Origin of the sequence: Chitinophaga sp. (assembly GCF_017745275.1) — a bacterium.
In the GTDB taxonomy this organism is placed as follows: domain Bacteria; phylum Bacteroidota; class Bacteroidia; order Chitinophagales; family Chitinophagaceae; genus Chitinophaga.
The window spans coordinates 1-57671 of the sequence record NZ_JAGHZS010000008.1 but is presented as its reverse complement, the minus strand read 5'-3'; the positions used below and the strand labels follow the sequence as shown (position 1 = coordinate 57671).

General features: G+C 45.4%; 42 protein-coding genes (1 of these 42 running past the window's edge). 24 read left to right on the top strand and 18 right to left on the bottom strand.

What is annotated here, in order from left to right:
• A protein-coding gene (locus J7623_RS23460) for a peptidoglycan DD-metalloendopeptidase family protein (RefSeq protein ID WP_291924983.1) crosses the window boundary here: on the top strand, positions 1-1144 show its 3' portion. The gene continues 299 nt to the left of window position 1, outside the view; 1144 of the gene's 1443 nt are visible here — the last part of the coding sequence; its start codon lies beyond the left edge, outside the window; it ends in the stop codon at positions 1142-1144.
• Positions 1145-1293: 149 nt separating this feature from the next.
• On the top strand, positions 1294-2670 hold the full coding sequence (locus tag J7623_RS23455) for a peptidoglycan DD-metalloendopeptidase family protein (protein ID WP_291924981.1): 1377 nt from the start codon (positions 1294-1296) through the stop codon (positions 2668-2670).
• Here J7623_RS23455 and bshA read toward each other — a convergent pair.
• On the bottom strand, positions 2667-3806 hold the full coding sequence (bshA, locus tag J7623_RS23450) for an N-acetyl-alpha-D-glucosaminyl L-malate synthase BshA (protein ID WP_291924979.1): 1140 nt from the start codon (positions 3804-3806) through the stop codon (positions 2667-2669). The genes J7623_RS23455 and bshA overlap by 4 nt on opposite strands.
• A gap of 189 nt (positions 3807-3995) precedes the next feature.
• Here bshA and J7623_RS23445 point away from each other — a divergent pair, with 189 nt between their 5' ends.
• On the top strand, positions 3996-5369 hold the full coding sequence (locus J7623_RS23445; protein ID WP_291924978.1) for a M20/M25/M40 family metallo-hydrolase: 1374 nt from the start codon (positions 3996-3998) through the stop codon (positions 5367-5369).
• Between the two features lie 23 nt (positions 5370-5392).
• Complete coding sequence (locus J7623_RS23440) at positions 5393-5782, top strand: hypothetical protein (protein WP_291924975.1); 390 nt, start codon at positions 5393-5395, stop codon at positions 5780-5782.
• Positions 5783-5913: 131 nt separating this feature from the next.
• Here the strand turns inward: J7623_RS23440 and J7623_RS23435 are convergent, their stop codons facing one another.
• From J7623_RS23435 to J7623_RS23415, 5 genes are all read right to left on the bottom strand, one after another.
• Positions 5914-6618, bottom strand: a complete 705-nt coding sequence (locus J7623_RS23435; protein ID WP_291924973.1) for an SAM-dependent methyltransferase — start codon at positions 6616-6618, stop codon at positions 5914-5916.
• Positions 6618-7385, bottom strand: a complete 768-nt coding sequence (locus tag J7623_RS23430; protein ID WP_291924972.1) for an EI24 domain-containing protein — start codon at positions 7383-7385, stop codon at positions 6618-6620. The genes J7623_RS23435 and J7623_RS23430 overlap by 1 nt, the downstream gene beginning before the upstream one ends.
• Positions 7386-7623: 238 nt before the next feature.
• Positions 7624-8637: a PorP/SprF family type IX secretion system membrane protein gene (locus J7623_RS23425; RefSeq protein ID WP_291924970.1), complete on the bottom strand. Its 1014-nt coding sequence runs from the start codon at positions 8635-8637 to the stop codon at positions 7624-7626.
• Between the two features lie 171 nt (positions 8638-8808).
• The gene (upp, locus tag J7623_RS23420) at positions 8809-9462 is read right to left on the bottom strand and encodes a uracil phosphoribosyltransferase (protein WP_291924968.1); all 654 of its coding nucleotides are present in this window, start codon (positions 9460-9462) and stop codon (positions 8809-8811) included.
• A 43-nt stretch (positions 9463-9505) separates the two neighbouring features.
• The gene (locus tag J7623_RS23415) at positions 9506-11434 is read right to left on the bottom strand and encodes a von Willebrand factor type A domain-containing protein (protein WP_291924967.1); all 1929 of its coding nucleotides are present in this window, start codon (positions 11432-11434) and stop codon (positions 9506-9508) included.
• 80 nt (positions 11435-11514) lie between these two features.
• On the opposite strand from J7623_RS23415, the gene J7623_RS23410 reads away from it, so the two are divergent.
• A complete protein-coding gene (locus J7623_RS23410) occupies positions 11515-12624 on the top strand; it encodes an anhydro-N-acetylmuramic acid kinase (RefSeq protein ID WP_291924965.1) in 1110 nt (369 codons plus the stop codon).
• Between the two features lie 78 nt (positions 12625-12702).
• Here the strand turns inward: J7623_RS23410 and ade are convergent, their stop codons facing one another.
• Positions 12703-14346 (bottom strand): adenine deaminase, encoded by a 1644-nt coding sequence (ade, locus tag J7623_RS23405; RefSeq protein WP_291924963.1) that lies wholly within the window; start codon positions 14344-14346, stop codon positions 12703-12705.
• A 121-nt stretch (positions 14347-14467) separates the two neighbouring features.
• On the opposite strand from ade, the gene J7623_RS23400 reads away from it, so the two are divergent.
• A complete protein-coding gene (locus tag J7623_RS23400; RefSeq protein WP_291924961.1) occupies positions 14468-15184 on the top strand; it encodes a hypothetical protein in 717 nt (238 codons plus the stop codon).
• A 55-nt stretch (positions 15185-15239) separates the two neighbouring features.
• Here J7623_RS23400 and J7623_RS23395 read toward each other — a convergent pair whose 3' ends face one another.
• The gene (locus J7623_RS23395) at positions 15240-16244 is read right to left on the bottom strand and encodes a WYL domain-containing protein (RefSeq protein ID WP_291924959.1); all 1005 of its coding nucleotides are present in this window, start codon (positions 16242-16244) and stop codon (positions 15240-15242) included.
• A gap of 368 nt (positions 16245-16612) precedes the next feature.
• Between J7623_RS23395 and J7623_RS31780 the strand changes: the two genes are divergently transcribed.
• Together J7623_RS31780 and J7623_RS23385 are read left to right on the top strand one after the other, a co-directional pair.
• Complete coding sequence (locus J7623_RS31780; protein WP_366839762.1) at positions 16613-16696, top strand: hypothetical protein; 84 nt, start codon at positions 16613-16615, stop codon at positions 16694-16696.
• Between the two features lie 545 nt (positions 16697-17241).
• Positions 17242-17877 carry a peroxiredoxin gene (locus tag J7623_RS23385; protein ID WP_291924955.1) on the top strand — a complete coding sequence of 212 codons (636 nt, stop codon included), beginning with the start codon at positions 17242-17244 and terminating at the stop codon, positions 17875-17877.
• A 269-nt stretch (positions 17878-18146) separates the two neighbouring features.
• Here J7623_RS23385 and J7623_RS23380 read toward each other — a convergent pair whose 3' ends face one another.
• From J7623_RS23380 to J7623_RS23365, 4 genes are all read right to left on the bottom strand, one after another.
• Positions 18147-18890 carry an RluA family pseudouridine synthase gene (locus tag J7623_RS23380; protein ID WP_291924953.1) on the bottom strand — a complete coding sequence of 248 codons (744 nt, stop codon included), beginning with the start codon at positions 18888-18890 and terminating at the stop codon, positions 18147-18149.
• Between the two features lie 15 nt (positions 18891-18905).
• Entirely contained in the window at positions 18906-20531 is a 1626-nt protein-coding gene (locus J7623_RS23375) for a pseudouridine synthase (protein WP_291924951.1), read from the bottom strand.
• Between the two features lie 60 nt (positions 20532-20591).
• Complete coding sequence (gene rlmN / locus J7623_RS23370) at positions 20592-21635, bottom strand: 23S rRNA (adenine(2503)-C(2))-methyltransferase RlmN (RefSeq protein WP_291924950.1); 1044 nt, start codon at positions 21633-21635, stop codon at positions 20592-20594.
• Positions 21636-21786: 151 nt separating this feature from the next.
• Positions 21787-23727: a hypothetical protein gene (locus J7623_RS23365; protein ID WP_291924948.1), complete on the bottom strand. Its 1941-nt coding sequence runs from the start codon at positions 23725-23727 to the stop codon at positions 21787-21789.
• Positions 23728-23922: 195 nt separating this feature from the next.
• On the opposite strand from J7623_RS23365, the gene J7623_RS23360 reads away from it, so the two are divergent.
• On the top strand, positions 23923-25122 hold the full coding sequence (locus tag J7623_RS23360; protein WP_291924946.1) for an acetyl-CoA C-acyltransferase: 1200 nt from the start codon (positions 23923-23925) through the stop codon (positions 25120-25122).
• Between the two features lie 74 nt (positions 25123-25196).
• Here J7623_RS23360 and J7623_RS23355 read toward each other — a convergent pair whose 3' ends face one another.
• Entirely contained in the window at positions 25197-25769 is a 573-nt protein-coding gene (locus J7623_RS23355; RefSeq protein ID WP_291924944.1) for a sigma-70 family RNA polymerase sigma factor, read from the bottom strand.
• A gap of 292 nt (positions 25770-26061) precedes the next feature.
• Here J7623_RS23355 and uvrA point away from each other — a divergent pair, with 292 nt between their 5' ends.
• Positions 26062-28878, top strand: a complete 2817-nt coding sequence (gene uvrA, locus J7623_RS23350) for an excinuclease ABC subunit UvrA (RefSeq protein ID WP_291924942.1) — start codon at positions 26062-26064, stop codon at positions 28876-28878.
• Positions 28879-28917: 39 nt separating this feature from the next.
• Here uvrA and J7623_RS23345 read toward each other — a convergent pair whose 3' ends face one another.
• A complete protein-coding gene (locus J7623_RS23345; protein ID WP_291924939.1) occupies positions 28918-29511 on the bottom strand; it encodes a hypothetical protein in 594 nt (197 codons plus the stop codon).
• Between the two features lie 12 nt (positions 29512-29523).
• Positions 29524-29967 carry a DUF4293 domain-containing protein gene (locus J7623_RS23340; RefSeq protein WP_291924937.1) on the bottom strand — a complete coding sequence of 148 codons (444 nt, stop codon included), beginning with the start codon at positions 29965-29967 and terminating at the stop codon, positions 29524-29526.
• 146 nt (positions 29968-30113) lie between these two features.
• Here J7623_RS23340 and J7623_RS23335 point away from each other — a divergent pair, with 146 nt between their 5' ends.
• The 12 genes from J7623_RS23335 to J7623_RS23280 all read left to right on the top strand — a co-directional run bounded on the left by J7623_RS23335 (position 30114) and on the right by J7623_RS23280 (position 50536).
• On the top strand, positions 30114-32426 hold the full coding sequence (locus tag J7623_RS23335) for an NADP-dependent malic enzyme (protein WP_291924936.1): 2313 nt from the start codon (positions 30114-30116) through the stop codon (positions 32424-32426).
• A 143-nt stretch (positions 32427-32569) separates the two neighbouring features.
• Positions 32570-33601 carry a hypothetical protein gene (locus tag J7623_RS23330; protein ID WP_291924935.1) on the top strand — a complete coding sequence of 344 codons (1032 nt, stop codon included), beginning with the start codon at positions 32570-32572 and terminating at the stop codon, positions 33599-33601.
• Positions 33602-33663: 62 nt separating this feature from the next.
• On the top strand, positions 33664-34407 hold the full coding sequence (locus J7623_RS23325; protein WP_291924933.1) for an ABC transporter permease: 744 nt from the start codon (positions 33664-33666) through the stop codon (positions 34405-34407).
• 2 nt (positions 34408-34409) lie between these two features.
• The gene (locus J7623_RS23320) at positions 34410-35231 is read left to right on the top strand and encodes an ATP-binding cassette domain-containing protein (RefSeq protein ID WP_291924931.1); all 822 of its coding nucleotides are present in this window, start codon (positions 34410-34412) and stop codon (positions 35229-35231) included.
• Positions 35232-35414: 183 nt separating this feature from the next.
• Entirely contained in the window at positions 35415-36302 is an 888-nt protein-coding gene (gene sucD / locus J7623_RS23315; RefSeq protein ID WP_291924929.1) for a succinate--CoA ligase subunit alpha, read from the top strand.
• A gap of 149 nt (positions 36303-36451) precedes the next feature.
• The gene (locus J7623_RS23310) at positions 36452-42484 is read left to right on the top strand and encodes an alpha-2-macroglobulin family protein (RefSeq protein WP_291924927.1); all 6033 of its coding nucleotides are present in this window, start codon (positions 36452-36454) and stop codon (positions 42482-42484) included.
• Positions 42485-42555: 71 nt separating this feature from the next.
• Positions 42556-43590: an FAD-binding oxidoreductase gene (locus J7623_RS23305; RefSeq protein WP_291924925.1), complete on the top strand. Its 1035-nt coding sequence runs from the start codon at positions 42556-42558 to the stop codon at positions 43588-43590.
• Positions 43591-43734: 144 nt separating this feature from the next.
• Positions 43735-45483 carry an aspartate--tRNA ligase gene (aspS, locus tag J7623_RS23300; protein WP_291924923.1) on the top strand — a complete coding sequence of 583 codons (1749 nt, stop codon included), beginning with the start codon at positions 43735-43737 and terminating at the stop codon, positions 45481-45483.
• Between the two features lie 329 nt (positions 45484-45812).
• Positions 45813-46388, top strand: a complete 576-nt coding sequence (locus tag J7623_RS23295; protein ID WP_291924921.1) for a glucosaminidase domain-containing protein — start codon at positions 45813-45815, stop codon at positions 46386-46388.
• 21 nt (positions 46389-46409) lie between these two features.
• Positions 46410-47813 carry a hypothetical protein gene (locus J7623_RS23290; RefSeq protein WP_291924917.1) on the top strand — a complete coding sequence of 468 codons (1404 nt, stop codon included), beginning with the start codon at positions 46410-46412 and terminating at the stop codon, positions 47811-47813.
• Positions 47788-49065: a GDSL-type esterase/lipase family protein gene (locus tag J7623_RS23285; protein ID WP_291924915.1), complete on the top strand. Its 1278-nt coding sequence runs from the start codon at positions 47788-47790 to the stop codon at positions 49063-49065. Before J7623_RS23290 ends, J7623_RS23285 begins: the two co-directional genes overlap by 26 nt.
• On the top strand, positions 49052-50536 hold the full coding sequence (locus tag J7623_RS23280) for an MBOAT family O-acyltransferase (RefSeq protein ID WP_291924913.1): 1485 nt from the start codon (positions 49052-49054) through the stop codon (positions 50534-50536). Before J7623_RS23285 ends, J7623_RS23280 begins: the two co-directional genes overlap by 14 nt.
• Here the strand turns inward: J7623_RS23280 and J7623_RS23275 are convergent.
• Positions 50533-51456, bottom strand: coding sequence for a helix-turn-helix transcriptional regulator (locus J7623_RS23275; protein WP_291924911.1), 924 nt, complete (start codon positions 51454-51456; stop codon positions 50533-50535). The two genes, J7623_RS23280 and J7623_RS23275, sit on opposite strands and share 4 nt — an antisense overlap.
• A 252-nt stretch (positions 51457-51708) precedes the next feature.
• On the opposite strand from J7623_RS23275, the gene J7623_RS23270 reads away from it, so the two are divergent.
• Positions 51709-52956 carry a porin gene (locus J7623_RS23270; protein WP_291924909.1) on the top strand — a complete coding sequence of 416 codons (1248 nt, stop codon included), beginning with the start codon at positions 51709-51711 and terminating at the stop codon, positions 52954-52956.
• 135 nt (positions 52957-53091) lie between these two features.
• On the opposite strand, the gene J7623_RS23265 is transcribed toward J7623_RS23270, so the two are convergent.
• Both J7623_RS23265 and J7623_RS23260 read right to left on the bottom strand, forming a co-directional pair.
• Positions 53092-54144 carry an ATP-binding protein gene (locus J7623_RS23265; protein ID WP_291924907.1) on the bottom strand — a complete coding sequence of 351 codons (1053 nt, stop codon included), beginning with the start codon at positions 54142-54144 and terminating at the stop codon, positions 53092-53094.
• A gap of 206 nt (positions 54145-54350) precedes the next feature.
• Positions 54351-55034, bottom strand: coding sequence for a response regulator transcription factor (locus J7623_RS23260; protein ID WP_079471020.1), 684 nt, complete (start codon positions 55032-55034; stop codon positions 54351-54353).
• Positions 55035-55413: 379 nt separating this feature from the next.
• Between J7623_RS23260 and J7623_RS23255 the strand changes: the two genes are divergently transcribed.
• Positions 55414-57615: a hypothetical protein gene (locus J7623_RS23255; protein WP_291924900.1), complete on the top strand. Its 2202-nt coding sequence runs from the start codon at positions 55414-55416 to the stop codon at positions 57613-57615.
• Positions 57616-57671: the final 56 nt, after the last annotated feature.

Here is a 57671-nt window from a genome sequence, read left to right as displayed (position 1 = left end):
AAAAACCCTGCAGAAAGACCTGGATACCCTGAAAGCACAATATGCACTTTTAGTCGTTTATGCTTACAAAAACCGCTCTTCCTATGATATGCTGAACTTTGTGTTTTCTGCACAGAGCTTCAATGATGCTGTTAAAAGATTCCAATACCTGAAGCAATACCGTGAGTATCGCCGCAGGCAGGCTGATAATATTGTGAGTACGCAAGAGCAGCTGAATAAGAAAATACAAAGCCTGGAATCGCAACGTGTAAAACGTTCCGATGCACTTAAAACAGAACAGGACGAAAGAAATACCCTGGAAGTAGACAAGAAAGAGAAAGATGAGGTATTGAGTAAACTGAAAGGCCGTGAGAAGGAATTGGTAGCCGATATCAATCAACGCAATAAAGATGCACAGAAAGTACAGGCAGCCATCAGGGCGGTAATCCGTAAAGAAATAGAGGATGCCCGTCGTAAGGCAATAGAAGAGGAAACTGCCCGCCGTAAAGCCGCAGAAGAAAAACGCCGTAAGGAAGAAGAAGCCCGTAGAGCTGCTGCGCTGGCTGCTGCGGAAAAGGCGAAAGCCGCCGCCGCTGCTGCTGCCAATAATAATACTGCTAACAATACGCCAACCCCGGTACCGGAAAAACCAGCACCGGCGAAAACACCAGAGCCAGCACCAGAACCGGAAAAACCGGCAGCCCGTACAGAAAACGTACTGGAAGCAACTCCGGAAGCACTGGCATTATCAGAAAGCTTTGAGGCAAATCGGGGTAAGCTGCCATGGCCGGTAGATGCAGGTAATATCATCGAACATTTTGGTATTCACCAACACGCTGTGATGGAACATATCCAGGTACCTTCCGATGGTATCGTCATTGCCACCAACAAGGGGGGCGCCGTGAAATCCATCTTCGACGGAGAAGTGAAATCTGTAGTAGTGATGCCCGGTTCAGGGTATGTAATTATTATCCGTCATGGACAATACTTCACCACTTACGTACGTTTGCAAACTACCCGGGTGAAGAAAGGAGATTTTGTTAAAACCGGGCAGGTAATAGGTACTGCCAGCACCAATGATATTGAAAACACCGGTGAGGTAGAACTGCAAATATGGAAAGGCGTTACCAAGCAAAATCCTGAGCAGTGGATCCGGAGACGATAATATGATATTGAATGAAGCATAAAGCCTAAAGCGAAAAGCAGAAAGCTATTGTAGCGTATAATGACTGGTAAAGCACAATCATTCGCTAAAATAGCTTTTTGCTTTCTGCCTTTAGCTTTCAGCTAGCTTACTAACCAAATGCATTTTTTTTGAGAAAGTTGATCCCTCTTTTGATGGCGCTATGGCTATTGCCTGCCCTGTTGTATGCACAACGGAGCAACCGGCAGTCGCGCGCAGCACTGGAAAGCCGCAGGCAGGAGCTGTTGAAAGAAATAGAAGAAGCGAATAAATCACTGCAGCAAACGAAGAAGTCGACCCGCCAAAACCTCCGCCTGCAACAGGAATTGCAGGCAAAAATCGCTACCCGCAATGCACAGATTGAAAGTATTAATAAAGAAATCAGTGCCATTGAAGGAGATATCAGCAGCACTAACAATAACGTACAAACGCTGGAGAAAGAAGTAGACTCACTCCGCGCCCGCTACGCACAACTGGTTGTATACGCCTACAAAACACGCGACTCCTATGACGTACTCAGTTTCTTTTTTTCCGCCACCAGTTTTAATGATGCATTGCGCCGGTACCAATACCTGCAGCAATACCGCGAAAACAGGCGGAAACAGGCCGAAAACCTATTATCTACCAAAGCCCTGCTGGGACAAAAATTAGTGGTATTACAGGAACAACGGGCTCAGAAAACCGGCGCATTACACACCGAACAGCAACAACGGGGAACGCTCATTGCCGATAAGAAAGAAACGGATCAAACTATTGCCCAGCTCAAAGACCAGGAACAGGAACTACAACAACAGATCAATAAAAGCAAAGCAGAAGCCAGGCAGGTAGACCAGGCCATCCAGGAAGCGATCCGCCGGGAAATAGCAGCGGCACAGAAGAGGGCCGCCGCCCAGGCGCTGGCTCGTAAAAAGGCCGCAGAAGCCAAACGCAGGGAGCTGGCTGCAGCCCGTAGAAAAGCAGCACTGGCCGCCGCTAAAAAGGCACACAAGAAACCACCTGCAAAACCGGTAGAAGAAGAAAAAGATGAAGATGATGACGCTCCGGTAGCTAAAACATCCAGCGAAGATGTATTGGTAGCTACGCCGGAAGCCTTGTCGTTATCACGCGACTTTGAAGCCAACCGTGGCCGTTTGCCATGGCCGGTAGAAGCAGGACGTATTACCGGGCATTTCGGCACCGGACATGTAGGTAAAATTGAAGTGGATCATAATGGCGTTATCATTGCAACTGCAAAAGGAGCCGCTGTGAAAGCCATTTTTGAAGGAGAGGTAATTATGGTATTTATGGTACCAGGCGCAGGATATATGGTTACCCTGCGCCATGGAAAATATTTTACCAATTATGTGAGATTACTGGATGTGCGGGTGAGCAAGGGAGCAGTGGTGAAACGTGGTCAAACACTGGGTCTTGCTGCCTCCGGACCAGGTAGTAGCACCGGTGAAATTGAATTACAGATATACCGGAACATGGTGAAACAGAATCCTGAAAGATGGATACGCTCCCGTTAAAGGAGCTGCGCCTGTTTCAGCAATACTTCTTCATATAAAGCCTCATATTGAGGAATGATATTGTCGATATGGAAACGAAGCGCCTGTTCTAAGGCACCCTGGCGTACTTCGGCCAGTAAGGTTTCATCTTTCAGCAAACGCAGGGCATGTGCTGCCATTCCTTCTACATCTCCTACATTGCTCATATAGCCGGTTTGCCCGGGAATGTTGATTTCCGGTAAACCACCTGCATTGGAAGAAATAACCGGCACCTGTGCTGCCATGGCTTCCAGCGCGGCCAAACCAAAGCTTTCATATTCTGATGGCAGGATAAACAGGTCACTGATAGACATTACATCTTCCAATTGTTCCTGCTTACCTACAAATCTTACATCTTCACAGATCCCTAATTCGCGGCATAAGCATTCTATAGAAGGCCTGTCGGGACCATCGCCTACCAGCAATAGCTTCGCGGGTATCTCTTTACGTACCAGGGCAAATACTTTTACTACATCCGGCACCCGTTTTACTTTACGGAAGTTGGATACGTGTAACAGTATTTTCTCGCCGTTTGGTGCAATGGCCTGCCTGAAATGAGGCAGCTCACGGCGACTAAACCGCTGGGTGTCCACGAAGTTGTAGATCACCGCAATATCTTTTTCTATTGGGAACGACTTATACGTTTCATCCCGCAGGTTCTCAGACACTGCTGTAATAGCATCTGACTCATTGATAGAGAAGGTTACTACCGGTTCATAGGTTTTGTCTTTTCCTACCAGTGTGATATCTGTACCGTGCAACGTGGTGATAAAGGGAACCGTTCTGCCATGCTTTTTCACGATCTGCTTGGCCATATAAGCGGTAGAAGCGTGCGGGATGGCGTAGTGTACGTGCAGCAGATCCAGTTTCTGGTTAATGATAACATCCACCATGGTACTGCTCAAAGCTGATTCGTAGGGCGGAAAATCAAAAAGTGGATACGTGGGAACCTGAACTTCGTGATAATATATATTAGCGTGGAACGCGTTAAGCCTTACCGGCTGTTGATATGTAATAAAGTGGACCATGTGGCCTTTGTCTGCCAGCGCTTTACCAAGCTCTGTGGCCAGTACCCCGCTACCGCCGTAGGTAGGGTAACATACTATTCCTATGCGCATGAGTTAAATTTTTGCATTCTGCAAAGGTACTAAAAAGCCGAAAGCTAAAAGCAGAAAGCAAAAAGCCATTGTGGCGGATCATTTTTTTGAATATTCTACACGCGCTGGTCAGCAGCTGTAATGGCTTTTTGCTTTCTGCTTTTAGCTTTCGGCTTTTTTAGTAGTTTTAACCATAAATTAACCTGCTACATGAGAAATTTTATTGTGCCAATTTTATTTGCCTGCTCATTGCCGTCCCTCGCAGTGGCGCAGGACAAAGATTCCATAACGCTTAGGAAATTAGCTGATGAAGTATTAACGCATAGTACAGCGTATGAAAATCTACGTCACCTGACCAAAGATATCGGAGGCCGCCTGGCCGGATCCCCGCAGATGTCTAAGGCAGAACAGTGGGGAGTAGCCGCACTGAAAGCTGCCGGTGCTGATACCGTGTACCTGCAGGAATGTATGGTGCCACATTGGGTAAGAGGAGCCAGGGAAGAAGCCCGTATCATTTCCAAACGCCGGGATTTCATCCCACCACTGAATGTGCTGGCATTAGGAAATTCCGTGGGCAGTGGACCTAATGGGGTTACCGCCGGGGTGCTGGAAGTAGCTTCCTTCGATGAATTGGAAGCGAAGAAAGACCAGGTAAAAGGAAAGATTGTTTTTTATAATGTACGTTTTAAGCCGGAATACATTAAAACATTCCATTCTTATGGCGATGCGGTGAAATACCGGGGCCAGGGTGCCAGCAGGGCTGCCAAATATGGTGCAGTAGCTGTGATTGTACGGTCCATGTCGCATGGCGCTAATAATTTCCCACATACAGGCGCCATGGGCTATGACACGGCATACCCTAAAATTCCTGCAGTAGCTATTGGTTTGGAAGATGCGGACCGCCTTAGCCTGCGTCTTAAAGACGATACCGATGCCAAAGTGTTCCTGCGTACCAACTGCGAAATGCTGAAGGATGTAGTTGGGCATAATGTTATCGGCGAGCTGAAAGGCCGTAAGTATCCCGATCAGTATATTACAGTTGGCGGCCACCTCGATTCCTGGGATGTGGCGGAAGGTGCACACGACGATGGTGCCGGCTGTGTGCAATCTATAGAAGTCCTGCGAGCACTTAAAGCACAGGGCATCCAGCCGGAACACACCTTACGCGTAGTATTGTTTGCTAACGAAGAAAATGGTACCCGTGGAGGAAAGAAGTATGCAGCCTTGGCCAAAGCTAAAAAAGAGCAGCATGTTTTTGCCCTGGAAAGTGATGCAGGTGGCTTTACTCCACGAGGATTTATGACTACCCTGCCGGCTGATAAGAAAGCCAAAATGGATAGCTGGAAGCCCCTGTTTGCACCGTATGGTATTTATGATTTTGATGAACAGGGAGGAGGGGTAGATGTAGGACAACTGAATGAAGCTATAGGTACGCCCATGGCCGAACTTTCTCCGGATTCACAACGTTATTTCGATTATCACCACGCGGCAAACGACGTATTTGAAGCGGTAAATAAAAGGGAACTTGAATTGGGTGCTTTTGGTATGGCAGGTTTGATTTATCTTGTAGACCAGAACTTCTGATTATCTATCTCTAAATTATCCTTATGGGCCGTTTTGTCTTTATCGTTGTAAGTGTTATCATACTAATACTGGGAGGTATATTCTTCTACAAATACTATTTCGTTTTCGGTCAGGGAGTAAAGGCAGGAGAGCTCAACTATTTTGTGCAGAAAGGATACGTCTTTAAAACCTATGAAGGTAAGGTGATACAATCCGGCTACAAAGGTAAGGTAGCGGGTACCATCCAGTCTAATGAATTCCAGTTTTCCGTAAGCAATGAACGCGTTGCACAACAGTTGATGACCGCCAGCGGCAAGTTGGTAGAACTGCATTATAAAGAGTACCTGGGCGCCATTCCCTGGAGAGGCTATAGCCCGTTTATAGTAGATAGTATTATTTCTATAAAAGATCCATCCAGACAGGATCTGCCGTAAAGAATTACGAATTACAAATTACGAATTACGGATTTGTGAGTAGATAGTAAACGCGAAGATAATTCGCTATAATCTACTCACAAATCCGTAATTCGTAATTTGTAATTCGTAATTCGTAATTCGTAATTCTTTTATGCCAGTAAAAGAAAGATGGCGGGTCTTTTGTGCAGGTCCGGCAACTGTTGCTTCCACTCCTTCACTGTTTTGGTTTTAATATATTCGGTGGGAGCGGTAATATCAGCGGCTACGCAAATCCGCGTATAGTCCTTACAGTTATCCAGCAGATCTTTCAGGAGCTGGTTATTGCGATAAGGCGTTTCTATAAAGAGTTGTGTCTGATTTTTTCTGGCAGATTCCTGTTCCAGGTCCCGGATAACCTTTGTTCTTTCCGGAGGTTTGATAGGAAGATAACCGGTAAACTGAAAGCTTTGACCATTGAGACCGGAGCCCATCAGGGCCAGCAACATAGAGTTGGGACCAATCATAGGAATTACCCGGGCGTTTACGCTATGAGCTACCTGTACAATGAGGTGTCCCGGATCGGCAATGGCCGGGCAGCCCGCTTCACTCAGGATGCCAATATCCTTTCCTTCCAGCAATAATTCCTTTGCCAACGCCAGGTCAGGCGGCTGATTTTCATTCATAATCAGCAACTGCAGGGCATCTATATTAATATTTCTATCCAGCGCTTTCAGGTAACGACGGGCAGTACGTTCATTTTCTACATAAAATACAGATAACTGCTGTACTACGTTAGTGACGTATGCAGGAATACTGAATAAGGCATCGGCGCTCAACACAGTAGGAACCAGATACACTTTGCCAGGAGTACTCATTATTTCAGTCTTTTTGTTTGTAAATCAATAGTAGCCGCAATCACAGCATAAGAAGGTGCCAACATCCAGCCCACTACCGGAATCAGCATGAACAGGTAAAATACCATGCCGTTACCTATCGCCATACCGCGATGCTGACGGATAAAATTAATGCTTTGAGACATGTTTAACTTATGCCGCTCACAACTATAATCCATCATGGAGAACCCATAGAAATAAGATTCTACAAAGAAACCTACCATCGGTATCAACCAACCAATCACCGGAATGAAAGACACCAGTAATAATATCAGAATAGCCGCTGTCTGGTAAACGATATTGCGGCACGACATTTTAATGCCACGCAAAATATCCTGACCCAGCTGGGACCAGCTAAAAGGAAACTCTTTATGATCAAGAATGGCTTCTGTCTTCTCTGACAAATAAGAAAAAACAGGAGAAGCCACTATGAGAAACAAATATTTGAAATAAGAGAAGTACCAAAATACAAACACAATCCTGACGGAAAATGCCACCAGTATAAACAGGAAACTGATCCAGCTGTTTTCCAGGTCTTGTACCCATTCAGTAATGTGCAACAGCCTGGTCAGGTATTCCACAAAGTCACCAGAATAGCCCCAAACAAAGTAAAAGCCGGCAAAAAAGAGCAGGCAATAGATGATACCAGGTATCAGTATCCATTTCCATAACTTATGCTGTAAAATGAATTGATGGGCCTTCCCGTAAGATTGAATAGCTGAGAGCAGTTCTCTGAATGAAAAAAACAACGCCTGAATAATTTTTAGTGTAACTGAATGTGTATTTGTTCCTGTTTTATGAAAGAGCAACGAAACTAAGGTAAAAATAGCTATGATTACTATAGTGATACTGATAATCCTGTGTTAAAAGCGTAGAAAATAAAATACCAAAAGCAAAAAGCTATTTTCGGGAAACGCTTCCCGAAAATAGCTTTTTGCTTTTGGTATTTTAAATCCAGTTCTCCCAAAGTTTCTAATAATCAATTTATTAGAAACGAGGGCAGAGGGTTTTGTATTTATTATTTTCGTTCCGGGTGTGGATATAGATCAGTGAAATTTCCATACCACCACGGTAATGAGAAGCAGGGTTGAGGGTAGATACGTTGGTATCGTAGGTCAGGCCTACCTGGAATCCTTTGATTTCCATTCCAATGTAAGGAATGATCGCATCTTTCAGGCGATACCAGCTACCTACATAAAAGGTGGTTGGATTATCGTCCATATCGCTCAATGCAAACCCGTAAGCGCCACCAAAAGTCAATTCAGAGGCAGTGCTTTGCTTCATATATAAAATGCTGGTGTGAAACCTGTCTTTCCCATTTACAGGAACAGAACCTCCACCGTGTACTGTCCAGCGGTAGCTAAGCCGGTTTTGGGTGAGGTTCATAAAGGATTCTGTTGGCTGGGTAATATGATAATATGAGGCACCCAGGTAAATATTGGAAGATTCTCCGATCAGTCCATTGTATAAAATACCAACGTTAGGATCGAAATAGGATATTTTAGGATTTACCAGTGTTTCATTACTGGGAATCATAGGATTATATCCGTTATTGTCTATCTGGTTTTCGAATTGCAGCTTGCTGTTATCCAGCCTTTTTTGCACCAGGGTACCTTGCAGGCCGATGGCCAGGGTATGGTTACCCTCCGGATCAAGCCCTTTGTGATAGGCGGTACTGAAGGAAAGATAACTGGAAGTCAGGGCACCGCCGCCGCTTCTGTCATACATCGCCATTAAGCCCACGCCCCAGATATCTGTATACGAAATCACATCCTTTAGAATACCGAAATCAATAGCGGCAGTACCAGTCACAAATGGGGAGGCAATGCTGCGCCATTGTGAACGATAGTTACCTGATAAGCGATAGTCTCCGGAAAATAGGCCTGTATAAGCTGGGTTAAGGGTAAGCGGTGAGGCAAAAAACTGCGAAAAGTGCGGGTCCTGTGCCCGCAACGGATTTAAATAAAGCAATATGGCCAGGAATAGTAAAGCTCTTTTCATATTAGTAAAGCTTAAAGCATAGGGTGTTATGCAATGCCGGTGAAGGTACGTTAATTAAATCATATCTCAAATTAAATCCATGTATAAAAAACGTTATAATAAAAAACGAATAGCAGCTTTGTTCTTCTTTAAAGATACAAAAACTGCTATTCGTAAAACGATATATTCTTGTTATTGTTGTAATTTATTCCCGAAAGCGAGGTCTCCCGCATCTCCCAATCCCGGTACAATATAGCCTTTGGCGGTTAATTCATCATCAATATCTCCTGCCCAGATTGTCAGGTTCGACTTGGTATTGCGCAGTACATATTCAATGCCCACGGTGCAGGCAATAGCTACTACCAGATGAATATGGCTGGGTTTACCGATTTCTTCCAGGTGTTCGATGGTTTTCACCAGCGAAGCACCGGTAGCCAGCATGGGGTCTGAGAGTATCAATACCTCTCCATCGATAGAAGGAGTGCTTACATATTCCAGGCTGATATCGAAAGAGCCATCATGGTTATGCTTACGATAAGCAGAAACGAAGGCATGGTCTGCTTTATCAAAATAATGCAACAAACCCTGGTGCAGCGCCAGCCCGGCTCTTAAAATAGTAGCCAGTACCGGTTGAGATTTTAATACCCGGCAAGTAGCAATACCCATCGGGGTAGTCACTTCTTTGTCTACATAGTCCAGTGTTTTACTGATCTCGTAAGCCGCTACTTCGCCCAGCCTTTCCATATTGCGCCGAAAGCGCATACGATCCTGCTGAACATCCACATTTCTGATCTCGCTTAACCATTCTCCTACCAACGAATTGGTTTCACTTAAATTGATAATCATGAGCTATCCCTTTGAGGCCGCAAATTACCGAAAATTAGTGTAACTACTCTTTGTCCTGCTCTTTGTCTAACAAGCTGGCTTTCTTCACCAGTTGGATGAACTCTGCACGGTAACCTTCGGTGTCTTCGCCCCGCGCAGTGCCAGCCCAGGACAATATTTGACCGTACGTGGCAGTTCCTTTGAATGCGGAGTTACGTAACAGTTGGCCAAAGGCTGCCACCGCAGTGGCCATGCGAAAGTCTTCCGGTGCCGCGCCAATTTCCTGGTTATTATAAGGCAATACTTTTTCTATCAACTGGCTCTTATCCGCAGTAGGCTGCTTGTAGCGCATTTTCACGGTTAATACCTCCTGCTGATTGCCCAGTACTTTACCCTGCTGGTATTTCAGCGGATCCACCCAGTTAACATTTTCGCCACTTTTACTGGTGGGAATGATTTCATAAAGCGCAGTCACGGTGTGGCCTACGCCCATGTCGCCGGCGTCTTTTTTATCGTTGTTGAAGTCCTCGTTCTGCAGCAGCCTGTTTTCATAGCCTACTAACCTGTACGACTGTACGAAACTAGGATTGAATTCCACCTGCAATTTTACATCTTTGGCTACGGTAAAGAGGGTGCCCCCAAATTCGGTCACAAAGGTTCTGCGGGCTTCTTCAAAATTATCGATATAGGCATAATTGCCATTGCCTTTGTCGGCCAGCAATTCCAGTTTATTATCTTTATAGTTGCCCATTCCAAAGCCAAGTACGGAGAGGGAAATGCCTTTTTTTCTCTCATTTTCAATCAACCGGGTCAGGGCACCATCGCTGGAAGCGCCTACGTTGAAGTCCCCGTCTGTAGCGAGAATTACACGGGTATTACTATTTTTGGAATATTGCTCTTCCGCAATACGATAGGCTAGTTGTATTCCTTCTCCACCGGCTGTGGAGCCACCTGCCTGTAATTCCTCCAATGCCGCCAGTATCTTTTTCTTGTTGTTACCGCTGGTGGAAGGCAGTACCACACCCGCTGCGCCGGCGTATACCACAATAGCTACCTTATCCTGCGGACGGAGTTGTTCTGTTAATACTTTAAAGGCGCTTTTTACCAGTGGCAGTTTGTTGGGTTCATCCATAGAGCCGGATACATCCAGTAAAAATACCAGGTTGGTAGGCGGAAGGTCTTTGGTATCTACCTGTTTGCTTTTTAATGCAATACGTACCAGCTGATGCCCGGTACTCCAGGGGCAGATGGCCATATCGGTATAAATAGCTACTGGGTCTTTACCAGTAGGTGCTTTGTAATGGTAGTCGAAGTAGTTAATCATTTCTTCCACTCTAACCGCGTCTGGTGGCGGCATTTCACCGTTGTTCAGGAAGCGGCGCATATTACTGTAGGAGGCCCGGTCCACGTCAATGCTGAAAGTGCTCAAAGGCTGATCAGTAGCAGCGTGGAAGATATTTTCGTTGATGGGGCTGTAATCTTCCGTATTATCGGGAGCGGATGAGGTATAGTTATAGTTCATCTTTGATGTAACGTACCCGGTAACGGCTACTTCCCTGAGAGCCTGATCGGCAGCGGGTGTCATTGGCTCTGCACAAATAACTTTTGGTGTAGGAGGAGACACTGTTTTTACCGTTGATGGCCTACCCCGCATGATTAATCGTCTTCTGTCGTCGGTTTTCACCAGTGGCTGTAGCTTGTTTAATGTTACCTGTAAGGTAGTTTGTTGTGCGGTTATCCTGGTTTCCAGTGGTTTGTAATTACTGGCGTTAACTTCCATGGTGAGTGCACCAGCCGGTACTTTGAGACTGAAAGCCCCTTTGGTATTGGTGGCCGTCAGGAAGTCTGTTCCTTTTACCCGTATAACGGCGTTGGCAATGGGCGCCTTGTTAACGGCGTCGGTAACTGTACCACTCAGGGTGCGTTGTTGCTGTGCGGAGGCGGTAAAAGCCAGCAGGCAACCAAACAATAGTAATGCGAGATATTTTTTCATGACGATATCTTTTCTGCCAATAGGATGACCAGAAATACCTTCATTCCATAAATCGTAAAAAAAATATTTTAAAACTACCTTTGCTGAAATTTTTGTCGATGGTATATAACGTGATTGGCACCATGTCTGGTAGCTCATTAGACGGATTGGATATAGTTTTTGCGGAACTAACGGAAATACGCGGACAGTGGACCTATGCGATCAAAGCCTCGGAAAGCCTGCCTTACGAGCCGGAGTGGGTAGAAAAGCTGGCACAGGCAACTTCCCTGCCAGCAAGGGATTACCTGTTGTTGCACACTGCATACGGACATTACACCGGCCACCGCATTCTTTCTTTTATAGAAAAACATCAGTTGGATCATAAAATACATTTTATCGCTTCCCATGGCCATACTACTTTTCATATGCCATCCGATAAAATGACGGCACAACTGGGCGATGGTGCCGCCATTACCGCAGTTGCCGGCCTGCCCGTGATCACTGATCTGCGGGCAGTGGACGTGGCTCTGGGCGGACAAGGAGCACCTATTGTGCCTATTGGAGAAAAATACCTCTTCCCCGGTTATCAATACTGGCTGAATATTGGCGGCATTGCCAATATTTCGGCTCAACTGCCAGAGCAGTTTGTAGCCTTTGATATTTGCCCTGCCAACCGGGTGCTGAATGCCCTGGCCGCGGCCCTTAATAAACCTTACGATGATGGAGGAGCCCTGGCTGCCGGTGGTGTTACTGATAATGGCTTGCTGGAACAACTCAATCAACTTCCCTATTATACAACTCCCTGGCCAAAATCACTTGCCAATGATTTTGGAATCAACACCGTATTGCCAATGATAGCGCCTATGCGCATCTCCGTACAGGGTAAACTGCGTACCTATGTAGATCATATTGCCACGCAGGTAGCTAATGCGGTGAAGGCATTGAAAGCACAAATGCCGGAAGGCCCTGCCAAAATGCTGATCACCGGCGGCGGTGCTTTCAATACATTTCTTGTACAAACTATACAGCAACAGTTGGAACCGTTGGGCGTTACTGTAGAAGTGCCGGATGAACAAACAGTGAGTTTTAAAGAAGCGTTGATCATGGCGTTGATAGGGACTTTACGCTGGAGACAGGAAGATAATGTGCTGAGTGGTGTAACAGGCGCAGAAAGAGATTCTATTAATGGTGCCCTCTGGACAAGCCGGTAGGGGATTCACCTTTAATATAAAAACAGCGGAGATATTATTTAGCAAGATGCTGATATCTCCGCTGTTTTTTTAAATAGATTACCAGGCCGTGGCTATCAGCTGAAAGCTGTCACCATCAAACAGCCCCAGGTCACTTAGTTTCAAATGAGGAATCACCAGCAACGCCATAAAGGACAAGGTCATAAACGGTGAGGCCAGCGGAGATCCCAGTGATTTAGCTGCCTGGTCCAGCGCACTGTATTGCGTGGCTATCGTGTAGCCGTCCAGGTTACTCATCAGGCCAGCTACCGGCAGCGGCAATACCTGTATTTTTTCTCCATTTACCACACTGATGCCACCTTGTTGGGCAATCACCGCATTGATAGCGGCAGCCAGGCTTTCATCATCTGCGCCTACTGCAATGATGTTGTGGCTGTCGTGCGCCACCGAAGAGGCAATAGCGCCATGTTGCAATCCAAACCCCTTGATGAAGGCTACTGCAGGAGTGGCTTGTTTGTAGCGATTTACCACAGCTATTTTTAAGACATCTTTTTCGGTGCTGCTCTGCACGAAGCCGTTGACCACCGGCAGTGTAGCGGTGAGAGCGTTGGTGATCAGTTGTCCGTCGAGCGCTTCAATTACTTTAGCTGTTACGCTGGTATGGCTGGTATCGCCAACTGGCATACGGAGATCTGCCGCCTGTACCGGCTGTCCCACAAAGTTATTTACAGGAACAGACGGAATGGAGTGAATCAGCGTTTTGCCATTCTCAGCTACTTTTGTTCCGTCAATATATGTTGCCAGTATGTTAAAGTTTTGCAAGTCATCAACCACAATAAAATCTGCCGGATCCTGTTCCCGTAGCAATCCATTCTCCAGTTTATAGTGCAGTACCGGGTTGATACAGGCTGCCAGCAATACTTTGAAGAGATCTATGCCGTGGCTCAGTGCACGTTTTACCAATAAATTGATATGTCCTTCCACGAGGTTGTCCGGGTGTTTATCATCGCTGCAGAACATGATTTTCGGGGCATGTTCGTGGAGTAAAGGATAAAGTGCCTCGAAGTTTTTGGCGGCACTGCCTTCCCGGATCAGGATGTGCATGCCATGTTGCAGTTTATCCAGCGCTTCTTCGATGGTAAAACATTCGTGATCAGTGCTGATGCCTGCTGCAATATAATCGCGGGCTGCTTCGCCACGAAGGCCGGGAGCATGGCCATCTACGGGTTTATTTACCTTTTTTGCGGCTGCTATTTTAGCCAATACTTCGGGATCTTTATGCAGTACTCCCGGAAAGTTCATCATTTCCGTGAGATATCTGATATCATCCCGTTGCAACAAGGCTTCCACATCTTCCACACTCACTACCGCGCCAGAGGTTTCAAAAACAGTGGCGGGTACGCAGGAAGGAGCTCCAAAGTTAAACCGGAAAGGCACCTGTTTACCATTTTCCAGCATATATTCTACGCCTTTTACCCCCATTACATTGGCTATTTCATGCGGGTCGCTGACGGTGGCAATAGTGCCATGTACTACCGCTAACCGGGCAAATTCTGAGGGAATGAGCATGGAACTTTCTATATGTACATGCGCATCAGTAAAGCCGGGAAGCAGGTAATGTGCATATGTTTGGTTGTTGCGTTCAATCCGTTGTATCTTACCCGCTTCCACATAAACGGTGGCCGGGTAAATCTCCTGCTGTAATATATCCACCAGGTTGCCTGAAATCTGGAATGTATTCATGCTGTAAAGCTAAGGAATAGACCGCATTTTAAGGGCCGGCGTATTTTTTGTAAAGAAGCGGGGGAGATGTTTTTTGGTTATCTTTATTTGCCTTAAAAAATCGGGCATCAAAAATTCTTTTATGACAAGGATTAAATTTTTTACGCTGTTAGCAGCGCTTTTGATCGCAGGAGTAGCTACCTATGCACAAACTGTCGACGAGATTATTGCAAAAAATATTGTTGCTATGGGTGGACAGGCAAAGTTGAAGGAGATTAAATCGCAATACATAGAGGGAAACATGGAAGTGCAGGGCATGACTGTACCTATTAAAAGGTGGGTGAAGCAGGATGAAGCCATGCGACTGGAATTTGCGGTGCAGGGGACGGATAATATCCAGGTAGTAACGCGCACGGGTGGTTGGAGCCTGATGCCGGTAATGATGCAAACTACTCCACAGGATCTGGATCCGCAAATGCAAAAATTACTGCAAACCCAGTTAGATGTAAGAGGGGAGTTATACGACTATAAAGCAAAAGGAAAGAAAATAGAATTACTCGGTAAAGAACCTGTAGACGGTACAACAGCGTACAAGCTGAAAGTTACCTCAGCAGAAGGTTTAGAGGGAACTGCATTCCTGGATGCCAATACATATCTGCTGATAAAAACAATCAACAAAGTTAACATACAAGGGCAGGATGCAGAAATAACCGTTACGATGTCTGATTATAAGAAAACGCCGGAAGGACTGGCTTATCCCGGTACTACAGAACAGAGTCCGGGTGGTGTGAAAATCAATATTACGAAGATCGAAACCAATGGCACCGTAGCAGATACGTTGTTTGCCAAACCACAGTAATATTTTTAGTTCCGTTCAGTACCGTTGTGGCGGTGCTGAACGGAACTAATGATGACTATTTATACAGTGCCGCCATGGCTTTGGCTTCTTCTGCCATCTTCTTCGCCAGGTGTGCGGGTTGCAATACCTTCACTTGTCCGCCATAACTCAACAGGGTCATGGTTAACTCCGGATTAATAACAACGTTCAGGGATATACGGCATTCTTTACTATTATCTTCCACTATTTTCTGGGAAGCATGAATAGGCTGTGACTTTATATATTTTCCTTGTCGCGGTTCGAAGCTCAGCAGTACATTTTCGGGTTCTCCGTCATGTACGGTAATGCCCACTGCGTGTTGGAAATAGCTGGCATCATCAAAATTTTTCTCATCAAAATGTTTCATGGTAGGCCAGATTTTTACCACTCTGTCGAGGGCAAACGTAATCACAGCGCCACCGCGTGTTTTCTGACTTTTTCCGATAAGGTAAAAGCGATGTTGATATTCCCGCAGATGATATGGTTCTACCCAGTGTTCTTTGGGCTCATCGCGCTCAAAGCTCTGGTAGGCGATGCGTATTACTTCCAGGTTTTTAATGGCATCTACAATTTCCGGAATGTGTTCGGCGCCTTTGTATTGTGCAGCCCGGGCAAATTTGATCAGTCCTTTATGTTGCAGGGCTTCCCGGTTCATTTTCAGGCTGGCGGCTATTTTCAGGATAGCGTCTTCAAACTGTTGTACTACCGGTAAACTGCGGAATTGTTCCAGTATACCAATAGCAATCTCCAGCCCTTGCAGATCTGCTTCTTCAATGGGCGAATTACTGATGGAAAAGCTATCATCGGAATACCGGTAGGTGCCACTGCTCCTATCGTACACAATGGGCGCCATATAGTTCAGTTCCGGGTCCTGGCGCATGTCCTGGATATCTTTCTGGATGGTACGGACAGATATGCCTGTTCCCATTTTATCCGATACATATTCAATCAGGTTTTCCAGGGTAGGTTTGGGCTTCTGCTTGTTGCGCAGGCGCTCGTCAATCCAACGGTAGCGCGACACCGCGTCTTTATTCTTTGGCAAAAGATAAAATTTAGAAAATAAAAATACGCAATTCCCGCTTTTGCAAACAGGATTAAAAAAATTATAGCGAAAAGATCACTACGCAAATTCTTTGCGCGCAGCCCGGCTAGATTTGTAGTGTTATTAAAACCTGATGGTTATGAATAAGGTAAATACAACAACAGCAATTACGCAGGTACAGGCTATTTCAATTGGACAAATCATTATGGATGATTCCAATTACCTGACGCTCTGGGGCCAGGTGCTCCGGGACAATGTGTGGTCTTCCTGTGATTTTGTAACTACTTATGAAGTCATGAATACCATGCTTCGCTTCAGTCAGGATAAGCACGATGCAGTGCAAATGACCATTGTAAAAAAGCTCGAAGATATGTGCCGCGTGCCGGATATCATTGACCTGGAGGCAGAACTGGGCGCTGCCGTGGTTTTTGATCATCTCACCTTTCATATGAGACGGCCCTGCCTGCAGCAGGATGATAATTGGGAAGCCTACGCAGATGAGGAATGTTATTACATAGAGAAAGTAATACAACTGCCCACACCGCCTGATTTGCCTCCTGCTGCGCGCTATCAGCCAGATGATGCGGATACCCGGATGGAGTACTGTATACAATTACTACATGATGCCTATAACCTATACCTTGGATTTATCGAGATAGAATTAGGGGATGAAGCTGCCAGAATAAAGGCCGGATTGGAAGATGATAATAAATTCAGCATGGCATATTATGCCTGGCAGCTACATACCTCAAATGGCTAAATCCCTGTTAACCATATTTTTATCTATTGTTTAACCTTTTTTATCTATTGCGTTAACCCCCGTCTATCCGTTTGAATTAACCCTTGTTGATCCATTTTACGTAACCCCGTTATACATTGTTTGTTAACCCCAATTCCCTCCTTCACAAAAAATATCGGTTAAATTGTGAAAAAATTCCCTTAAAGTCTATAAATCTTGTAGGAAAAACCTATTTTTGGTCAATTAAATCGTAAAACTATGAGTTTAAGACTGGGAGACGCAGCTCCTAATTTCAAAGCCAATACCACGATAGGGGAAATAGATTTTTACGATTTCCTCGGTGAAGGTTGGGGTATCTTGTTTTCTCATCCGGCAGACTTTACGCCGGTATGTACTACCGAATTAGGCAGAACTGCACAATTAGGAGAGGAATTCGCTAAACGCAATACTAAAGTACTGGCTGTCAGTGTAGATCCACTGGATAAGCACCTGAGCTGGATAAATGATATTAACGAAACACAACAGTGTGACGTAACTTTTCCTATTATTGCAGATGAAAATAAAACAGTGGCTAATTTGTATGACATGATTCATCCAAATGCCTCTGAAACTTTTACAGTTAGATCCTTGTTTATCATAGGACCAGACAAAAAAGTAAAACTCATCATCACTTATCCGGCCTCTACCGGTAGAAACTTCGTAGAAGTGCTGCGCGTATTGGACTCCCTGCAGCTAACAGCTAAATATAGCGTTGCTACTCCGGCAGATTGGAAAGATGGAGAAGATGTAATCGTTACGGCAGCAGTGCCTACTGCAGATATTCCTGCACGTTTTCCGAAAGGCCATAAAATTATCAAGCCTTACCTGAGAACAACACCGCAGCCAAACAAATAATGCTACTAAGACGCCGAAAGGCGGTTTTGATAAATTTTTTTTAATGGTTGGTTTTTGATTTTTACGAAACGGGGATTTCTCCCCGTTTTTTTTATGCCCAGTTTTTGCCTGAAGACAGGATTACACTGATTTTAGGATGCTGTTATAAAGATGTAAGATTTATAAAGAAAAAGGGAAAATATACGCGAAAATCATTCGCTTATATCTTCCCTTTTCTTTATAACAATATCCGGAAACCAATCTAATCCTGTCTTCAGACAAAATCCGCATTATTCCTCACCCACGGCTTGCTTGCCACGATGTTTGCGTAACTGTGTCAGCAAGGCACTCATATCTTTAGGCAATGGCGCCTCAATCGTATATTCTTTTCCGTGTTGATCCTTAAATATCAGCATGGAAGCATGTAATGCCAGTCTGCTCAATAGAGGACGCTCCTCCTCGGTATGTTTACCCAGTTTGAATTTTTTCTTAATACTGGATAATAATACCGGCTGGGAACTGCCATAAAATTCATCCACTGCAATAGGATGTCCCAGGAACTTCATATGAACGCGGATCTGGTGCGTACGGCCTGTATGAATTTGCATTCTTACCAAACTATACAGACCAAATTCTTCCAATACCTCATAGTCCGTGGAAGATGGCTTTCCTTTCCGGTTGGTAACCATTTTCCCTTTCTGTACGGGGTGTTCCATGATTCCCTCGCTCACATTACCCTGCCTGGGCATAGGCTGGCCACTCACCAGTCCCAGGTAAAACTTTTTCACGTCCCTGCTTTCAAAAAGCTGGGAGAAGTATTTATGTGCTGCTTCGTTGCGCGCAAACAGGATGATCCCGCTGGTTTCACGGTCCAGCCTGTGTACCGTGAATATTTCGCCATACGCCTTTTTCATGATAGCAATCAATGATGCTAACTCATTGTCGTGGCGATCAGGCAGTGTAAGCATGCCTGCAGGTTTGTTTACAACAACAAAGTCCGGTGTTTCGAGTATAATATGTTCAGCTAATCGCATCCCGTTATTCGACAGTTATTTTTTAAAATGTTTCAGCAGGATCACCTCTTTTTCAGTGAGGAAGCGCCATTGGCCGCGGTTCAGTGTTTTCTTGGTAAGACCCGCATACATTACACGATCCAACTTTTCTACGGTATACTCCAGGTGTTCAAAGATGCGGCGCACAATACGGTTTTTACCGCTGTGAATTTCAATGCCCACTTGTTTCTTGTCTTTAGGATCTACGTAGCCCAGTGCATCTACCAATGCAACGCCATCTTCCAGTGTTACGCCTTCAATGATCTTATCAAAATCATTTTTGGTCAGCGGCTTATCCAGTTCGACCTGGTAAATCTTTTTGATGTTGTGTTTAGGATGTGCCAGTGTTTGTGCCAGTTCACCATCGTTGGTGAGCAGCAACAAACCGGAAGTATTACGATCCAGGCGGCCTACAGGGTACACTCTTTCGTTTTCAGCCGCTTCTTCGATGAGATCCATAACGGTTTTGCGGCCTTCCGGATCATCGGTGGTGGTGATATAGCCTTTAGGTTTATTCAACAGGATGTACACCAGGTTTTTGGTAGGCGTGATTTTTTTATCCTGCATGGTCACTACATCGCTGGTAGTAACTTTAGTAGCAGGTTCCGTAACTACTTTACCATTTACAGTTACTTTTCCTTCCTTGATGAGGTCTACCGCTTTTCTGCGGGAGCATAAACCACAATGTGCCACAAATTTGTTCAGCGGCATTTCGCCGGGGCCAAAAATGCTTTCTTTGGGTTCTTTGTTATTCTTCGTTGGCTCGTATTCGTTAGTGTCTCTTACTTTGCCAGCTTTCTTCCGATCTTGTTTGTCCGCAAAACGTTCATTGGTCTTATCAAAGAATTTTTTGCGGTTGAATCCGCTGGGAGTATCTTTCTGAGCGGACTTCCCACCTTTTTTATTTTCGCCGTGGAAGTGGAAGGCGGAGTCGTCACTTTTTTTGGTAACGCCGTAGGTGCGTTTACGTAGTGGTCTTTCACTGCCTTTATCTTCTTTGTCGAAGTGGCGGGTACGTTCAGGGCGTTCACCATCTTTTCTGAAGGTATTGAAAGAGCGTTCGCCGGCTGATTTTTCTTTTTTATCGTTGTCGAAGCCACCACGCTTGAATGTTGGCTTTTCATCGCTGTCAAAGCGTTTGCGGGCGCCGGGTTTGTCGTCACGTTTGTGACCACCGAAAGCACGTTTTTCGTCTTTGTCGCCGAAGCTGCGTTTGGGCCTGTCTTCACTGTTACCGAAGCTACGCTTAGGTCTTTCTTCACTACTTCCGAAGCTGCGCTTAGGTTTATCTTCGCTATTGCCGCCGAAAGTACGTTTGCGCTGTGGCTTATCATTTCCGAAGCTGTCGGTGGCTGGTCCGGCTTTGCGGGCTGGCCTGCCGTTGCTGTCGAAGCTGCGTTTACGGAAAGACGGTTGTTCATCGCCCGTTTTTCCGCCTTCAAAGCGTGGCTTACGGGAAAATGGTTTGTCATCTCCGCTGCGGTTATCTTTTGCAGCTGCTCTTCCTGGCCTTTCGCCATCGGCGGAGGAGCGAGTGCGGGGGCCTGCTGGTTTGTCGCTTTTACCAAACTTATTATCCCTGGATGGGCCAAACCCTTTTTTAGCAGGTTGTTTTTTCTTCATAAATTATTATTGATTGATGACCATGCGTACATGATCAATAGATATATGATTGTGTAATGATCAGCCTTTATTAGCGAGTTGTCCACATGCAGCATCGATATCTTTACCGCGACTACGGCGCAGTCTTGCATTCACGCGATTTTTTGAAAGATATTCCATGAACTCTTCTGCGGTCTGCGAATCCGGTTTCTGGAAGCGTGCCGCATCAATAGGATTGTATTCGATAATATTCACCAGGTCGGCAGGTACCTGCCGGTAAATTTTAATGAGTTCGTCCGCATCTTCTTTGGAGTCATTAAAATCTTTGAAGAGAATATATTCGAAAGAAATTTCATTTTCGGTGGCCTTGTAGAAGTAGTTCAGTGCGGCGATCAGTTCCTTCAGGTTATTGGAATCATTGATCGGCATAATTTCACTGCGCTTTTTATCATTGGCGGCGTGTAAGGATAACGCGAGGTTAAAGCGAACTTTATCATCGCCCAGTTGCCGGATCATTTTGGCTACGCCGGCAGTAGAAACGGTGATACGTTTAGGCGACATACCCAGACCATCCGGGGAGGTGATCTTCTCAATAGCCTGTAATACGTTTTTATAGTTCAGCAGGGGTTCTCCCATGCCCATGAATACAATGTTGCTTAACTTTTTACCATACGCTTCCTGGGCTTGCTGGTTGATCAGCGCCACCTCATCATAAATTTCGTCGTAATCGAGGTTACGGGCGCGGTCCATATAACCGGTAGCGCAAAACTTGCAACTCAGGCTGCAGCCTACCTGTGAAGATACACAGGCAGTTTGACGGGAGTCTGTGGGAATCAGTACTCCTTCCACCAGGTGATTATCATGCAGGCGGAAACGGCTCTTAATGGTACCATCATTGCTCTGCTGTACGGTATCCACCTTCACAGCAGGCAGGGTAAAGTGTTCTGCCAGTTTGGTTCTTAATTCTTTGGAGAGGTTGGTCATGGCTTCAAAACTATCCGCATGACGCAGCCATAGCCACTCATACACTTGTTTTGCGCGGAAAGGCTTTTCGCCTATTGACCCGAAATATTCCTGTAAAGCCGGTAAACTTAAATGCCGGATGTTTTTATTGTCAGACTTCATTATTGACCATTAATTGAGCAAATGGCTGCCTTCCGGCAGTCGAAAAGTAACTGCAAAGATAGGTAATATTGGCGTACTGACAGAATGTGCCTTTAAAACCAATGCCACAGCCGTTTCTAGCTGTGGCATCGGGGTTAGTTATGTATTCGGTTTATTTTGTCCATATGGCCGCAAAACGGGAAGAGTTGTCGTATCCCTGGATACGGAACAACTGGTAGCCCTGGGCGGTCAGGTCCGTAAATTTCGCCTGATAATCAGCCGGACTCATATCCATATAAGAATAATATGCTTTGTTTCTGGGCCACCACAGGCCACCTACGCTGTTTTGATTCCCATTTTCCTCGATATTTACATTGACGGTCATCAGGCCAGCCTTGTTCATTTCATCAAATTTCTTGGTGAAATCATTGGTATTCATGCCATAATACATGTAAAATCCTCCAGGGTTGCTACTGCCGAACACACCTGCATGGTAACGTTTACCACCTACATAATAAGCTACATGCTCTGTTACCCGCATTTTGCCCTGTTCTACAAAGGTTTTCCATTTGGCGGCGTATACCTCATCTGTAGCATTGTGCACTGCAGCAAAGTTTTCTCCGCCGCGTTGTTTCCAGATCACGGTAAACAGTGGATTGCCGCTATTATCATTGGTAACGGAAATCTGCCGTGGAATATATCCTTTCCCATAGTACTCGTCAAAGTATTGCTGGTACTGGGTGGAATTCATATTAATGCGGCAATACCATTGTGATGGCAAACCATATTGGAACGACCCGGAAGCCAGGTATTGATTACCTGATTTATGCACGCTCAGCGTTTGCAAAGCCATACCCATACCGGTGTAGTAGCCCCAATAGCGGGTAATATGCTCTACGGGTACGTTATGAAATGAAGGATAGAAAGGGGCAAAGAAGCGGTTAAAAGCGCTGTTGGCGCCTACCTCATAACAACCGGCGTTATTATCTTCTGATTTGGCATATACGCCGTACGCATCTACTTCCATCCAATCCACGCCGGTAGCTGGATTAGGAGATTTTATCCACAGCATAAAATGCAGGTGGTTGTTGGCGGTATTAGGGTTCATCGGGGTGCCATCGGTATTTAATCCCCAGCCGGCACCACCATAGCCGGTATTGCCAGCCCACGCAATCTGCTGGCCTGCATATACAGGGTCGCCTGCTTTTACTTTCAGCTTCTGATCATTGGTCCCCCATAACTGTTTGGACGGATTGGGGAGATTAGCGAATTTTTTATACTTGGTATCACGGGCATCTATCTTAGACGGATCCGCAACAGGCGTGTTTTTAGCATTTTGTACATCATGATCAAAGCCACCGCGGAGATGGAAATAACCGGTACGGTACACAGTGCCATCCGCAGCAGTATGTTCTATAATCACCACATTACCGAAGAAGGGATCCCACATCGCGGTGACTACTTTTCCTGCTGCGGAAGCATATACGCCGAAGGTAGGATCAATACCGGGACCATATGCATCGGATGTTTTCAGGAAATCCACAGAGCCGTGTCCTGAACCATTATCATAAATCCAGGCCCCCGCAGGGTATACTTTGGAATTCCTGAAAGGCAGGAAGAAAGGCAGTTTAGGAGTAAGACTTTCTGCGTAAGTCCGCGCATCGGTTTCATTATTAAATACAGATGCGGGGGACGCGTACAACTGGTTTTTATTGGCTGATTCATCTTTGATATTGTAGCTGCAGCAGCCGATAGTAACGGTAGGAGGTGTACAAAATGCTTCCGCTTTCATCACCTGCATTTTGCCGGCAGGTAACAGATGGGTATTGTCAATGCTGATCAGTTGCGTATTATTATCAGCTACCCGGTTCCATTTGGGAGCTACTTTCAGCGTACGCACATTGATATTGCCACGCAATGCAGGATTGGCTACCGGCTTTTGCTGGATGGCCGGCTCTATACCTTCCATTAATTTAGCGGTAGGTTTAATAGGTCTGTAGAGTAATTCAGACAGATTTGCATCGTTTTCTCCCGGGGGAACTTGTGCTTTGGTGGTCATTGAGAGCGCGCACAATAGGGCGGTAAGCCATAGCAGGCTACATACTTGTTTCATTTTCTTTGGGGTTAATTTTAAAATGTGATAAAGATGGATACAAAACTACTGAACCATGGAAATGGATCAAGCGCCATTTACTAAAAGGCGGAAATAGAGGTATATCTGGCGGGATTTGTATGGCTGTCGCAAACAGAGGTTTTAGTCGCCGGGTTACCGGGATGTGTTATATTGCAGATAAACCAAAACATTCTCATGCAAGTTGCTTATATAGTAGATGCGGTACGCACCCCCATAGGTCGCTATGGTGGCGCTTTAAGCACAGTCCGCCCGGACGATTTGCTGGCGCATCTGATTAAATCGTTAATGAAAAGAAATGCGACTTTAGATCCCAATGTGATTGAAGACCTGATCGCCGGTGCAGCTAACCAGGCGGGGGAAGACAACCGGAATGTGGCGCGGATGGCGGCATTGCTGGCCGGACTACCGGTAACGGTGGCTGGTAATACCGTAAATCGTTTATGTGCATCCGGTATGCAGGCCATTATGGATGCTTCCAGGGCGGTGATGTGTGGTGAGGGAGATGTATACCTTGCCGGTGGTGTAGAAAGCATGACCCGTGCGCCGTTTGTAATGCCTAAATCGGAGGGGCCTTTTAGCCGTAAAGCTGAAATATATGACACGACCCTGGGGTGGCGGTTTATTAATCCGCGGTTATCAGAAATGTATCATCCTTATTCAATGGGCGAAACCGCGGAGAATGTCGCCAATCAATGGCATATAGGGAGAGAGCAGCAGGATGTCTTTGCCTTGCGCAGTCAAACGCTCTACAAACAGGCGTTAGATGCCGGAAAATGGGAGGATGAAATTATCCCGGTAGAGGTGACAGGAAATAAAGACGAGAAAATAATATTTGCGAAGGACGAACATCCCCGCGTAACCACGTTGGAAAAGCTCTCCAGCCTGCGCCCGGCGTTTGCAAAAAACGGTTCGGTAACAGCCGGCAATTCGTCGGGAATCAATGATGGCGCCGCAGCCCTGTTGATTGTATCCGAAAAAGCATTGAAACAGTTTAACCTGCAACCGTTGGCGCAAATAAAGAGTATGGCGGTAGCAGGCGTAGATCCGGCTATTATGGGTATCGGTCCCGTACCTGCTTCCAGGAAGGCTTTGCAGCGGGCCGGCATCACAGCCGATCAACTGCATCTGGCAGAATTGAACGAGGCCTTTGCTTCGCAATCATTGGCCTGTATACAGGACCTGGGATTGAATCCGGATATTGTCAACGTAAATGGTGGGGCCATTGCTATAGGCCATCCGTTGGGTTGTAGCGGGGTACGTATCACCACCACACTATTGCATGAAATGAAGCGCAGGCCTGGTGCTAAGTATGGATTGGCTACCATGTGTGTGGGAGTAGGGCAGGGTGCTGCAATGGTATTTGAAAAAGTATAGGCCTGGCCTAAAATAGCGAGCGGTCGGACATTACATCCGGCCGCTCGTTGCTGGCAAGCAAAAAAAAGGGTTCATCATAGACAGATTTGCTTCTCCGTCATCATTTTCCGGAGATTGATCAGACCATAACGCATCCGACCCAATGCCGTATTGATGCTCACTTGCGTGAGATCTGCAATTTCTTTAAAACTCAGCTCTGCATAGTGACGAAGAATAATTACTTCCCGTTGTTCTTCCGGTAACATGTCCAGCATTCTGCGAACGCGGTCATGACTCTGGCGGGTAATTATTTTTTCTTCAGCACAACTGTCACTAAAACCGAGAACATCAAAAATATCTTTATCGTCACCAGTTCTGATCATTGGTGTACGCTTGATCTTCCTGAAATGATCCACGCACAGGTTATGTGCAATACGCATGGCCCAGGGCAAAAATTTCCCTTTTTCCGTATAGCGTTCAGCCCTGATGGTGTCAATAATTTTAATGAAGGTGTCTTGAAAAATGTCCTCTGCGAGGAAAGAATCTTTCACCAGTAATAGGATAGAAGTGAACACCTTGTCTTTGTGACGGTGTACCAACTCCTCTAATGCGGAAGAATGTCCCTTTTTAAAGAGAGTAATCAACTGCTCATCGCACAATTTGTACATTACTTGCATAAACTTCTACAACTAGGCGGGTTAGTAAATAAATTACAGAAATACAGCCAGTTTGGTTGTGTTTGTTAAGTAAAGTTTATGCGATATTGAACAGTTTAAGTTTAAGAAATTATTGGTAAATCCAGCGAGATAGATCTGGTCTTATGCAAATATAAAAGAATAGTTCAATAAAACAAATATAAAAATAGCTTTTAGCCCATAGCTATTAGCTTATAGCGTATAACGAACACGTAAAAAAAGCAGACGTCAGAACTAACATCTTTTCCCTTAAATTTGTTCTGTCATGGCAACAAAAGTAAAGAAACAAACGACTATTATTGATCCTCAGGAAGTTAGCCCGCAGGACCATATTTTTATAAAAGGCGCAAGGGTCCACAATCTCAAGAATGTAAGCGTATCAATTCCCCGTAGCAAACTGGTAGTAGTTACCGGTGTGTCCGGTTCCGGAAAATCATCGCTTACCATGGATACCCTTTATGCAGAAGGACAACGCAGATATGCAGAAAGTTTAAGTTCCTATGCCCGTCAGTTCCTGATGCGTATGAATAAACCTGATGTAGATTATATCAAAGGCATTTGTCCGGCAATCGCTATTGAACAGAAAGTCATTACCCGTACTCCCCGTTCCACCGTGGGATCTATGACGGAAATTTATGATTATCTCCGGTTACTCTTTGGAAGAGTAGGTAAAACTTATTCTCCCATCTCCGGAAAACAGGTAAAAAAACATGAGGTCAGTGATGTGGTAGATTATATCACAAAGCTGAAACATGGCGCTAAAGTTTTGCTGCTGGCTCCTTTCCGCCGGCATGCAAAAAGAGATGTAAAAGAAGAACTGAATATCCTCCTGCAAAAAGGCTTTTCCCGTTTATACGTACCCGGTAGTGAAGGCACAGGCTTGCTACGTATCGAAGAATTGCTGGAACAGAAGAAAATAAGTGTACCAGCTGATGCCTGGGTACTGGTAGACAGGCTGGTAGTAAAGGATTTTGAGGAAGATGATAAACACCGCATTGCGGATAGTGTACAAACAGCATTTTACGAAAGCGAGGGGGATTGTTATGTGGAAGTAGATGGAAAGGAAACCATTCACTTCGCCAATCGCTTTGAGCTGGATGGTATCACTTTCGAAGAACCGGTTCCCAATCTTTTTTCTTTCAACAATCCTTACGGCGCTTGCCCTACCTGTGAAGGGTTTGGACAAACCTTAGGCATTGATGCTGACCTGGTGATACCAGACAAACGCCTCAGCGTTTTTGAGGGCGCCATCGCGCCCTGGCGTGGTGAAAAAATGGGCGAGTATAAAGAAGCGCTCATCAAAACTGCCCGCAAGTTTGGCTTCCCGGTACATAAACCTATTGCAGAACTCACCGATGAACAGGTGCAATTGCTCTGGACCGGGAATGAACATTTCTACGGTTTGAATGAGTTCTTCAAAATGGTGGAACAAAACCTGTACAAAGTACAATACCGTGTACTACAGGCCCGCTATCGTGGCCGTACTACCTGCCCCGAATGTGGTGGTGGACGCCTGCGTAAAGAAGCCCTCTACATCAAAGTGGGAGACCGCAACATCGCGCAACTGGTAGACTTACCCGTATCAAATCTGAAACAATGGTTTGATGAGCTGCAACTCACGGCATACGAACAACAAATCGGGAAACGTATTCTTATTGAAATAAACCATCGTCTGAAAACATTGCTGGACGTAGGCCTGGGATATCTTACCCTCAACAGGGTAGCCAATACCCTGAGTGGCGGAGAAAGTCAGCGTATTCAACTCACGCGTACCCTCGGTAGCAACCTGACCAACTCTATGTACATCCTGGATGAGCCAAGTATTGGACTACACGCCCGGGATACGCACCGCCTGATTTCCGTACTCAAAGAACTGCGTGACCTCGGTAATACCGTGGTAGTAGTAGAACACGATGAGCAGATGATGGGGGAGGCGGACTACATCATTGACATGGGCCCGCTGGCCAGTCACCTTGGAGGAGAAGTGATTTTTGCGGGTACTTATCCGCAGATTTTGAAAGATGCCAACAGCCTGACAGGCAAGTATCTCAGCGGTCAGTTTGCCATTGACCCGCCAGCGAAAGTGCGCAAGTGGAAAAAAGCAATTACAGTAGAAGGTGCGCGTCAGCATAACCTGAAGGATATTACGGTGGATTTCCCATTGGGTGTATTAACCGTGATCAGTGGCGTGAGTGGATCCGGAAAAACCACGCTGGTAAAGCAAATCCTTTATCCTGCGCTGATGAAGCTGAAAGGCGAATTTGCCGAAAGGGTAGGTAATCACAAAGCATTGAAAGGTGCGCTGGATGATGTAACCCAGGTGGAGATGATTGACCAGAATCCAATTGGTAAATCATCGCGTTCCAACCCGGTTACTTATATCAAGGCGTACGATGAAATCAGGGACCTGTATTCCCGGCAGCCGCTTAGTAAAATGCGTGGTTTCCAGCCTAAACATTTTTCATTCAACGTAGATGGCGGTCGTTGTGATGCATGTAAAGGAGAAGGGGAAGTAATTGTAGAAATGCAGTTCCTTGCCGATGTACATCTCACCTGTGAAAGCTGCGGTGGTAAAAGGTTTAAAGATGAGGTGCTGGAAGTTACCTACAAGAATAAGAATATCTACGAAGTGCTGGAAATGGGGGTAGATGAAGCACTGGATTTCTTTAAAGACGAGAAAGATGTGTGCAATAAAATACGTCCGTTAAACAGTGTGGGATTAGGTTACGTGAAACTCGGACAAAGTAGCGATACCCTCAGCGGTGGAGAAGCACAGCGTGTGAAACTGGCGTCTTTCCTGGGTAAAGGAAAAGCACAGGGACATATTTTATTCATCTTCGATGAGCCTACCACAGGTCTGCATTTTCATGATATCAAAAAATTACTGGATTCCTTTAATGCACTTATTGAACAAGGACATACGGTGCTGGTAATTGAACATAACCTGGACGTGATCAGGAGTGCTGATTGGGTGATAGACCTGGGGCCGGAAGGCGGCGCCGGCGGTGGTAATTTATTGTACGCAGGCATACCGGAGGGATTGAAAAAAGTAAAAGAAAGTTATACAGGAAAATACCTGTAAGGATATTAAAGAAAGGGCCGAAGTTTAACTCCGGCCCTTTTAGTATTTTACAGTGTGTATGTAGAATCCAAAATCCTCAAACCATTGATCGGCCATATCTGACACGTGTTTGAATCCAAACTCCTGTAGTAGCCATTCCAGGATTTGTTCCATCGACTTATTATATATTTCGTCATCTATGAGAGAGGATTTCACGCTGGAGTCACCATAGAATATAACATATCGTTGTTGTAGTAACTGTGCGAACCTGTTGTAGTAAGCGCAAATCCTTGTCCGTTCCTTTTCATCACTGATAATCCATAGTTTTTGTCCCCAACCATCTGTTTGCACTATTTCCGGATGAAAGTTTGTACGGCCGGCATGGGTATGAAAATTAGGGATGGCTTCCCACCACCAGTCGTCACTTATTCGTTCGTCTCTGTCGCCTTTGTTGGAGTTTGAACAGGCCTGTTCCCAGCATGCCGTAATTTCATCTGCATTGGAGATGTTATGCCAGCTTTCTACTTTAAAAGAGGAAACGGTGTAGAAATCCAGTTCACGCAGGATGGGATCCTTGTTAATGACGTCTCCCATATCCAACACGGCCGCAGCAGATAGCCGATGTCCGGTGATGACCCGTAAATCTACGCCCATAAAGACAAGTACTTATCTGAGTCTGTCCAGTGATTTGATCAGTTTCTCATCTTTATAAATTCCTCTTACTGCCAGGAACAAAAGAATGATAATAACGATAGGCAGGAAAGAGGCAGGCAGGTAGGATGCCGAAACAATCGCAACGCCGCCGGTGCTCAGTTTATTAGCGGTTTGTTGTACCACATAGTATTGGTAAGCCAGTGCGGCAAAACCAAAAAGAATGTTAAAAATAGTCAGGCGAAACTGGAGTTTACGTTTCTTAAAAAGGAAGATAGTGGCCAGCGACACCAGGATAATGATGACATACAGTACAAACAGCAGGTAGTTGCTGGAAGCGTTTACATAAACAGGGTTCGTGCTATTGGTCAGCGTAGCTTTCCACAGATCGAAGGACAGGGCAGCAGCGCCTGCGGCGGCAGCCAACAGCAGATAGAGACTCTGGATGCGTTGTATCATGATATTTGTGAATGTTTAACGCTGTAAAAGTAAGTAATTTTAATGGTTAGAATGCTTAATTGTGGGTAGGCATCACACTATTTGGGTGGAGGGCCTTAATACAATACTTCGTATATTGCACGCCCAATAACAATCTTAATATTTATATGGCAAAGAAACTGAATAAGCAGGATGCGTTAGACTATCATGCAAAGGGCAGGCCGGGTAAAATTGAAGTCATACCTACAAAGAACACAAAATCGCAATGGGATCTTTCACTGGCGTACTCTCCCGGAGTAGCAGAGCCATGCAAAGAAATTTTCAATGATGTAGAAAACGTTTATAAATATACCGCAAAAGGTAACCTGGTGGGCGTTATCAGCAATGGTACCGCTGTATTGGGTTTAGGAGATATCGGTCCCGAAGCCGGCAAACCGGTGATGGAAGGGAAAGCGGTGTTGTTTAAGATATTTGCCGACATAGATGTTTTTGATATAGAACTGGATGCAAAAGATCCGGATACCTTCGTAGCAGCCGTAAAGGCCCTGGAGCCTACGTTTGGTGGTATTAATCTGGAAGATATCAAAAGCCCCGAGTGCTTTGAAATTGAAGAAAGGCTGCGGAAAGAGCTGAAAATTCCGATCATGCACGATGATCAGCATGGTACGGCTATCATCTCTTCTGCCGCACTGTTGAACGCTTTAGAGCTGGTAAAGAAAAAAATAGAGAAAGTAAAGATCGTGGTAAACGGCGCAGGAGCTGCTGCCATGGCTTGTGTAAAGTTATACGTGGCGCTGGGCGCCAAACCCGAAAACTTTATCATGTTTGATAAAGACGGTGTTTTAAACAAGGATCGTAAAGATCTCTCCGACAGACATAAACAATTTGTTACCAGCACCAAAATTACCACGCTGGCAGAAGCCATGAAAGGCGCGGATGTATTCCTGGGCCTCTCCGTAGGTAACGTAGTAACAGCCGAAATGGTAAAGGGCATGGCTAAAAACCCGATTGTTTTCGCCATGGCCAACCCTGATCCGGAAATAGCCTACGATACCGCCATTGCTGCCCGTCCGGATATCATTATGGCTACCGGCCGTTCCGACTATCCCAACCAGGTGAACAACGTATTGGGTTTCCCTTACATTTTCCGCGGAGCCCTCGACGTGAGAGCTACTCAAATCAACGAGGAAATGAAGCTGGCAGCGGTAAGAGCATTGGCAGAAATGGCCAAATCTCCGGTACCGGATATCGTGAACCTGGCTTATAACGAAAGAAATATTTTCTTCGGACCTAAATATATTATTCCAAAGCCGCTGGATCCGCGCTTGTTGAGCACTGTAGCGCCAGCAGTAGCTAAGGCAGCTATGGATAGTGGTGTAGCACTCCGTCCGATCACCGACTGGGAGGCATACCGCAATGAGCTGAATCACCGTCTGGGACTGGATAATCAACTGTTCCGCGTAATAGGTACCAAAGCCCGCCGCGATCCAAGGAAAGTGGTGTTTGCAGAAGCAGACAACCTGAAAGTGTTGAAAGCCGCGCAGGTAGTGAACGACGAAGGAATTGCCTATCCGATCCTGTTGGGTAATGAAGCACGTATCCGCGAGTTGATGGTGGAAAATGCGATCGAAATTGATGATGTGGTGATCATTGATCCGAAGAGTGAAGAGATGAAGGAAATGCGTCACCGCTTCGGAGACCTGTTCTTCGAAAAGCGTAAGCGCAAAGGCCTCAACCTGTATGAAGCCCGTAAAATCATGCGCGAACGTAACTACTTCGGCTGTATGATGGTGGAAACCGGTGAAGCAGATGCCCTGATTTCCGGCCTGACCCGCAAATATCCTGATACCATTCGCCCTGCCCTGCAGGTAATTGGTATGGAAGAAGGTGCCAAGCGTGTAGCGGGTATGTATATCATTGAAACCAAACGTGGACCTTTGTTCCTCGCCGATACAACCGTTAATTTCAATCCTACTGCAGAAGAGCTGGCAGATATTACCATGATGGTGGCGAAAGAAGTGAAGCACTTTAACATCACGCCACGCATTGCGATGTTGTCGTATTCCAATTTTGGCAGCAGCCAGACGCCGGAAGCGCAAACCATGAGCAAAGCACGTGAAATTGTAAAGCAACGTGATCCTTCCCTCATTGTAGACGGTGAAATACAGGCAGCCATGGCCTTCAATAAGGAGATCCTGAGAGACAACTATCCATTTACGGAACTGCTGGGCGAAGAGGTAAATACCCTCATCTTCCCTAACCTGGCCGCTGGTAATATTGCTTATAACCTGCTACAGGAAGTTGCTGGTTTTGACGCTATCGGACCTATTTTGCTGGGTATGAAAAAGCCGGTACACATCCTGCAATTGGGTAGTACGGTAAGACAGATCGTTAACATGGTGAATATCGCCGTAGTTGATGCACAGGAGAAATGCTGCAGAGACGCGGAAAAGGTGAAAGGCAAGAAAAAGAAAAAATAAGCACAAAGCAGAAAGCAGAAAGCAGAAAGCACAAAGCTATTTTAGCAAATGATCAAAGCGCATAAATATCCGCAATGGTCATCCGCTAAAATAGCTTTGTGCTTTCTGCTTTGTGCTTTCTGCTTTTTCCATATATTTATCCTATGCAAACTATTTCCCGTAAGAAGATATTTTTCCCGATTAATGCCGCTTTCCGCAACTATCTCAAGATGTACGAGCGGGAAGTGAAGTTGCCTTTATCTTACGAGGAACTGCGGTATTATGATCAGTCGATTGCCGTGTATGATAAGGAAGGGAAAGATACGTTATGGGAAACCGTGTTTTATCCGCAAAGTATGGTAGGGCCTATTCATGCAGGTTTAAAGCGGGTGTACTCTATCCTGAAAGCAGGTGGTGATCAGGCGGCAGAAGAGCATTTACACATTGAGCGGATTGACTATTGCACCTTCGGAAATTCTCATCCTTTCCGCATAAAAATTGTCAATAATTATAACGAAGTATACGACTATTTTTATATTAAGATGGCAGATGCATCCCGTATCTATGGCCTGGAACTGGAGCATATCCTATCTCCCTACTGGATGAACTTCCTGATAGATGGTAATACGCTGGTAGAGGAACATATTGCCGGTGTACCAGGGGATCAGTTCATTTTGCATTACCTGAACCGGCCGGAATTTAACCCTAAACGTATTGCCAAGGAGTTTGTAAAATTCAACGAACGCTGCTTTGTGCGCCTGTTAGGCGATATGCGTTCCTACAATTTCATTTTCGATATTACACCTGATTTTGATGATGTACAGTTCCGTATCCGTGCCATCGATTTTGACCAGCAGTTTTATGAGGGCCGGCGTACCTTGTATATGCCACAGTACTTTAAGGAGAACAGGATATTTGTAGACCTGGCCATTAAACATCTCAATGCCGAGGTGGTAAAACAATATCAGCAGGAAGAGCGGGCGGTAATTGCCCGTCGTTTAAAGGTGCAGCGGCATCGTATCAAAGACCTGCGGGATGTGATTATGACCGACCGGGTCTCCTTTCCTGAAAAGATACAGCAGTTGGGTAATGAACTGGCTGAATATTATCATGATCCGGTTTTTGCCCGTTGTAAAACGATGGGAGAGATTATAGAACGCAGTTTAAAACGTTTGTTGGTAAGTAGTTTACGTTAACGCCTGTATTAAATCTTAATTTAAGATCTGATTGAAAAAATCCTTCCTATCTTTGATCAGTTATGGAGTTCAAATTCTTCTATCATTTCGGAAACTTCCTGCTCATGCTCAAAGGCATGTTTTCCCGCCCGGAGAACATGAAGATGTACTGGAAGCAATTTATGCAGCAATGTGTGGATATCGGCGTAGGGTCGTTTGGGATAGTGTTTATTATTTCCCTGTTTATGGGAGGGGTAACTACTTTACAAACAGCTTATCAGCTGGTAAGTCCTATCATACCTAAGAGTACCATCGCGCAGGTGGTACGTGATACCATTATCCTGGAATTTGCGCCCACGCTGACCTGTATTGTATTGGCCGGTGTGGTGGGTTCTAAAATAGCCTCTGAGTTGGGTAATATGCGGATCTCTGAACAAATTGATGCCCTTGAAATTATGGGTATCAATACCAAAGGATATCTCATTGCCCCTAAAATTATGGCGGCTATATTAATGATACCTGTACTGGTAGCCATTGCCGGTTTCCTCGGTATTTACGGGGGAAAAGCCGCTGGTGAACTATCCGGCGTTATTTCCGGCGAACAGTTTATGCAGGGGCTGCGACAGCAATTCAAGGCTTACAACGTATTTTTTGCAATGGCCAAATCCTATACCTTCGGATTTATTATTGCCAGCGTGTCAGCCTACTATGGCTATAATGTTTCCGGCGGCGCACTGGAAATAGGTAAGGCCAGTACCACTTCTGTGGTGGTGAGCTGCGTGCTGATATTATTCATGGACTATGCGTTAACGGCGATATTACTGTAATCATGATTGAACTGCAAGACATAAGAAAGAGCTTTGGCGAAAAGGAGATACTCAAAGGTGTATCCACTATTATGGAACCCGGAAAAGTAAACCTGATCATCGGTTCCAGCGGTAGCGGTAAAACGGTGATGATGAAGTGTATCGTAGGACTGATGGGCGTTGATAAAGGAAAAGTGCTTTACGACAACCAGGACTTTACCGCGATGGATGATAAGGAAAAGAAAACCATCCGCCAGGAAATAGGCATGCTGTTCCAGGGTTCCGCCCTGTTCGACAGTATGACCGTAGAGCAGAACGTGATGTTTCCCCTGGAAATGTTTGGTACCGGTACCCTGAAAGAAAAAAAGGCCCGCGTGGCAGAATGCCTGGAAAGAGTACAGTTGAAGGAAGCTGCAAAGAAATTTCCTGCTGAAATTAGCGGTGGTATGAAGAAAAGAGTAGGTATTGCCCGTGCTATTGTACTCAATCCCAAGTACCTTTTCTGTGATGAGCCTAACTCCGGCCTGGATCCGCAAACTTCCCTGCTCATCGATAAACTCATTACAGAGTTGACCCAGGAGTACAATATTACTACCGTTATCAATACGCACGATATGAACACCGTAATGGAAAGCGGCGACCATATTGTATATATGTACCAGGGGCAGAAGCAATGGGAAGGTAGTAATAAAGACATCGTATTCTCCAAGGATCAAAAGTTAAACGACTTCATTTTTGCTTCTGAGTTTTTACGGGAAGCTAAAGAAATGCGCCAACTGGAGATGTTTAAAGATGGTAAATGGCGGGATCAGTTGAAAAAGGAGCAGGAAGGTGGGAAAAAGTAGCTCTTTTGTTAATATATTTTCAGGTAATATATTGAAAATGAGTTTCTTAAGTTCCAAAGTGCCTTAAGAGCAGTTTTGGTAGCTTTATCTTAAAGGTGCTAAATTGCAGAATTATAGAAATCGGCTTATTTTTGCCGTCCAGAAGAATCAGATATATAATATTAAACCAATAAAACAAGCGCGATGAGTGTTTTAGTTAATAAGGATAGCAAAGTGATCGTTCAGGGATTTACCGGTACTGAAGGTACATTCCATGCTACGCAGATGATTGAATATGGTACCCAGGTAGTGGGTGGTGTAACACCGGGAAAAGGTGGCAGCACGCACCTGGAGCGTCCGGTATTCAATACTGTGGCCGACGCGGTGAAAGCAACCGGTGCAAATGTTTCTATCATTTTTGTGCCTCCGGCTTTTGCAGCTGATGCTATCATGGAAGCTACCGAAGCAGGTATTGCGCTGGTGGTATGTATCACAGAAGGTATTCCGGTGCAGGATATGATCAAAGCAAAAAATTTCCTGCAAGGCACTACTACCCGTCTTATCGGGCCTAACTGCCCGGGTGTGATCACTGCAGACGAAGCTAAAGTGGGTATCATGCCAGGCTTTATCTTCAAAAAAGGTAAGATCGGTATCGTTTCTAAATCAGGTACTTTGACCTACGAAGCAGCTGACCAGGTGGTTAAAGCTGGCTTAGGTGTTTCTACCGCTATCGGTATTGGTGGAGACCCAATCATCGGTACCCCTACTAAAGACGCAGTAGAGCTGCTGATGAACGATCCTGAAACAGAAGGTATTATCATGATCGGTGAAATTGGTGGTAGCATGGAAGCAGATGCCGCTAAATGGATCAAAGAACATGGTACCAAACCAGTAGTAGGTTTCATCGCCGGCCAAACTGCTCCTCCGGGACGTCGTATGGGTCACGCAGGTGCTATCATTGGTGGTGCTGAAGATACTGCTGCTGCAAAAATGAAAATCATGGCTGAATGCGGCGTTACCGTAGTAGAAAGCCCTGCCAACATTGGTAAAACAATGGCAGAAGTACTGAGCAAAAAAGCTGCCCTGGTATAATTACCAGCCAGTAAAAATATATAAAGGTGAAAAGTGACGCGGAGTATTCCATCACTTTTCACCTTTTTTTGTACCCTGATTTATGGAAACCGTGCGAAGGTCTGCATCCTCTCTAAAAGCAGTAACTTAATGTAAATAAATGATCCTATATGCGTTTATTCATCGGAATATTCATTGTTTTAATCTTTAGTAGCAATAAGATGATGGCCCAGTTTAATTATGATAACTCCTGGAAGAAAATAGCGGCACTGGAAGAAAAAGGTCTGCCTAAGTCGGCCCTGGAGATAGCGAACGACATCTACGCCCATGCCGTGAAGGACAAAGCCACGGTACAACAAATCAAAGCGCTGATCTTTCAGCTGAAGTATAATGCAGAGATCAACGACAGCAGCACCCTGCAGAATCTTAAAAAGATAGAACAGCAGATTGCTGATGCCTCTGGCGCTCAGAAGGCCATTTTGCAGAGTATCAGAGCCGAAATGCTGTTCCGGTATTTCAACAACAACCGTTACCGGTTTTATAACCGTACTGCCATCGCCAATGATCTAAGTACGGATATCACTACCTGGACGGCCGACCGGCTGCACCAGGAATTAATCAGTGCCTACCAGGTTTCCCTGTCAGACAAAGCACTGCTGGAGAAAACCAACCTGGCCGAATTTGATCCGATCATCGTTAAAGGAAATACCCGCGCCTTACGGGGTACCCTATACGATTTGTTAGCGCATCGTGCATTGGAATATTTCAAATCCGGTGAAGCAGGAATGACGAATCCGGCTAACCAATTTGAGCTGACAGATCCCGCTGCTTTTGCACCTGCCGCCACCTTCGCCGGGCATACCTTTGCCACTACCGACAATACTTCCCTGCAATACCAGGCCTTGCTCATTTTGCAAGAGCTGATCCGTTTGCACACGGGAGATAAAGCTGCGCTACTGGATATAGATGTGGAAAGAGTATCCTACATGAACCAGGTGGCCGTAATGGAGAATAAGGAAACACTTTATTTGCGGGCCCTTGAACAGATGGAACTGGCGTATAACGGTCTTCCTGCTGTAACAGATGTACTGCAACTACAGGCGGATTATTACCTGCAGGAAGGACGATCAGAAAAAGAAGGACAGGGCGAGGCCATGAAAAAGGCAAAAGCGATCTGTGAAAAAGCAGTACAACTGGCCCCCAAATCTCCGGGTGGGGCAGCCTGTGCCTCAATACTGGACCAGATCAGGGAAATGTCGCTGGAACTGACAACAGAAGCGGTGAATGTACCAGGTCTTCCTTTTCGTACCCTGGTAAAATACCGTAACATTAATAAAATATACCTGCGCCTGGTGAAAGTGGATGAGGCTTTCCTGCAAGCACTGCAAAAGGCGCAAAACAATTACAACACCCTTGAAAATCCTTACTGGAAAACAGTGATAGGTCGCCCTGCACTAAAAACATGGGAACAGCCGTTACCAGATCCTAAAGATTATATCCTTCACAAAACAGAAATCAAGATAGATGCCCTGCCAGCAGGACATTACATGCTACTATCGAGTGTGGATCCGAAGTTTGTGCTGAAAGGAAACCTGATTGCCATGCAATTGACCTGGGTATCCAATATCAGCTATATAGAGAATGATAGTACTTATTATGCCCTGGATCGTAGCAGCGGTAAGCCATTGAGCGGTATAAATGTAGATGTGCTGAAGCAAAAAAATGGTAACGATTATTCAAACTGGGTATTACAAAAATCACTGGTAACCGGGAAAGACGGTAGCATAACAGTGCCACCGACAAAAAATGGCGGAAACTTGCGCCTCCACTGGAAAAAAGGGGATGACGAACTGTATATTGATGAGTACAAATACTTCTATAGTAACTATCGTGATAAAGCTACAGAACCCAAGCCAGAAACGTTCCTTTTCGCAGACAGAAGTATTTACCGCCCTGGTCAAACCCTGTATTTTAAAGGGATTGTGCTGAGAAAACGCATGACGGGAACACAAAGTAATCCGTTGCCCAACTTCCAGACCACCCTGTGTTTGTATGATGTAAACGGTACTAAAGTAGATTCCATCAGATTAACTACTAATGAATACGGATCTTATTCCGGGAAGTTTGTATTGCCGGAAGGTCGTATGAATGGCGATTTTACCCTGAGAGATGATAATGCCAATGCACACCTTTACTTCAAAGTAGAAGAATATAAGCGTCCTAAGTTTTATGTTTCCTTTGATACCATCAAAAGCAGTTATCGTTTAGGCGATACCGTTACTGCAACGGCTAAAGCACTGGCCTATGCCGGTAATAATATAGACGGTGCTAAAGTAAAGTACCGGGTAGAGCGCCGGGTACGTTATCCTTACCCCTGGTTATTTTATAAGATAGGTATCCCATACGGTTCTTCCCGTGAAATCATTCATGGAGAAACCACCACAGACGCCAACGGTGCTTTCACCGTAAAGTTCCCGGCTGTGGCGGATAAGTCTGTAAGCCCGGCTAACAAACCGATTTTTACATACGTGGTACACGCGGATGTAACCGATTTGAATGGAGAAACCCGCAGCAGTGATCAATCTGTGAGTGTTGGATACCAGTCAATGGAAATTGCAGTGACCGCACCGGATCGCATGGAACAAAAGGATCTGGCAGACATAAAAATCTTCTCTAAAAATCTTAATGGTGCTTATGAACCGGCTACGTTGAAAGTGCAACTGAAGCCACTGCAGCCCAACAAACGTTTGCTACGCCCCCGTTATTGGGAAGCGCCGGACCAGTTTGTAATAGATGAAACCAGCTACATACAGTCGTTCCCGTTAGATGTGTACAAGGATGAAGACGATACTAAGCACTGGCCTCGTTTAGCACCGGTAGTCAATGAAACACTGGCCAGCAAAGCAGATGGTAAGGTGGCTTTCAACACCAGCAGGTTGGCGCCTGGATTCTACGAACTGGAAGTAAGTACAACCGATAAAAATAATGAACCCGTTATTCAAAAAACGGTGTTTGAATTGATTGATGTAAAGGCGAAGAACCTGTCGGCTCCCAGCTACCTCTGGTCATATCAGCCAACAGCGGAAGTAGAACCGGGGAAAACCGCAGAGATACTATTAGGAACATCTGCCAAAGATCTCCATATCATTCAATCCAGCATCACGGCTGTTACCAAAGAAGAGCGCTCCAACCTGTCGTTATCAGACATCAAAAAGCTGGAATTCCCTGTCAGCGAAGATAGCCGGGGAGGTATAGAGGTAGCTTACGTGTTTGTAAAAGACAACCGCGTATTCAATGCACACATGAATATCTCCGTTCCGTGGAATAACAAGGACCTGAAAGTAACGCTGGGTACACACCGCGATAAATTATTGCCAGGTGAAAAAGAGAAATGGACTGCGCAGATTACCGGCTACAAAAATGAAAAAGTAGCAGCGGAAATGCTGGCTTCTATGTACGATGCTTCTTTGGATGCCTTTGTACCGCATCGCTGGAACATTCCTGGTATTTATCCAAGCGTATATAATATTACCCAGTTTGGCGGGCGTGAAAACTTCAATGCACAGGTATCCTCTTATACCTACGATCATGAGTTCCCTGATCACAGCAGTGAGGCCAAAATGTATGATATGCTGAACTTATTTGGGTGGACAATGGAAGAAGGTGGAAATAGGGTATATGCAAGTGTTTCACATGTGATGAGGAAGGAGTTGAAAGGCGTTCCCGGAGAAGGTAACTTGTCGCGGGCCAGGCTGGAAGACAGCGCTGGTGCCGGTGTGCCTCCTGCCGCAGCTCCGGCTCCGGCACAATACGGGGAAGCATTTAAGGACAAAGGGAATGCAAACCAGCCTGGAGACAAGGAAACGCCTACTTCTTCCATTCGTACCAACTTCCAGGAAACAGCTTTCTTCTTCCCTGATCTGCGTACGGATAAAGACGGCAACATCACCTTCGAATTCACCATGCCGGAAGCCCTCACCAAATGGAACTTCCAGGCATTGGCTCATACTAAAGATCTTGCCTTTGGCATGACCAGCACCAACATCGTTACACAGAAAGTGCTGATGGTACAGCCTAACACACCCCGCTTTGTACGCGAAGGCGATAAAATGGAATTCACCGCTAAAGTGAGCAATCTCTCCGATACCCTGTTGATTGGCCAGGCACACCTGGAGCTGCTGGATGCCAACACCATGCAGCCGGTAGACGGATGGTTCCAGAACATGTTCCCGCTGCAACACTTTACCGCCCAGGCAGGACAAAGCACACTGGTGAGTTTCCCGATCCAGATTCCTCACGGTTTCCAGAGCGCGCTCATTTACCGTGTTACTGCCCAGGCAGGCAACTTCAGTGATGGAGAAGAAAACGCGTTGCCAGTACTGACCAACCGTATGCTGGTAACGGAAGCAATGCCACTGCCAGTCAGAGGCGATGGAAAACACGATTTTACTTTCGGCAAACTGTTGCATAGTGATAGTTCTCAAACATTGGTGCAACACGGCGTAACAGTAGAATATACCAGCAATCCCGCCTGGTACGCGGTACAGGCATTGCCTTACCTGATGGAGTATCCGTACGACTGTGCGGAGCAGGTGTTTAACCGCTACTACGCCAACGCATTGGCTACGCATATCACGAATGCTACACCAGGTCTGAAAGACATCTTCCAGAAATGGAAAATTTCAGATACCGCTGCATTGCAGAGCAACCTGCAAAAAAATGAAGAGCTGAAAGCCGTATTACTGCAACAAACACCGTGGGTACTGGAAGCGAAAAACGAGGCACAACAAAAAAAGAATATTGCTTTACTGTTTGACCTGCAGCGGATGCAAGCCGAAAGAAAGAAAGCATTGGATCAGCTGGCCGCTAAGCAACTGCCTAATGGCGCCTTCGCCTGGTTCACTGGTATGTGGGAAGACCGCTACATTACCCAATACATACTGGCCGGAATCGGGCATCTGCAACAAGTAGCAAAAATAGATGACGACGCAGCAATCACGATGGCCAACAAAGCCATTGACTATCTCGATAAAAAGCTGGATAAAGATTACTACGACCTGGTACATGCAAAAGCCAATCTGAAAGGAGAGGTGATCAGCTCTCAACAGATCCAGTACCTGTATGCACGTAGCTTCTTTAACAAACCGGTTCCTGATGCTATGAAAAAATCATTTGATTTCTTCTACGCACAAGCCCGCCAGTACTGGACTAAACAGAATAAGTATACACAAGGAATGATAGCGTTGTTGCTGTTCAAAAAGAACGACGCTATAACGCCAAAGGCTATATTAAAGTCGCTGAAAGAAACTGCAATGAATAGCCCGGAAATGGGTATGTACTGGAAAGATAATTCCGGTGGTTACCGCTGGGAACAGGCGCCTATTGAAACACAGTCCCTGTTGATAGAAGCATTCCAGGTAGTTGGTAAAGATGAAGCTGCCGTTGCAGATCTGAAAACCTGGTTGCTGAAGAATAAGCAAACCAACAACTGGCATACCACCAAAGCCACTGCAGATGCCTGCTATGCCATGTTGTTACAGGGTAGCAACTGGCTGGCGGCCAATCCGGATGTAACTGTACAGTTAGGCAATACCACTGTTAAACCAGCTGCTACTGAAGCGGGTACCGGGTATTTCAAAGAGAAGATAGATGGTAAATCCGTGAAACCAGGCATGGGTAATATCAGTGTTACCGTGAAGGACAGCAAAGGTCAGCCATCCTGGGGTGCTGTGTACTGGCAGTATTTCGAAGAACTGGACAAAATTACATCTGCGCAAACGCCGCTGGTGCTGGAAAAAGAGTTGTATAAAGAAGTGAACAGCGACAAAGGCCCGGTACTCACTAAAATTGAAGACGGTAATGAACTGAAAGTAGGAGATAAGGTGAAAGTAAGAATTGTATTGCGTGCGGACCGTACCATGGAGTACATTCATCTGAAAGACATGCGGGCAGCTTGCTTTGAGCCTGTTAATGTGATCAGCAGCAGCAAATGGCAGGACGGTCTGAGTTATTATGAAAGCACCAAAGATGCATCCACCGATTTCTTTTTCAGCTATTTACCGAAGGGGACTTACGTATTCGAATATACGCTGTTTGTAACCCACCAGGGTAAGTTCTCCAATGGTATCAGCACGGCACAGTGTATGTATGCACCGGAGTTTACTGCACACAGTGGTGGATTGAATGTGAAAGTGACGGAATAAATATTGCTAATAACAAACCATGGGGGATTTTCGATTTTCGGAAATCCCCCTTTTTATATCTTCGCGTGATCATGAGGAAAGCAGATTACCTTATTATAGGGCAGGGAATTGCGGGTACCATGCTGAGTTGGTTCCTGCTTCAGGCGGGCAAAAGCGTGGTCGTGATCGATGACGCCAAACCCAATAGTGCATCAAGGGTGGCTGCCGGGATTATTAACCCGGTGTCTGGCCGCCGTTTTGAGCCGGCCTGGATGTATGATACTATTTATCCGTTTGCAAAAAATACCTATCTGCAGCTTTCGGCTTTGCTGCAGGTACCGGTTTTCACAGAACGTCAGTTATGGACCGTGTTCCCGTCTGCCCAAATGAGAGATGCCTTCCTGCACAAAACTACCGGTAATGACTATACGGAATTACCTGCGGCATTAAAGTATGAGGCATTCCTTGATCAGCCTTTCGGTGCTGCTATTGTGCATGGGGCTACGGTAAACCTGCCGTCCCTGTTGCCTGCTTACCGGCAATATTTGAAAGACCGCGAAGCATTGCAGGAAACTCATTTTGATGTGAATGTATTGGAAATAACACCCACGGGGATTATTTATGAAGATATACAGGCGGATAAGCTGATTTTTTGTGATGGGGTAGCCACTACGGCGCTTCCATTTTTTGAGCGTGTCAAATTTTTGCCGAATAAAGGGGAAGTATTGCTGATAAAAGTGCCGGGATTGGAGACGATGGATATTATCAAGAAGGGAATTACCCTGGTGCCCCAGGATCATGGGGTATTCTGGGCGGGTTCTTCTTTTGTATGGGATTATGAAGATGACCATCCAACGGTGCAGCAGCGCGAAGTATTGGAACAGCGGCTTTCGCAACTGTTGATGGTACCTTATGAGGTGGTAGGACATTTGTCGGCGGTGCGGCCTTCCGGCAATGACCGGCGCCCTATCGTAGGTTTTCACCCCGATTACCCGGCAATTGGTATATTCAACGGGCTTGGCACGAAGGGATGTTCGCTGGCGCCTTTTATGGCGGCGCATTTTAAAGATGTGCTTGTTTCAAATGCGCCACTGATGCCGGAAATAGCCCTACAACGATATTTTTAACATACTACGGGGATAAAATGCCCGATCCAAACCGTATCTTTGCCCCCCTTATGGGTAGAAGTGAACAACTGGATAGTGGTTGCCATTTGATGACAGCTTTTCCCGTATTTCAACCATAAAACTAACTAAATCAATTATTTACGCATGTACAGGACGCACACTTGCGGGGAGTTAAGAATGGAACAGGTGGGCCAGGAAGTAACTTTGGCCGGATGGATTCAGACAGTAAGAAAGTTTGGCAGCATCAATTTCTTTGATCTGCGAGACCGGTACGGTATTACGCAATTGTTGTTCGGTGAAAGCCTGAATGCCAAGCTGGATGCACAGCCCCTGGGCCGTGAATTTGTGATCCAGGTAAAAGGTACTGTTACCGAGCGTTCCAGCAAGAATAAAAATATTCCTACCGGCGATATCGAAATCACGGTAAGTGACTTTACGATCCTCAATGCGGCTAAAACACCGCCTTTCACCATCCAGGATGATACCGATGGTGGCGATGAGCTGCGGATGAAATACCGTTTCCTGGACCTGCGTCGTAATGTAGTTAGACAAAACCTGGAGCTGCGTTATAATATAGGACGTGTAGCACGTAACTACCTGCACAGTGCTGGTTTTATGGATATAGAAACGCCTTTCCTGATTAACTCTACTCCGGAAGGTGCCCGCGATTTCGTGGTACCCAGCCGTATGAACCCTAACCAGTTCTATGGTCTGCCACAGTCGCCGCAAACCTTTAAGCAATTGCTGATGGTGAGTGGCTACGACCGCTACTACCAGATCGTAAAATGCTTCCGTGATGAAGATTTGCGTGCAGATCGTCAGCCGGAATTTACACAGATCGACTGTGAGATGAGCTTTGTGGAGCAGGAAGATATCCTGACCACCTTTGAGCATATGCTGAAGCACATCTTCAAAGAAATAAAAGGACTCGAGTTCCCGGACGCATTCCCAAGAATGACATTCGATGACGCGATGGAATATTATGGTAACGATAAACCGGATATCCGCTTTGAAATGAAGCTGGTAAACATGAACGATACCGTAAAAGATAAAGGCTTCAAAGTATTTGATGACGCAGAACTGGTAGTGGCTATTGCTGCCACCGGCTGTGCTGAATACACCCGTAAGCAACTGGACGAGCTGACAGACTGGGTAAAACGTCCGCAAATTGGCATGAGCGGCCTGGTATATGTGCGTTACAACGCAGATGGTACCCTGAAAAGCTCTGTGGATAAGTTTTATGATGAAGCACAATTAAAATTATGGGCGCAAAAATGTCAGGCGCAACCCGGAGATTTGATCCTGGTGCTGGCTGGCAAGGAAGAGCGCACTAGAAAAGCTGCCAGCGAACTCCGCCTTGAAATGGGTGAACGCCTCGGTTTACGCAACAAAAACGAGTTTAAACCGTTGTGGGTAATAGACTTTCCGTTATTTGAGTACGCTGAAGAAGAAAATCGCTGGGTAGCTCGTCACCATCCATTCACGTCACCAAAGCCTGAACAGATAGCCCTGATGGACGATCCTTCCCAATATGGCAAAATCAAGGCGAATGCGTACGATATCGTATTAAATGGTACAGAGATCGGTGGAGGCTCCATTCGTATTTTCCAGCGCGATTTGCAGCAGAAAATGTTTGCCGCACTGGGTATGTCGAAAGAAGAGGCAGAACACAAATTTGGCTTCCTGTTAGGCGCATTTGAATATGGTGCACCACCACATGGAGGTATTGCCCTCGGATTTGATCGCTTGTGTTCGCTTTTGGGTGGCAGTGAAAGTATCCGTGACTTTATCGCGTTCCCGAAAAACAATTCAGGCCGCGATGTAATGTTGGATGCACCCGCTGAAATCAGCCAGGAACAGCTTAATGAGTTGAGAATCAGTCTGGTAAAGTAGCTCTTGCTACCAGCCATAAATTATAAAAGAAAGCTAAAAGCTATCGGACCGGAGCGTACCACGGAGGTTGGTATAGTCTTTGCAAGAAGCAAGGCTTTTGTAGTCAAAAATCCCCTTTGGTATGGCAGATTGCCGCATCAAAGGGGATTGGTACTAATATAAGGTACAATTTTTTTTAACAAACGATTAACGGGATAGATAAGAAGACGAAGAGACGTATTATTTAAATTTTTAAAGTAATATTGCGGTGTGATCATCGTTGATATGTGAGGAGACAAGTGATGCTGAAAACACAGAGAAAACTATCACCTGATACAAAAAATACTACCATGAGAATTTCAACATTCTTTAAGAGGACAGTATGGTTATGTGCGGTGTTATTATTGCTAATGCTCAGCAATGTTGGGTTTGCACAACAATCCACAAACAATTATCTGAAGAAATTTAAACCAGTATCTGTAGAATTAATGCAGGAAACTGGTATTCCAGCCAGTGTTATTCTCGGAATAGCGATGCTGGAATCTGGTACCGGAACCAGTAGAAATGCTAAATTGCTGCATAATCACTTCGGTATTGTGGGCAAGAATAACATGTCGCAAATCAAACCCGGACACCGGTCCGTATACAAACAATATGTAACCGACGTAGCCTCCTATGAACATTTCGTGGAGATGTTGGCCCGCAAAAAATGGTTTGGAGAAATGAAAGGTAATCCGGAATTTTCCGCCTGGCTCAAGAAAATGAACCATAGCGGTTATTCCTCTGCCGGTCATGAATGGATCAGAAGAGTGACGAACATTATTAACCGCTATAAATTGTATAAGCTGGACGCAAGCATGGATAGCGTGGCAACGGACTCCAAACAATGGTTAACCGTAGGCATGCCGGCAGCGGGCGACCGGTAGTATGCTAACCTATTTTAAACTATGTCCGGCAAAAATAAGTCTGCCTATCCGTTCTATATCATTTTAGGAACATTAGTATGCCTGGTTGGGCTGTCACAGCTTAATTACAGCTTTTCTTATAAAGACTTTCAATTCCGGAAAGTGGACCTGTTATCAGACCTGAGAACAAATCCCGCTTCCCCGGACAATCAAAAGCTTACTGCTGGCGGAAACGACAGCAGTAAGCTTTCTGGTTTAGACAGCACTGGCATTGCTGCTAACCCACACATCCCTAATCCGGACCATGCGCACGACTATATGTCGTATGATGGTATCATGCAATATGCCTCACCCATACCCGGCGATACCATTGTTGGGATGAAACAATTCCTGGCCGCCCTGAGAGAACTGAAAGCCGGTAAGCGCCGCAAAGTACGTATTGCCTATTTCGGTGACTCCATGATTGAGGGAGACCTCATCACCGGCGATCTGCGCGACAGTTTACAACATTTCTTTGGTGGCGCAGGCGTTGGCTTTGTACCCGTAACCTCTGTGGTAGCTTCTTTCAGAACAACTATCACCCACACATTTTCTACTGACTGGAAAGATTACCACTATAAAAATTCACCCCCTTCCAATATTATGCTCGGTTTATCCGGACATACCTTTTATCCTGGTGGCAACAGTTGGGTGAAGTATTCGCCCGTGAAAAAGCCGCTGCTGGATAAGTTCCAGGAAGTGTCCCTGTTGTATGGCCCTACTGCAGCAGGCACCGTTACAATTAACGATAAAGCCTATACGCTTTCCGGCAACGCCGAGGTAAACAGGCTGGATCTGCAGCAAGACACAGCACAACCGTCTGTTATGCTGCGTTATTCCGGTGGTGCCATGCCTTTCTATGGTGTTTGCTTTGAGAGCGGCAATGGAATTTATGTAGATAACTACTCCTTCAGAGGTATCAGTGGCGTGGAACTGGGTCACTTGTCTGCCGATATGGTACGCCGCATGCAGCAGGAAAGACCTTATGACCTCGTAGTGATGCACTACGGCGCCAATGTTTTGTTCCGCCCGGAACTGACCGACTATAGCTGGTATGAACGTCCTATGAAGAAAGTAATGGATTCCCTGAAACAGGATTTGCCGGGAACTTCTTTCCTGATGATCGGCACCGCAGATAAATCTTACAGAAAAGCAGATAAATATATTACCGCACCAGGCGTAGAAGCGCTGCTGAAAGTACAGCACGACCTGGCTGCCGGGCACGGTACCGCGTATTGGAACCTTTATGCCGCTATGGGCGGTGAAGGATCCATGGTAAAGTGGGTAGAGGGAGATACAGTGATGGCCAACAAGGACTATACACACTTTAACAGAACCGGAGCAGCCAAAGTAGGGGCGCTGCTTTATAAAGCTATTATGAATGAATACAGGCTGGCACAACCTTAGTAAAAGATGGGTGACAGTGCTTTCATTGTTACTCGCCGGTGTTACAACTTATGCACAACAGGTAAACGTTAACAACATTCAGCAGGACACTGCATTGTACAATGTTTTTCATTCTTTTACCACAGCAGACAGTAATGTAATATCCATTCTTCACCTGGGAGACTCCCATGTGCAGGCTGGTTATTTCCCATTGACAACAGCCTCTTTGTTACAACAACAACTAGGTTATGCAGGCAGGGGCTATATTTTCCCCTATAACCTGGCAGGCACCAATGGTCCGGAAGATTTTCGCTGGAACAGCACCGTAAGATGGTCTTCGGAAAGAGTGGTAGACCGGAATAAGTCGGACGTACTCGGACCAGGCGGCATTGTGATTACTTCGCAAAACGAAGCACCCACCCTTTCTTTTACCGGAAAGCCGGATGGCGCTATGGACAATAACTTCCGTAAGGTGCAACTGCTCTACGATGCCGGTAATACCAACAATACCGTAGTAGCGCCGGATGCTACCATCACGGTAACGCCTGCACCTTTCCCCGGCTCGCCTACCATGAGTATGGCAACCCTCGATTTCCAGCAAACATCACAGTCTTTCCAGGTAAGATGGGAAGGTACGGGCACTGGTCCATTCCACTTTTACGGCGCCGTGATGGAAAATGGACGTAATGGGGTGTTGTATCATAGCATCGGAATCAATGGAGCCCAGTATCAACAGTACAATGAAATCAGTAATACCCTCCTGGCGCAGATGGCTGTGTTGAAACCACAATTCGTCATCATCTCCCTGGGAACAAATGAAGCCTACGGCCGCCTTGACCCGCTTGCTTTCCGCGATGAAATAGATAAAGCAGTAACACTCATCCGGCAACAAAATCCTTCCGTAAATATTTTGCTGACTACTCCTCCGGATTGTATGCGTGCAATAAGAAAAGGAGTGAGGAAGAAAGTAGGAAAGAAAAAATACAGAACCATATACCACACCGCGTATTATCCAAATCCATATATCTCCATGGTAACACAGCAAATCATGGGATATGCCAGGCAACATGGCATTGCCTGCTGGAATTTTAATGCCGTTAATAAAGCGCAGAGAGATAGATTTGCAGGAGCATGGGCGCCAGATCATATTCATTTCAATGTGAGAGGATACCAGTTACAGGGACAGTTATTGTACGAAGCCCTGCAACAGTCGTACTCACATTACTTACAGCAAATAAAGAAAAATCCAGTTATCTCCAATGATCAACGTTAATGAACTGCTTTCAGAGCTGTTGTACGACGAGAAAAATCCAGTGCTCTTTAACAGCGGCTTCTTTTTCTATTTCTTTGCCTTGTTCATGTTTTGCTATTTGCTTGCCAGCAGAAGTAAACAGGCCAGGGTATGGATTTACACGATATTTTCCCTGTATTTCTTTTATAAGGCTTGCGGCTACTATGTAGGCCTGGTAATCCTTTCCGCTATCGTGGACTTTAACCTGTCGCGGTGGATTCATTACAGCCAGGATAAGAAAGTCAAAAAATCATTGCTGATACTCAGTATCCTGCTCAATATCGGGTTACTGTTTTACTTCAAGTATACCAACTTCTTTATAGGCATCATCAACGATTTTACCGCCGGGCATATTTCCGCGCTGAAGTTAATCCTGCCTATCGGGATCTCTTTCTATACGTTTGAGAATCTCAGTTATACCATCGACGTATACCGGGATGAAATTAAGCCCGTGAGCAACTTCATGGATTACCTGTTCTTCCTGTCTTTCTTCCCGAAGCTGATGATGGGTCCCATTGTGCGTGCAGCCGATTTTATACCACAAATTTCACAGCCATACCGTTTGAATTCGGAAGATATCGGGAAAGGGATGTACCTGATTATGGCCGGGCTGTTTAAGAAGATAGTGATATCAGATTTTATCTACCAGAATTTTGTGCAGTATATTTTCGATGATCCCAGCAAGCATACTGGCCTGGAATGCTTAATAGGCGTGTATGGCTATGCGTTGGTGATTTATTGTGATTTCTCCGGTTATTCCGATATGGCGCTGGGTATTGCTCGGTGGACCGGCTTCAAGATTCCGCCTAACTTCGATTCTCCTTACCAGAGTTCCTCTATCACAGAGTTCTGGCGCCGCTGGCATATTTCTTTGTCCAGCTGGTTAAGAGATTACATTTATATTCCTTTGGGAGGTAACCGCAAAGGCAAGGTACGTCAGTATATCAACCTCGCGTTAACGATGCTGATAGGCGGCTTCTGGCATGGTGCCAGCTGGAACTTTATTTTCTGGGGAGCGTTGCACGGCGGCGCACTGGCCATCGATAAGGTGCGTATCGACTGGCTGAAGAGAAGCAAAAAAGTATTCACGGGTGCCAAAGGAACGATCTTCAAAATTGTTGGTATCCTGGTGACTTTCCACTTTGTATGTTTCTGCTGGGTATTCTTCAAAGCGGCTACTTTCCACGACGCTTGGTCACTAATACACCAGGTATTCTATGATTTCCAGCCAGAAATAGCCATGGAACTGTACAATGGTTACACTGCTGTATTCTGGGTAATGGTGATGGGTTTTGTGCTGCACTTCCTGCCAGCTAAAGCCGAATTCTCTATGGAAAACATTTTGGGACGCATACCGGTAGTGGGTAGCGTAGCCATTATGGTAGTGTTTATGTGGTTGCTGGTGCAGGTAAAGAGCACTCAACCGATGATTCCGATTTATTTCCAGTTCTAATATCGCCGTTGCCAGGGAATAAAGATTTCGCAGTTTTCTGCACCTGTCAAGGAAATAAAAAAGTGGTTACCACTCATTTTGAAGTAGCCGGACCGGCAGCTGCCGTTAATGAATTCATACATCGGCAAGCCTGCGGCAACAAAGCTCATAGGCACCGGCAACTTTTTATAATAGCCTCCGGGAATGTGTTTGGTAAACAATCCAAATGCTTCCTGGAAGGCCAGGCGAATCTGCAGATGAGCCATATCATATACTTTCAGGATAGGCACCATAATTCCCACATACATCATCATTTTAGCGTAGTTAGTTACCGGCACTACATCCAGTGTCCCTGTAATTACCATGGCACCCGATAGCATCAGGGAGGCTCTGATGGCATGTAATTGTTGTTGATACATGCTCATATATGCCACCATGCTTCTTATGGGATCATCGTTACGGGGCAGAATATTATAATACAGCACATAGTCCGGTAATCGGAGGTCTTCCGTGCGGTCTGGCGAAAAAATGAGACTGTTGGGATCATCATGCGGAGTGGTGGCTATTTTAGTACGGGCCAGTGTATGTTCTTCATTGGGCAGATAAATCCTGTCGCGGAAGCTGATGGGGGCCTCATTAAACACTTCCCGGAAGGCTTTGGTGAAGCTGGAGTGGGTGTATCCGCACATTTCACTGATTTGCCCAACGCTGAAATCGCTGTGGCGGAGATAGCCGGCACCTGCTTCCAGCCTGCGTCTTTTAGTAAAATGGATATACGATTCACCGTAGAATTCAACAAACTTGTGGGAGAAATTGTCCAGTGATTCACCGAGGAGATTGGCGACTGTTTTCAGATCCCGCTCGCCGAATGGATCGTCGTGAGATAATGCGATGGCCTGTTGTATCTTTTTCTCCCAATGGTTAATTGTGACAGTTTTCATGGAGGCATATTTTGGTGTTTGGAGGAGGATTCTAATCTACTCATTTTGACATTCTGAGGATCCATAGCTACCGGAACGGGGTCGGATTAACAAACGGTTAACAATTGTTGTTCCATATCGGGATTAAATAATTGCTAATTCTATACTTTTGCGCAATAATTAAACTTCGTGATGCGCATCGCCAGAATCTTTCCAATCGTCGTTTGCATAATATTTTCTTCTTTGGCCGCTCATGCGCAATTCCTGATGGACATGATTGATACCACATCCGAGTTGGGTAAGGGTATGATATCGATGTACCATAAGTATGATGCATTGCGCTTCAGTGGCTATATTCAGCCTCAGTTTCAGATGGCCCAGGCCAGGGGCGCTGCCAGTTATGACGGTGGCGACTTTGGAGCGGCAGTAGACAACCGTTTTACCCTGCGAAGAGGGCGTATCCGCCTGGATTACGAGCGTTTCAACAAGCATGATATGCCAGTAGTGCAGTTTGCGTTTCAGTTTGACGGTAGCGAGCGGGGTGTGTTTATCCGTGATTTCTACGGGCGTTTTTTTGAGAATAAGTTCAATGTATTGTCGCTGGTGGGCGGTATGTTTGCCCGTCCTTTTGGTTATGAAGTGAATCTTTCGTCTGCCGACAGGGAAACGCCGGAAAGGGGCCGTATGTCGCAGATACTGATGAAAACGGAGCGAGACCTGGGGGCGATGATTACGTTTGAACCCCGGCGTAAAGATCACCCGTTACGTTTCCTGAGAATAGATGCCGGAGCCTTCAATGGGCAGGGACTTTCTGCAACTACCGACTTTGATAGTCATAAGGACTTTATTGGCAGAATTGCCGTAAAACCACGTAAAATCCTGAAAGACCAGGCAATATTGTCCGGTGGTGTATCCGTATTATACGGTGGCATGCAGCAGTTTACCAACGTTATTTATACCATGGGCACGGTGAACGGTAGACCTGGTTACCAGGTAGACTCTTCAGCGGCTAATATGGGAAAGATAGCCCCCAGGCATTATTACGGGGCAGACATACAATTGAAAATTCCGAATGGCCCGGGTAAGGGCAGTACACAGTTCCGGGCAGAGTATATCCGCGGGCAGCAAACTGCCACCGCACTTACCACAGAAACACCCGGGGCGATACCTGTTAACGCGCAGGGAAAACCTCAACCCTTATATATCCGCAATTTTGATGGCGCTTACCTGTATTTTCTCCAACACCTGGGCAGCGATCAGCACCAGTTAGTGGTAAAATACGATTGGTACGATCCTAATAAGAAAGTATCCGGAAAGCAAATTGGTGAACCAGGTGCAGGACTCACGGCAGCGGATATACGCTATAATACATGGGGGGTAGGCTACTTATATTATGCCAACGAACACCTGAAGTTTATGTTTTACTATGATTGGGTAACGAATGAAAGTACGCAACTGGAAGGGTATAAGGAGGATCTGAAAGATAATGTACTGACCTGCAGAATGCAGTACCGGTTTTAGAAGGAATTACGAATTTCAAATTACGAATTACGGCTTTGAGAGAAGACCTTAGCGAATCATCTTCGCGTTTACTATCTTCTCTCAAAGCCGTAATTCGTAATTTGAAATTCGTAATTTGAAATTCGTAATTCTTTCTTACTGGTCTCTTCCGGACTCCATGGTAAATCCAAACGTGCTGCCTATTTCAGGTTTGCTGCGTACGGTAATGGACTGATCGTGGGCTTCTACAATATGTTTTACAATCGCCAGACCCAAACCAGTACCGCCAATATCGCGGCTACGGGCTCTATCTGTACGATAAAAGCGTTCAAATACGCGTGGGAGATGTTCTTCCGCCATTCCAATACCATCATCTGATATTTCTACCAGTACCCGTTTGCCGTCCATGCTGTAAATGCTGGCAATGGTATGGCCATCTGGTTTGCCATATTTGATGGAGTTATCTACCAGGTTAATGAGTACCTGCCTGATTTTTTCTTTGTCGGCAAACACCGGCTGTGGTGCTTCACAACCTTTCTTGATATGGAATTTAATGCCTTTGGTATTGGCTTTCAATGACAGGGTATCAAACACATCTTTGATCAGGTCCTGGATCACAAAAACTTCGGCATTAACGGTCATTTCACCGCTTTCAAGTTTGGATATTTCGTCGAGGTCATCGATCAGCCGGCAAAGGCGATCGATATTTTTAGTCGCATTTTTCAGGAAGAGTTTATTTACGTTAGGGTCTTCCAGTGCGCCATCCAGCAGGGTGTGGATATAGCCCTGCACTGCGAAGATGGGCGTTTTCAATTCATGGGAAAGGTTCAACAGGAATTCTTTCCGGAATTCTTCATTCCGGCGGAGGTTTTCCAGTTCTTCTTTCTTCTGACTGGCCCATTTTTCCACATCTTCACTTACCTCTTCAATGGTTTTCAGTGGGAGAATATTTTTCTGGAAAAACTCTTCCCGTTTAGAAGCCTTGGTTTGATAAATGAATTTGTAAATCAGCTTTATTTTCCTGTAAATAAAGTTCTGCAGGGTATACAGATACAGATAATAGGATACAAGAAAGGTTAGCACAAAAGCGCCCACTACTACTTGCCACTTGCCGTCCACCAGAAGGCTACCCAATGCGATGATGGCTGATATCACGAGGGCGGTAAATCCCGCTAACTTTTGCGGGGACAGGTTTTTTGCTTTAAACATACTCCAAAGTGAGTAATTAGTATAATAATGGGAAATTACTTTAAATTTCTTACTTACCATAGAAAAGCTGTTAGCTGCCAGCTTTTAGCCAATAGCCAACGAGAGTTTTGGTGGAAAATTTTCAGAAAACTGAATTGAAATGGAGATGTGAGGGCAACCTGTTTAGCCTTCCCCGTTAACAGCTAAATGCTAAAAACTCCGCGTGCTTACATCTCGAATTTATAGCCGACTCCTTTTACGGTAGTAATTAAATCGATACCTATTTTCTGACGTATTTTGCGGATATGCACATCGATGGTGCGATCGCCTACAATCACTTCTGTACCCCATACCTGGTTCAGAATTTCGTTACGCAGGAATACACGACCTGGTTTGGATGCCAGTAACTGCAGTAATTCAAATTCTTTCTTGGCCAGGATGATTTCCTGTCCTTTGTAGGTAACAGTAAATTTTTCACGGTCAATGATAAGATCTCCGAGGGTAACCCGTGTTTCTTCCGGTTTGTGTAAACGGCGGAAAAGCGCGTTGATTCTGCTTACCAGCAGTTTGGGTTTGATGGGTTTGGCAATGTAATCATCTGCTCCCATGTTCAGGCCATCTACTTCTGATTTTTCGTCGTTCAGGGCAGTTAAGAATAATACCATCGTGTCTTTGAACTCAGGGATCTTCCTGATTTCACGGCAGGTATCAATGCCGTTTTTGTTAGGCATCATGATATCCAGCATAATCAGATCCGGTCTGAATATTTTTGCTTTCTGGATAGCCTCGCTGCCGTCTTTCGCGGTTACGGTATCATAACCCGCTGTTTTTAGATTGTAACTGATAATTTCCAGAATGTCCAATTCGTCATCTACAACCAGAATTTTTCCTGCAACCGCTTGGTCTATCATAAATTTTGCTTTTAAAAAGACGGGACAAAATTATAAAGCCATTCCCGTGATTAATGGAAAATTAACATTATGAAATTGTTAATTCAATATCAGCTTGGTTTTCCGAGACCAACGGCAAGGTACGCCAAATAACAATATACCAGCGACATGGCGAATATTCACTATTTATATAAAGGTGATTATTAAAGAAACCCACTTTGGGCAATTTTAAAACACCTCCTTTGGTTCGAAATACACTCATAAACCGATAATATGGATCATAGATAAAATTATTATATGCGTTTTGGATTTAAAAACAAAAGATAGCAACACAACACTGGCAAACTCTGTATTTTGGTTGTAAATTTGCTATCTGGGTCTCGGGAAAAGATCATTTAGTATGAGAAGATTTCTATTAATATTATCGCTGACTGTATTGGCAGTCAGCCAGCTACAGGCACAAGGCAGCAGCCATCATCCAATTCCGATCAGCAGACAGGGATTTCATGATAACATCGACAAAGAACAGGCTGCCGCTGCTAAATTTGATGGTAAAGCAGACGATCTCGTAAAAGTATCAGACGACCAAACCATTAACCTGCAGGTCACCAATGCCCTTTTGAAAGAAGTGGATGACATGCAGCAGGAAATTGAAGACAACGATGCACTGGATCATCGTCTGAAAGTAAAATACCTCTCCGGCATTTATATGTTGCTGAAAGACTACAATCAGAAACGTGCCCGTCGCAACATCGATCCGGAAGAAGCCCCTGCTATGGTGCAGGCATACCGCAATATGATGCACGCCGATATCAAAGGCCAAAGCATTTTGCCATATATCCAGCACCTGTCGTATGAAGGGTCAGAAAAACTGATAGAAGCCTTCCAGGATAACCCCGGCTATAAAGAAGCCAAAGGTCAGGTGTTCACCAAATATGCGTTCAATAACCTGGAAACAGTAATGCCTAAACTGGCAGAATACATGAATTATCCGGGTATCGACTCCATCATTGCGGCTGTAGCGCGTAAATATCCTAACCAGATACTGACCTATGCTACCTCCTTTACACCGATGGCAAACGTGATTAAGCGTAACCAGGATCCGATTGTACAAACTATTGTACGCATCGGGCAATCACCACAGAGCACCAAAATATTGGCCTTTATAGATGAAATACTGGCCGGCAGTACTACTGTAGAAAAGCTGGAAGGCATTGTAGATAACGATTACCAGTACTATAAGCAAATGGTGAAATCCACCATCGCCTTACAAAAGCTGAAAAATGAAGGTAAGAACCCATTCGGGCTGAAAGCCATGATGGAAAATATGCAGGCTAAATCACTGCTGTATATCCGCGATGTGAATGATTTGCACGAAGAGCCGGCCCCCGTTCGTTTCGCCAGCGTTAAAGCCTTTACCCCGGAAGAACTGTATTACCTGATCATTAACGGTCAGGAAGAATTATATACCTCCAGTTATACCAATCACAACAACGCCGGTTTATACGACCAGATGATGATTCGTATGAAACCTCCCCGTGGCGATAGCTTACTGATGATGGTCAATTTTGACCGTTTCAAGAAGTTCATCGCGATGGCCGCCGGCTTCAATACCCTGGACAACTTCCTGAAATCAATGGCCCCGGAAAACTCCAACTACCTCATGCAGAAATATGTGCAGAACCTGGAGAAAACAGAGGACCTGGAAGATGCGGTAGATGTAGCCAATTCCTTTGGCAGTATCCGGGATGAAAAACTGCTGGAGTTCCTGCGCTCAGAAGTAAAGAAGAACCTGGCCTACGTAAAAAAGCACAACGATAAGCGCGGCACCGTTATTTACCAGTTATTGAGCAGCCTGTTTGAAACCGAATCGAAAGACGAAAATGATTCTTCGAAGGCAACAGATATGGCGAGCAAACTGCAGCTGCCTCCAATCAATTTTGTGTCTTCCGCAGCATTGGAAAGTGATAGCGGCAGAATTTACCAGCAGGTATTTTTCTATGGAGACAAAGACGGGCAGGAATCTTACGCCAGCTTCATGACCAATTTCCCTGGCGCCGACTGGAGGATCAGTAAAAATAAGTATTGGACAACTATTACTTCCACCAAAGGAAAACCTACTACTATTTTTGCGAATCTGCCTACTGATGAGCCAGCGGATAAAGAAGCTATTCAGAAACTTTCTGAATACCTGGATGAACATGATATTCACCCTACCATTTTCATTCACCGTGGCCACAGTTATCATATCAACACTACTCTCGATAACCTGCAAAGCTCTGCGAAAATTGTGGTGCTGGGTTCCTGTGGTGGTTATCATAACCTCGCTACCGTATTGGAAAAATCCCCGGAAGCGCATATCATCTCTTCTAAACAGGTGGGTACCCGTTTCGTGAATGAGCCAATCATCCATACACTGGAAGACCAGGTACGCGCTGGCAAAAATGTAGACTGGGTGATTATGTGGGCACAGCTGACCAAAAGATTTGCCGGAGATGCCCGTAACAAAGACCTGTTCAGTGATTATGTACCACCGCATAAAAACCTCGGTGCCATTTTCATCAAGGCCTATAAACAAATCATGAAGGACGAGAAAAAATAGTTAGCAGAAAGCTGAAAGCAGAAAGCAAAAAGCTATTGAAGCGATTGACCAGAGCG

Excerpts from the sequence above, each read along its gene's own strand:
- J7623_RS23385 (WP_291924955.1), top strand. The coding sequence starts at position 17,242 with ATGAGTTTAAGACTGGGAGACGCAGCTCCTAATTTCAAAGCCAATACC.
- J7623_RS23380 (WP_291924953.1), bottom strand. The coding sequence starts at position 18,890 with ATGCGATTAGCTGAACATATTATACTCGAAACACCGGACTTTGTTGTT.
- ade (WP_291924963.1), bottom strand. The coding sequence starts at position 14,346 with ATGAATACATTCCAGATTTCAGGCAACCTGGTGGATATATTACAGCAG.
- bshA (WP_291924979.1), bottom strand. The coding sequence starts at position 3,806 with ATGCGCATAGGAATAGTATGTTACCCTACCTACGGCGGTAGCGGGGTA.
- J7623_RS23275 (WP_291924911.1), bottom strand. The coding sequence starts at position 51,456 with ATGAAAACTGTCACAATTAACCATTGGGAGAAAAAGATACAACAGGCC.
- sucD (WP_291924929.1), top strand. The coding sequence starts at position 35,415 with ATGAGTGTTTTAGTTAATAAGGATAGCAAAGTGATCGTTCAGGGATTT.
- rlmN (WP_291924950.1), bottom strand. The coding sequence starts at position 21,635 with ATGAAGTCTGACAATAAAAACATCCGGCATTTAAGTTTACCGGCTTTA.
- J7623_RS23415 (WP_291924967.1), bottom strand. The coding sequence starts at position 11,434 with ATGAAAAAATATCTCGCATTACTATTGTTTGGTTGCCTGCTGGCTTTT.
- J7623_RS23280 (WP_291924913.1), top strand. The coding sequence starts at position 49,052 with ATGATCAACGTTAATGAACTGCTTTCAGAGCTGTTGTACGACGAGAAA.
- J7623_RS23320 (WP_291924931.1), top strand. The coding sequence starts at position 34,410 with ATGATTGAACTGCAAGACATAAGAAAGAGCTTTGGCGAAAAGGAGATA.
- J7623_RS23435 (WP_291924973.1), bottom strand. The coding sequence starts at position 6,618 with ATGAGTACTCCTGGCAAAGTGTATCTGGTTCCTACTGTGTTGAGCGCC.
- J7623_RS23340 (WP_291924937.1), bottom strand. The coding sequence starts at position 29,967 with ATGATACAACGCATCCAGAGTCTCTATCTGCTGTTGGCTGCCGCCGCA.
- J7623_RS23330 (WP_291924935.1), top strand. The coding sequence starts at position 32,570 with ATGCAAACTATTTCCCGTAAGAAGATATTTTTCCCGATTAATGCCGCT.
- upp (WP_291924968.1), bottom strand. The coding sequence starts at position 9,462 with ATGATTATCAATTTAAGTGAAACCAATTCGTTGGTAGGAGAATGGTTA.
- J7623_RS23265 (WP_291924907.1), bottom strand. The coding sequence starts at position 54,144 with ATGTTTAAAGCAAAAAACCTGTCCCCGCAAAAGTTAGCGGGATTTACC.
- J7623_RS23270 (WP_291924909.1), top strand. The coding sequence starts at position 51,709 with ATGATTGATACCACATCCGAGTTGGGTAAGGGTATGATATCGATGTAC.
- J7623_RS23400 (WP_291924961.1), top strand. The coding sequence starts at position 14,468 with ATGACAAGGATTAAATTTTTTACGCTGTTAGCAGCGCTTTTGATCGCA.
- J7623_RS23360 (WP_291924946.1), top strand. The coding sequence starts at position 23,923 with ATGCAAGTTGCTTATATAGTAGATGCGGTACGCACCCCCATAGGTCGC.
- aspS (WP_291924923.1), top strand. The coding sequence starts at position 43,735 with ATGTACAGGACGCACACTTGCGGGGAGTTAAGAATGGAACAGGTGGGC.
- uvrA (WP_291924942.1), top strand. The coding sequence starts at position 26,062 with ATGGCAACAAAAGTAAAGAAACAAACGACTATTATTGATCCTCAGGAA.
- J7623_RS23290 (WP_291924917.1), top strand. The coding sequence starts at position 46,410 with ATGTCCGGCAAAAATAAGTCTGCCTATCCGTTCTATATCATTTTAGGA.
- J7623_RS23375 (WP_291924951.1), bottom strand. The coding sequence starts at position 20,531 with ATGAAGAAAAAACAACCTGCTAAAAAAGGGTTTGGCCCATCCAGGGAT.
- J7623_RS23365 (WP_291924948.1), bottom strand. The coding sequence starts at position 23,727 with ATGAAACAAGTATGTAGCCTGCTATGGCTTACCGCCCTATTGTGCGCG.
- J7623_RS23260 (WP_079471020.1), bottom strand. The coding sequence starts at position 55,034 with ATGATAGACCAAGCGGTTGCAGGAAAAATTCTGGTTGTAGATGACGAA.
- J7623_RS23305 (WP_291924925.1), top strand. The coding sequence starts at position 42,556 with ATGAGGAAAGCAGATTACCTTATTATAGGGCAGGGAATTGCGGGTACC.
- J7623_RS23440 (WP_291924975.1), top strand. The coding sequence starts at position 5,393 with ATGGGCCGTTTTGTCTTTATCGTTGTAAGTGTTATCATACTAATACTG.
- J7623_RS23285 (WP_291924915.1), top strand. The coding sequence starts at position 47,788 with ATGAATACAGGCTGGCACAACCTTAGTAAAAGATGGGTGACAGTGCTT.
- J7623_RS23345 (WP_291924939.1), bottom strand. The coding sequence starts at position 29,511 with ATGGGCGTAGATTTACGGGTCATCACCGGACATCGGCTATCTGCTGCG.
- J7623_RS23325 (WP_291924933.1), top strand. The coding sequence starts at position 33,664 with ATGGAGTTCAAATTCTTCTATCATTTCGGAAACTTCCTGCTCATGCTC.
- J7623_RS23335 (WP_291924936.1), top strand. The coding sequence starts at position 30,114 with ATGGCAAAGAAACTGAATAAGCAGGATGCGTTAGACTATCATGCAAAG.
- J7623_RS23445 (WP_291924978.1), top strand. The coding sequence starts at position 3,996 with ATGAGAAATTTTATTGTGCCAATTTTATTTGCCTGCTCATTGCCGTCC.
- J7623_RS23255 (WP_291924900.1), top strand. The coding sequence starts at position 55,414 with ATGAGAAGATTTCTATTAATATTATCGCTGACTGTATTGGCAGTCAGC.
- J7623_RS23355 (WP_291924944.1), bottom strand. The coding sequence starts at position 25,769 with ATGTACAAATTGTGCGATGAGCAGTTGATTACTCTCTTTAAAAAGGGA.
- J7623_RS23295 (WP_291924921.1), top strand. The coding sequence starts at position 45,813 with ATGAGAATTTCAACATTCTTTAAGAGGACAGTATGGTTATGTGCGGTG.
- J7623_RS23425 (WP_291924970.1), bottom strand. The coding sequence starts at position 8,637 with ATGAAAAGAGCTTTACTATTCCTGGCCATATTGCTTTATTTAAATCCG.
- J7623_RS23310 (WP_291924927.1), top strand. The coding sequence starts at position 36,452 with ATGCGTTTATTCATCGGAATATTCATTGTTTTAATCTTTAGTAGCAAT.